Here is a 56,497-nt window from a genome sequence, read left to right on the forward strand (position 1 = left end):
AGATACTGCCCGACGAGAAAAAAGAAAGCGCCATCGCCTTCCTCAAGGCGGCGGTTGCCTACTACGCCAGCCTCGGCGTCGCGATCGCCCGCGTCATGACCGACAACGGCTCCTGCTACAGGTCGAAGGTCTTCGCCAAGGCCTGCCGCGATCTCGGCCTCAAGCACGTCACGACAAGGCCCTATACGCCCAAGACCAACGGCAAGGCCGAGCGCTTCATCCAGACCGCGCTCAGGGAGTGGGCCTACGCCATTGCCTACCCGACATCCGACCACCGCGCCGCCGAACTGCCGGTCTGGCTGCACCGATATAATTGGCATCGCCCCCACGGCAGCCTAAAGTCAAAACCGCCCATCAGTCGCCTCGCCTTAACCGACGACAACCTGTTGAGGCTCCACACCTAGGGCAGTCGAACTGGCGACGTATCGCTTTGCCAGACTGCGCCTGGCTAGCTTTCCTATCTCTGCACTTTTACACCGAGGAAGATGCTGTTGGCGGTGTAGTCGCGGCCCGGTAAATTGCTGGTCAGCTTCTCGGTCCTCACTCTGGTGGTGAGGCCAGCGTAGCGGTTCAGCCACCAGGTCAGTCCGGCCTCGGCGCTCAAGGTCATGTCGTGGCCGTCGATGCCGATATAATCACGCCAGTCGAGGCCCAAAGCCGCATTTCCGGTGAGGTTGGCGCGAATCTGGCGTTCGCCCGTCAAACGACCGGAATAGAGGATGTCGCCGCTTTCGCCTGATGTGGTCGTGGGCTCGACTGTGGTCCGGCCGGTCAGGCCGATAATGGTGCCGCGCTCCGGTGACCATTTGAGGTCGGCGTTGACGGTGGCACCCGAAATTGCGTCCAGGTTCTTGTCGTCGATCGCTTCCCTGAGCCAGCCGGCCGAGAACTCACCCGACAGCTTCTCACCCATGTCGAGCTCAAGGCCGGCGCGGGCGCCGAGCCGCGTCGACGAGCGCTCGAAGCCTTCATTGTCGACGCGTTGATCATAGGCCCGGCGGCCGACCTCGATTTCGGTGAAAGGGGTGAGGGCGGGGGAGATCTCGTAGCCGATGCGCAAGGTCGCGGTGTAGAGCGTGGAGTCTTGATCCTTCTGCGACAGCGAGGTGCCGTTCGAAAGCTTGGCGTCGCCATAGAAGTCATGCGAGACCGCACCGGTCAGTGTGTACTGCATCTTGCCGAGGTCCTTTTCGACGGCGAGGCTGCCGTTGACGGTCTGCCGCAGCGGCTGCTTGCTGACGCCTGCAATGGCGTCCGGTGATGACGCTGATTCCGGCACGGCCTCATAGCCGAGCTTGGCGATGGCGCGCAGTTCATTGTCGAGGTCGACATTGAGCTGGCCTTCGATGCGCCCTTGCTCGTTGTGAACCGGGTAACCAGACACGGTTCCGCGGAACAGGCCATAGCCGTCGATCGTGGCGGCGTTCTCGCGCCAGTCGGAGGCGGCGGAAAAGCGCAGCGCCGTCTCGGACAGCAGTGCCGACTTGCCGGCGTTGCTGGAATCGCCGTTCGACGTGGCGGTCAGGCCCTGTTCGATCGTCGGCCGGATGACGAAGGATCCCCATTTGACGCCGGTGGCGGCAAACGGATCATCCTCGGGCTTCTTTTTCTGACCTTCGATGGCGTCCGTGCGCTCTGCGCCCGGGTCGAGCTTCTGCTTGTCGGCGCTGTCGATGGTGAGGGCGCGGCGGTTGGCCGTCTCCTCATCGGTGTCTGCACCATCGGTGGCGTCCGTTGTGGAGGCGGTCGTTGAAGCGGTGGTGTCGGTGTCTGCTGCCGTCGACTTCTTCTTCTTTTTCGACTTGTCCGCAGCCTTGTCCTTGGCCTGGTCAGCCGCATTCTGCCTGGCGGTCGATGGGCGGCGGCGAGGCTTGGGCGGCGCAGGAGTGTCGGCGGAGCTGTCGTCGGTGGCTGCCGGCGGGTCGAAAACGCTGCCGGTCGCGGTTGCGTCGCCGGTGTCCGTGTCGTCAGGCAACCCGCCGGCGCTGGCCGGCAGGTAGGTTCGTGCCGGCGCATTGTCCTGCGCCGCATTGGTCGGCGCCTGATCCTGCGCTGCCAAAGCGAGCTGTCTCGCCTTGCGCTGCTGGTCGGACAGGATCGCCGATTCGGAGACCTCACCGCGCAGTTCCGTTTCCTGCGCATGGAGCGCCGTTGGGCGCAGCAAAGCAAACATGCTGGTCGCCAGCAGCAAGGCGCAGACCACCTTGCTCTTTCGTCCTGTCGATTTTTCTGGCTGGACCCCGGACATCGCCACCACTGCTTGCGCGACGCACGCGCGCCATACTTACCGAACCGTAAATGGGGATGGTTAACGGAGGGTTGAGGAGGCGGGCCGTTGGCCGCCTGCAGCGCTGATTTCCCATGGGATTCATACGGCGCGCGTTAAGCTTCTTGTCTCCATGCCTGTCGTTGTCGCAAACCACCGCACACATTCGGGCGACATGCCTGAGGCCATTTCCGTTGGACAGCGCGCCGGCAAAGCGCTAATCGCATCAGCCATGCATGCGGGATCCCTGGATAACAAGCCTTTGGACAGGCAAGCGTCGATCGCTTCGGCGCTGAGGACGGTGGCGACAGAACAGGCTGGTGTCGCAGCCCTTGCCGAGGCCCTCGAGAACGGATTGGCCGCGCCTTTCGCGCAGGCCGTCGAGATGATCTCCGGGATTGAAGGCCGGCTCATCGTCACCGGTGTCGGCAAAAGCGGCCATATCGGATCGAAGATCGCGGCGACGCTGGCCTCGACCGGCACGCCGGCTTTCTTTGTCCATCCCGCCGAAGCCAATCATGGCGATCTCGGCATGATCGCCAGGGACGACGCCATCATCGCCATGTCGTGGTCGGGCGAGAGCAAGGAACTGATGGGTATCGTCGCCTATTCCAGGCGCTTTTCCATCCCGCTGATCGCCATAACCGCCGGAGAGACTTCGGCGCTGGCGCGCGCCGCAGACGTCGTGTTGCTGCTGCCGCGCACGCCGGAGGCCTGCCCGCACGGCCTGGCGCCGACGACATCGACGCTGCTGCAGCTGGTGATGGGCGATGCGCTGGCGATCGCCCTGCTCGAAGCACGCGGCTTCACCCCGGACCATTTCCGCACCTTTCATCCAGGCGGCCAGCTTGGCGCCAACCTGACGCAAATCCGCGAGATCATGCATGTCGGCGACAGGTTGCCGCTGGTGGTCACGGGCACCGCCATGCAGGACGCGATCCTGGAACTGTCGCGCAAGGGATTTGGCTGCGTGGCGATCACCGACGCCGACGGCGCGCTGGTCGGCATAATCACCGATGGTGACATCCGCCGTCACATCGGCAGCAATCTGCTGGCGATGACGGTGGATGAGGTGATGACAAAAGGACCGAAGACGGCAGCGCCGGACACGCTGGTGGCAACGGCGCTGCAGACGATCAACAATTCAGCCATCACCAGCCTGATGGTGGTGGAGGGCCGGAAACCAGTCGGCCTCATCCACCTGCACGACCTCTTGCGCATCGGCGCGGCCTGAACGTTCAGACCGCCTCGACGGTCAGCTCCAGATCCGTGTCGGCAGCACCCGTCACGCGCACTTGCGTGCCGGCCGGAAGGTCCGGGCCAGAGACACGCCACAGCGTGTCGCCCAGCTTGATGCGGCCACGTCCATCCCGGATCGGCTCGGCAAGTGTCGCCATCCTGCCAACCATTTGCGCGCCGCGCCGATTGAGCAGTGGCTGGTCGGTCGGGTCATTGCGACTACCAACCAGCTTCTTGCCAACATAGGCCGAAGCCAGTGACAGCACCAGGAAGGCGAGGACCTGAACCTGCCAGGTCCAGAAGCCGGCGTCCCAGACCAGCAGCGACACCGCGCCGATGATCAGGGCGGCGATGCCGATCCACAGCATGAAGATGCCTGGGGCGATGATTTCCATCACCAGCAGGGCGAAGCCGAGAACCATCCAGTTCCACGGGCCAAGTTCGGAAATGATGCGGTCGATCATGGGCGTTTTCTTCTTGTTTGAGCATGGCCTTTTCCGAAAACCGGTTTCCACTTTTCGGGGTCATGCTCCTACGATCTCAGTTATCGGTCGGGCGAACGACTGGCGGGCGCGCGGCCTGCCTTTGCGCGCCGGTCGTGCCTTCGCTGCGGAAAACCTCCTTGGCGATCTCGCCAATGCCGCCGAGCGAACCGATCAGCGATGACGCTTCGAAGGGCATCAGCACGATCTTGCTGTTGGTGGCCGTGCCGATCTTGCCCAATGCCTCGGTGTATTTCTGGGCGACGAAGTAATTCAGCGCCTGCACGTCGCCCTTGGAAATTGCTTCCGACACCACCTGCGTGGCGCGAGCTTCGGCCTCAGCCGAACGTTCGCGCGCCTCGGCGTCGCGGAAGGCGGCTTCCTTGCGGCCTTCAGCTTCGAGGATCTGCGACTGCTTGAGGCCTTCGGCGGCAAGGATCTGCGCGCGCTTGTTGCGTTCCGCGGTCATTTGCCGGCCCATCGATTCGATGAGGTTAGCCGGCGGGTTGATGTCCTTGATCTCGACGCGAGTGATCTTGATGCCCCACGGATGCGCTGCTTCATCGACGACGCGCAGCAGGCGCTCGTTGATGGCGTCGCGATTCGACAGAAGCTCGTCGAGGTCCATCGAACCCATGACAGTGCGGATGTTGGTCATCGTCAGGTTGAGGATGGCGTTCTGCAGGCCGGCAACCTGGTAGGCGGCCTGCGCCGCATTGAGGATCTGGTAAAAGGCGATGCCGTCGACGCCGACGATGGCGTTGTCGCGAGTGATGATTTCCTGGCTCGGAACGTCGAGCACCTGCTCCATCATGTTCATCTTGGCGCCGATGCGGTCGACGAACGGGAAAATGAAATTGAGGCCTGGGCTCAGTGTCTTGGTGTAACGGCCAAAGCGCTCCACCGTATAATTGTAGCCTTGCGGGATTGTCCTGATGCCTTTGATCAGAAGCACCAATACCAGAAGGGCAAGTGCACCAACCGCAATATCGAAACCACTGAAATCCATTTGGCTCTCCCTCAGACGAAGGCCGCACAAGCCATTCTCGCGCAGCCGACTTCACCAAAGGCTTAAGTGTATTTCAGATGCGTTACAATCAGGTGATGATGGATTGTTTGCAAGATTGCATCCTGCGGTTGAAGGCAAGCAACCTCGCATCCGCGTCGTCCAGCCCGTCGATCGAGGCCGAGACAATCTCGGAAGCAATCTGCGAGAAGGTGATGCCATTGCCGCCGTAGCCCATCACCGCATGGATGCGAGGGTGCCTGGGAATGGCACCGATATAAGGCAGGCCGGTGGTCGTGGTGCCGAAAGAACCGGTCCAGGCGAATTCAGGCCTGGTGTCGAGATGCGGAAATATCAGGCCAAGTTTTTCGGCAATGCGTGCGCTCTTGTCGCCGATCAACTCGTCGCGCCGCGCCTCGTCGAAAAAATCCTCATCCTCGCCGCCGCAGATGACCCTGCCGTCGGTGGTCGCCCTGACATAGAGGTACGGGTCCGACGCCTCCCAGATGAAGGCTGCCCGTGGCCAGATCTTTCGCGATTGCGGTCGTGTCGCGATCGCCCATGTCGAGACGATCTGGTGGACTGCTGCCGGCACGATATCGACGAACTCGTAGCCGGTGGCCAGAATTACATGTTGCGCGGTGATGGTCGGGCCACCCCTGGTCGCGACGACAGCCGCGTCGGCACTGTCCTCGATCACTGTGGCTTCGGCAGGGGCGTAGAAACGTGCCTTGCGCTCCATGGCCTTGAGCAACAAGCCGGCCGTCAGCTTGCGCGGGTCGAGTGCGATGTTGCCGTGGCTGAGGATGGCGCCGTCACGATCGATGCCGAATGTCTCCGCCAGCGGCGCCGATGTGAGATAGGTCGCGCCGATGCCTGCTTGCCGCCGTGCCTCGGCCTCGTCGCGCAGTCCCGATGGCCCGAGCAAGGTGCCGGCCAGATAGAGCGACGGGGTGCGGCTCAGGCCACAATTGAGGCCGAGTTCGGCGATGCGGGCGGCTAGGTTGGAAACGGCGAGCCGCGAGCGTCGCCAAGCCTGCTCCGCCGAGGTTTTGCCGATCATCTTCGAAAGCGTCGAAAGCGGCTGGTCGAGTTCGAATTGCACCAGCGCGGTGGTTGCGGACGTCGACCCTTTCAGCGGGCCACGCCGGTCGATGCAGATCACCACATGGCCTTGCGCCGTCAGGGCCTCCGCCATCATGGCGCCGCTGATGCCCATGCCGACGATCAGCACATCTGCCTTGACGTCCCGGGTCAGGCTGTCCGTCGGCACCGCAGGCGCGCGATAGGCGGACCAGACAGGCCGGCCAGTTCTGAGATCGAGCTTGCGGGGCATCGAATTCTCCGGAGGGCGCGCCTTAACGCCCCGGAGCTTGTGTTGTTCCGGTTCAGAGCGGCTCACCGCTTCACAGATGCGGCGAGCCGCTCTAACTCTTGTTTGAAGCAATTCCGGACGGAAAACCGTTTTACACTTTTCCTGGAATTGCCCCCTAGACCCAGCCGGACAGTTCGCGCCGCACCATCGCTTCGATCACCGCCATGCCCTCGGCGCTGTCGTTGAGGCAAGGGATATGGGCGAAGTTCTTGCCGCCGGCGTGATGGAAGGTCTCGGCCGCCTCGCGGCCGATCTCGTCAAGCGTCTCGATGCAGTCGACGGAAAAACCGGGATTGACGATGGCGATCGACCTCACGCCATCCTGGGCGAGTTTCTCGACCGTCTTGTCGGTATAAGGCTGCAGCCATTCCTGCGCTCCGAAGCGCGACTGGAAGGTGATGATCAGTTTCTTGTCATCCCAGCCGAGCCGTTCACGCAACAGCCGCGTCGTCTTCTGGCAGTGGCAATAATAGGGATCGCCCTTCTCGAAATAGGGCTTCGGGATGCCGTGATAGGAGGTGATGACCACTTCCGGCTCGAAATCGAGCGTCGCCAGATGCTGCTCGATCGAGCGCGCCAGCGCCTCGATATAGACCGGCTCGTCATAGTAGGGCGGCACGCTGCGGATGGCCGGTGCGCGGCGCATTTTCATCAAGGCGCGAAACAGCTGATCGTTGGCGGTTGCCGTGGTCGTCGCCGAATATTGCGGGTAGAGCGGGAACGAAAGAATACGGTCGCAGCCTCTTTCGACCAGCGCCTGGGCCACGCTTTCGGTCGAAGGATTGCCATAGCGCATCGCCCAGTCGACGACGACATCGGGCAGGTCGTGCAGCGCCTCGGCCAGCTTCTCGCCCTGGGCGCGGGTGTAGGTGCGCAGCGGCGACTCGTTCTTTTCCCGGTTCCAGATCCTGGCGTAGTTGGCGCCTGACTTTTTCGGCCGCGTGGTGAGCACCAGGCCATAGAGGATCGGATACCAGATCGCCCGGTTGAGTTCGATGACGCGCGGATCGGACAGGAATTCCCGGAGATAGCGCCACATCGGCTTGAAGTCGGTGCCATCAGGCGTGCCCAGATTGACCAGCATGATGCCGATCTTGCCCGTCTTGGCCGGAGGATGTCCGGCGGGCAACGGGCCGAGCGCTTTCGCGGCCTTGGGATCGACAGGGGTGGAAAGCGTCATAAGGGTTCTCCGGGAGACGCGAACCTAACCATCTAGCGCGCGCTTTCAATGCAGCGTCTGGCCGCACCTTAGCTCGAAAACAGGACGCCCGCCCGGTTTCTCGGGCGGGCGTTGTCTTTCAGGCATCGAAGCGATGTTATTTCGGTGGGATGGTCAGCGTTGCGCCGACCGGAAGCCGGCGCGGCTCATAGCCCTTGTTGGCGCCCGAAATGACTTTCCACCTGGTGCCGTCGCCATAGGCCTTCACCGCCAGATCCCAGTAGGTATCCCCGGCAACGATGACATGGCTGCTTTCAGCTGACGCGGCCTCGGCGGGCTTTGTCGGTTCGGCCGGTGCCGCGGGGGCAGGAGCCGGTGCTGCTTCAGCCGGTTTTGCTGGCTCAGCCGGTGCAGCTGGCGCGGCTGGCGCTGTCTCTGTCGACACGGCCGGCGGTGTGTTGGCAATATCACCCGAGTTGGCCGGAAGTTCAGGCATTGCCGGGGCCGCTTCCGCAGGCTGGGCAGGTTCGGCCGCGGGCGCCGCGGCGACGGTCGCTGCGATCTCGGTGATGCGGCCATCGAGCTTTGGCGTGTAGGGCCGGTGGGCGCCGAGATAGTCGGCAACCACCTGTTCGAGGCCCGGACCGTAGTCATAGGCATTTTTGGCCTTGTCGGCGAAGACCTTGTAGCCATCGCCGCCCTGGCGGACATAATTGTTGGTGGCGACCAGATAGTCCTTGTCCGGATTGAGCGGCGTCCAGGCGCCGCCTTCCATGACCTCGACCGACTTGACGCGGCCGGCATTGGGCGCGGCGGACTTGTCGAAGGAATATTTCAGGCCGGCGACCTGCGGGAAGCGCCCGGCGCCGTCCTCGACCTGGCTGAGTCCGCTCTCGAGGCCAGCCACCAGGTCCTTGCCGGAAATCTGGAAGGTTGCCAGCGTGTTCTGGAACGGCAGCACGGTCAGCACCTCGCCCATGGTCACGGTGCCCTTGTCGATCGAGGCGCGCAGGCCGCCGCCATTGGAGATGACGATCTCGACACCCTGTCCCTTGACGCGGTCGAGGATGGCGTCGGAGACGAGGTTGCCCATCGCGCATTCGCGGGTGCGGCAGCTCTCGCGGCTGCCGTCGATGACGTCGGTGGTCTCGGCCACTTCCTTGTTTTTCAGCGCCTCGATCGGCGCGCCAAGCTCCTTGATGCGGGCGAGCACGGCCGGATCGGGCGTGATCGACTTGTCGAGATAGATGGGGTCGCCGCTGGCCGATTTGACGACGCCATTGTCATCGAACACCACCTTGAACTCGCCGAGATATTTCGAATAGGACGCCGCCTGCACGACCGGCACCTTGTAGCCGTCCGGGTTGTCGACCATCGTCGGGTAGGGGCCTTCAGCCTTGGGATCGGTGTTCGACAGCAGCGAATGGCTGTGGCCGCCGACGACGACATCGATGCCCGGGATCTTGGCAATGACGTCGCGCTCGCGTCTGTAGCCGATATGGGTCACGGCGATGATCTTGTTGACGCCCTCGCCTTTCAGCTTCTCGACCTCAGCGGTGATCGACTTGACGTCATCCTCGATGGCGACATTGGGGCCGGGGGAGGCGAGGTCCGGGGTGTCGTTGGTGATCGCGCCGATGACGCCGATCTTCTGACCGCCGACCTCGACGACAACAGACGGCTTGACGCGGTCGCCGAGCTTGGATTGCGCGTTGGCCTTCACATTGGCACCCAGCACCGGGAACTTGATCATGTCGAGGAACGGCGCCAGGGCGACTTCGCCGTCGTCGAATTCATGGTTGCCGAGCTCCATGGCGTCGAACTTCATCTGGTTGAGGAATTCGCCTTCGACCTTGCCCTTGTAGGTCGTGTAGAACAGCGAGCCCTGGAAATTGTCGCCGGCGCTGAGCAGCAGCACATTCTGGCCTTCCAGCTTCTTGCGCTCCTGGGCGATAGCGGTGATCAGCCGGCCCGCGCCGCCGATGCACTCGCCCTTGGTCTCCTCGTCCGCCGAGCAGGTCGATTCATATTTGTTGTTGCCCTCGATGCGGCTGTGCCAGTCGTTGATGTGCAGGATGTTCAGTGTGTAGTCGGCAAAGGATGCGCCGGCCGACAGGCCGAGGGCTGAGGCGGACAGGGCGGCAATGGCAGCAAGCTTCTTCATCTTCGTCTCCCGGAAAGCTGATCAGAGGCCTTTAACGCTCTTGCTTGACTGGAACATAACAGTCGGCGCTTTGACCCATGTTCCCATCGCGTTCCGGATGACGCAAGCGGAAATCCGGGAACCTTTGCCGGCATAAAAAAGGACGGCGGCCAACTGGCCGCCGTCCTCAGGCAAGCGAATGCTCGCTGGTTCAGACGCGCCGGGTCAGCACGAAATTCTGGCCGCTGGAGCTGGTGCAGTTGAGCTGGCTTGTCGACACCATCAGGCAGTTGAAGCTGACCGCCGTCTGGCGGATCAGCGACGTGCCGTTGATCTGCACCGACGTGGCGCCGGTCATCGTGTAGCTGCCATCGGCGAGCTTCTGGCCGGTGTCGGTGGCGACGGTCGTGAAGGTGCCGCCGGCGAAGGTCGAAAGGCCGGTGCCCTTGGCGTCGATCCAGGAGCCTTCAACGCCTTTCGGCGACGCCGCCATTGGCGGCTCATCAGGGCCGCTGGTCGCACAGGCAGCGAGCACTGCCGCAATGGCCCCCGCCAAACTCATAGAAAGAACTTTGCGCGCAATAGTCATGTGAAAATCCTCTCCTCTCGCATCGGCCGAAAAATCGGAATCGATTTTCGGAAAGCACGATGCGCGCATCCAAGTTTCCAGAGCGTACGCCGTGCCTTCAAACGGGCACGTGTCGCTCTCGTCCGCATCCCTTCAATCGCCCGATTTCCGGGCGATTGCAAGGCAATGGGGCCTATGGAACGCACCGCTATCGAACGAGGATGTTGCGGAATTGCCACGGGTCGTCCCGGTCGAGGTCTTCCGGGAACAGACCGGGGCGGTTATCGAGCGGCGTCCAGTCGGTGTAGTGGCCCTTGACCGGTCCGAGATACTGGGACTGCACGTCCAGGCAGCGCTTGTAATCCATCTCGTCGGCCTCGACGATGCCAGCCTCGGGATTCTCCAGCGCCCAGACCATGCCCGAGAGCACCGCCGAGGTGACCTGCATGCCGGTGGCGTTCTGGTAGGGCGCCAGTTTGCGTGCCTCGGCCAGCGACAGCTGCGAGCCGTACCAGTAGGCGTTCTTGTCGTGGCCATAGAGCAGCACGCCGAGCTCGTCGACACCGTCGACCAGCTCGTTCTCGTCGAGCACGTGGTGCACGGGCTGAGGCTTGCCGGCGGCGCCGAACATCTCGTCCAGCGACAGCACCGCGTCATTGCAGGGATGATAGGCATAGTGGCAGGTCGGGCGGTACTGAACCTTGCCCTTCTTGGAGCGCACGGTGAAGAAGTCGGCGATCGAGATCGCCTCGTTGTGCGTGACCAGGAAGCCGTACTGCGGCCCTGGCGTCGGGCACCATGAGCGCACGCGCGTGTTGGCGCCGGGTTGCTCCAGGTAGATCGCGGCCTTCGAACCATGCTTGTGCTTCTTGGCGTTCTTCGGCATCCATTTCTCATGCGTGCCCCAGCCGAGTTCGGCGGGCTGCAGACCCTCGGAGATGAAGCCCTCGACCGACCATGTGTTCCAGAACACATCCATCGGCTTCGGCTTCTTGGCGCGCTGGGTGTCACGTTCGGCGATGTGGATGCCCTTGACGCCGGCCTTCTTCATCAGCTTGGCCCAGCCCTCGCGGTCGTCCTGCGTCGGCTCTGAAAACTCGAGGCCGAGATCGGTGGCGAGATTGACCAGCGCCTGCTTGACGAACCACGAGACCATGCCGGGGTTGGCGCCGCAGGTGGAGACAGCCGTTGGGCCGCCGGGCTTGTCGTGCTTTTCCTTGAGCAGCGATTCGCGCAGCGCGTAGTTGGTGCGGCTGGCGTTGTCGGCCTTGGCGTCGAAATAGAAACCGAGCCATGGTTCGACGACGGTGTCGATGTAGAGCACGCCGAGCTTGCGGCAGAGCCGCATCAGGTCCACCGAACCGGTATCGACCGACAGGTTGATGCAAAAGCCCTGGCCGCCGCCCTTGGTCAGCAGCGGCGTCAAGAGGTTCTTGTAGTTCTTCTCGGTCACCGCTTCCTGCATGAAGGTGATGCCGCGCTCGTCGAGCAGCTTGCGGTCGGTGTCGCGCGGGTCGATGACCGTCATGCGCGACGTGTCGAACTTGAAATGGCGTTCGATCATCGGCAGCGTTCCCCGGCCGATCGAACCAAAGCCGATCATCACGACAGGGCCGGTGATTTCACCGTAAACGGGCCAGTTTTCAGTCGCCATTTTATCGAACACTCCTTCAAAACCCAGGAAACCGGGAAAAACGCACACAAAACCGGGCATCTTTGCCCGGCGGCCATGCGCTACATCACAGATCATTGTCACAAACCAGCGAAAAGCGCCAACCAGCGACTAGCCGTCATTGGCCATGTGGTTAAAGACCACGATCAGCCGATCGCGGTCCGCGGTCAGGCCCTTGTAGTCGAGCTGTGCGAGATCGAGTGCTTCGAGCTGGGCGGCGAAAGACACCGCCAGCTTCGCCCGATCCGGGTGCCGGGCGAGCACGGCGAGAGGGTCTAGATGGATGCGGATGGTGAACAGGATATCGCGTGTAACCGGCAGTTTTCGCAGGGTTTGCCGTTCGACGCGGATGAAGGCGTGGGCGTCGATGTCGCCGTCGGGAAAGCGCGACGGCCGGTTGGTGGCGCGGTCGATGCGCTGCAGGTCGGAGAGCGGGTGGTAGAGCGCGTCGCCGGACTGGATCGACCAGTTGTAGCGCTCGACGGCCTGGCCCTGCAGCCCATCGAACATGCGGTTGATGAGTTCCGCCGGGCGGGTGCCTGGGCCGAAGCCCGGCACCGGGGCGTGGATGTCCTGCAACGGCTTGCCGAACTTTTCCAGGAGCGACCAGGATGAGGGAAAGCACAGCGAGCCGGCAACGAGCCGCCAGCCATTGTCGCTGCGACGCATCAGGACCAGGTCTTCCTGGACGAGCAGCGAGGCGGCGACAAGCGGTGCATCCTCGAAACCGGAAGGGAGCCTGGGATTGTTCTCGGCGCCCATGACCTCCAGGTCCGCGCCGGTGCGTCGATAGGTGTCGGGAAACCTCTCCAGCAGGTAAGGGCCGAGCAATTCGAGCACCTCCCGTTGCGCATCTCGGGTACCGTCCTCCTCGACGAAAACGCGCTCGGGGATTTCGGCATAGAGCCGGCGCTTTTCGGCGAGATACGGCAGCAGATGATCATCGACCTCGATCCAGTCCGCCGGATCGAGCGGCTTCAGCCCGATGCTGAAGAGTTTCGATGAGCCGTCATAGGGTGTGTGGGTGGGCAGCGCCTTGGCCAAGCTCATGCTTCCTTGAAATGCTCGAGGCCGGCGGCGGTCATCCTCGCCAGGAATTCGGTGACATCATAGTCGGCCGCGCCTGCCTTGGCGAAAGGGTCGGCGGCCAGCCTGGCGTCGAGCACCTCGCGCGGACATTGCGCGATGATGATGCCGCCAGTCCTCGGCTTCTTCGCCCCGGAGGCAACGAAGATGCCGTCCGCATAGCAGGCCTTCAGCCATTCGACATGCGCGGCCTGCAAGCGGTCGATCTCGGTCAGCGGCACCTTGTAGTTCAGCGAGACGACGAACATCGTTATGGACCCTCTCAGGCAAGTTTGGCCGGAATCAGTCCGCGCAGCGAATTGCCGACGAACAGCGCCCTGGCGGATTTCAAATCGTCCAAGCTGTAGATCGCTTCACGGGCGCGGCCTTCGTCCAGAAGCTCCGCGCGCAATACGCCAGGCAGCAGGCCGCAGTCGAGCCGGGGCGTCGCCAGCATGCCGTCCCCAAGATCGGCAAAGACGTTGGTGATGGTGCCTTCACAGATTTCGCCACGCTCGTTGGCCAGGATCACCTCGTCGGCCTGGGTGATAAGATATTCAGCGCGGGCATGCGTGTAGAGCTGCCGCCGGCTGGTCTTGTGGCGCAGCAGCGTATCGTGCGAATCGAGCCTCGTTCGCGCCAGCCGCAGCGTCCAGACCTTGTCGGCGGCGAGCGGTTCGTAGGGTTGTGCCGAGGTGATCACCTCGCCGTCGCGCGACAGGACGAGGCGGGTGCGCAGGGCAATGCCGGACCCGCTGACCGCGCTGCTCAGGGCCTCGCCGACCTTGCCCGGATCATAGCGGAAGCCGAGTTCCGCCGCCGAGCCATAAAGGCGGGCGAGATGGCGATCGAAGCGCCGGAAGCCCGAGCATGGTTCCCAGCGCATGGTCTCGATCAGCTGGAAATCGGCGGTGTTCCCGTCGCGAAGCGCGCTTTCAGCAGACACTCCTGATACTCCTCCTGCGCCGTCGAATCGAAGACCACGCCGCCTCCGACATTGTAGATGGCCTCGCCGCCGGAAAAGAGCGAGATGGTGCGGATCGCCACGGAAAAGCGCATCGTGCCGCCGGGCGCGATCCAGCCGATAGCGCCGCAATAGACATCGCGCGGTGTTCCCTCCAAATCGTGCAGGATTTCCATGGCACGGATTTTTGGCGCGCCGGTGATCGAGCCACAAGGAAACAGCGCCGCGAAGATCTGGCGGATGGAGAGACCCGGCAGCAATTTGGCCCTGACATCGCTCACCATCTGGTGGACCGTCGGATAGGTTTCGATGCGGAACAGCGCCGGGACGTCGAGTGTGCCGACCTCGCTGATCAGCGAAATATCGTTGCGCAGGAGATCGACGATCATGCGGTTTTCGGCCTGGTTCTTCTCGTCATTGCGCAGGAAGATCTTCTGCCGTTCGTCCTCGGCCTTGGTGGCGCCGCGCGGCGCCGTGCCCTTCATCGGATGCGTCTCGATCATGCCCCCGGCGTCGATCTCGAAAAAGAGTTCGGGCGAACGCGACAGCACGATGGGCTCACCAAGCGCGATCAGCGCGCCATATTTCACCGGCTGGCGCTCGGTCAGCGCATCGAAGGCGGCCAGCGGGTTATCAGACCATTGCGCATGTATCGGAAAGGTCAAATTGCCCTGGTAGCAATCGCCCTGCCTGATGTGCTGGTGCAGCCGCGAGAACCGCTTCTCATAGTCCTTGGGCGACCACGTCGCGCGGGCGTCGAAGATCGGACCATTGGTCGCCACGATATTGCGCAGCGGCACCGTCTCTTCGACCGGCGCATTGAAAACTCCAAAGCACACGAGTGGAGCGCGGCGCCCGTCCGGCAGCAAGGGAACGAGTTTTGGCTCGAGCAGATACCCCGCCTCATAGGAGAAATAGCCGGCAAGCCATTTGCCGGCATCGTGCGCGGCTTGCGCTGCTTCCAGCGCCGGCAGGAAATCCTTTGCCTCATGCGCCACGATGACATCGGCCGGCCGGTCGAAAACGAGCTGGCGCGCGGTTTCGTCGTTGCGGAAAATGGCGGCGGGCAGGGACATGGGCACCGGATGCTGCGGTCAATGAAGCCGTCGACCGCTCTATATGGGGGGCCGCTCGCGCGCAATCGAGGGAACGGCACGCTGCCACTCAAAGCCGACCTTTGGGCCGACCTTTGGGCCGACCTGCAGGCTACCTCCGCATCGATATTGCCGGCCAAAAAAACGACGGCGCCCAGGGCACCGCCGTTTGCAACAATATTGCCTCTGCCGCTCAGGTGTTGCTGGCCGTTCCAGCTGTCGGAAACTGCTTGGCGAATTCCTTTTCGTTGCCGGCGGCGAGCAGCTTGGCCTGCTCGATCCAGCGCTCGCGTGCGATACGGCCGTCAAAATTCATCACGTCCTCGATCCGCTTGACATCGGCGGCTGTCCAGCCGGCGATCTGGGCGAAGCTGGTGACGCCTTGCGCCTTGAGCAGCTTCTCGTTGACTGGCCCAATGCCAATCAGCCGGCGCAGATTGTCGGGCTTGCCGGATGCTGGCTTGGCCGGCGCCGGTGCAGCTTTCTTGGCCGCTGCGGGCTTGCTCGTCGCGGGTTTGGCTGGAGCCGAGGCTTTGGCGGTGGCGGGTTTCGCCACCGGCTTGGCAGGGACCGCCTTCGCTGCGGCCGGTTTGGCCGGCGCGGGTTTTGCGGCGGCGGATTTGGCCGTCGCGGAAGTCGACATCAGGGCTGCGGACGCTTGGCCCGCCGGCTTTGCCGCGCTGCTCCCGGCAGTGGGCGTTGCCTGCGCGTCGCGCAGCCGGCGCTCGAGGTCGGCGCGGGTCTTGCCGCATGCATCGAGTTCACCGGTCAGCCGGTCGCTGTCGGCACGCAGCCTGTCGCGCTCGCTGCGTGTGCGATCGACGTCGCCACGCAAGCTGTCGAGTTCACCGCGCAGGCGTCCCCAGAGGAACCAGCCCACCAGCACGCCTACCAGGAACGCCAGGAGCATGTAGAAAAAAGTGCCCATTGTCTCTCTCCAGTCAGATCCGTCTGCCGCGGCATGGGTCCATGACCTCGGCGAAGGATTACTCGATGGTGGTTCCGCGGTTCGCAGAACAGCCGGCTTCGGTGGAGCTGTCGGCGATCGGCTTTTGCTTGCCCATGGCCAACGGCCGTTGTCGCGTTCGCCTGAGCGCCACGGCCGGCTGAGATTTTTCCTCGCCGATCCGCATGCGCTCCGGCTGAGCTTGGAGCGAAGGCTATCATAGAGCTTATGGAAAGCTATCGGAAAACTTCGGCGGAGAGTACTTCAAGAACAGATATTTAGGGCGATAGTACAGCTATGCCAACATGCATTCCGGCTAAACTGTTCGGCGACGCCTGCGGGACGTGTTTCAAGCGTCGAGCGCTTCCAGCTCGTCGATCAGGCCACTGATGACGCCAAGCCCGATCTGCCAGAAGGCGGGATCGGTGGCATCCAGGCCGAAGGGCGCCAGAAGCTCGGAATGATGCTTGGTACCGCCGGCGCGCAGCATCTCGAAATACTTGTCCTGGAAACCGCGCTCGGCGTTCTGGTAGACCGCGTAGAGCGAGTTCACCAGGCAGTCGCCGAAAGCATAGGCGTAGACGTAGAAGGGCGAATGGATGAAGTGCGGAATGTAGGTCCAGAACACCTCGTAGCCTTCGCGCAGCTTGATCGCGGGACCCAGGCTTTCGGCCTGCACTTCGAGCCAGAACTGGCCGAGCCTGTCGGAGGTCAGCTCGCCGTTCTTGCGTTCGGCATGCACCTTGCGCTCGAATTCATAGAAGGCGATCTGGCGCACGACCGTGTTGATCATGTCCTCGACCTTCTGGGCGAGCATGGCCTTGCGCTCGCGCCTGTCGGTGGTCTGGTCGAGCAACGAGCGGAAGGTCAGCATCTCGCCGAAGACGGACGCCGTCTCGGCCAGCGTCAGTGGCGTCGAGGCCATCAGCGCGCCCTGGCCGCTGGCCAGCACCTGATGCACGCCGTGGCCAAGTTCGTGCGCCAGCGTCATCACATCGCGCGGCTTGCCCATGTAATTGAGCAGCACATAGGGATGCGCCGACGGCACGGTCGGATGCGCGAAGGCGCCGGGCGACTTGCCTGGACGCACCGGCGCGTCGATCCAGTTGCGGTCGAAAAAGGTTCGCGCGATCTCCGCCATGTCGGGCGAAAAGCGCTGATAGGCGGACAGCACGGTGTTCCTGGCCTCATCCCAGCCGATGATCGCCTGGGGCGTATCCGGCAACGGCGCGTTGCGGTCCCAGTGGTTCATCACATCCATGCCGAGCCAGCGCGCCTTCATCGCGTAGTAGCGATGCGACAGGCGCGGATAGGCATCGCGCACGGCGGACGCCAGTGCATCCACCACGCTGCGCTCGACGCGGTTGGCGAGATGGCGTGAATCGGCGATGTCCTCGAAACCGCGCCAGCGGTCGGATATTTCCTTGTCCTTGGCCAGCGTGTTGGTGATCAGCGTGAAGGTGCGCAAATTCTTGCGAAAGGTCGTGGCCAGCGCCTCGGACGCCCGTCGGCGCACCTCGCCATCGGCGTCCTGCAGGCGGTTCAGCGCCGGCTCCAGCGTCAACTCCTCGCCGTCGATGTCGAAGCGAAGGTCGGTCATCGTCTCATCGAACAGGCGGTTCCAGGCGCCGCGCCCGGTGATCGATTTTTCGTGGAAGAGCTGCTCGACACGGTCCTCGAGCTGGTAGGGCTTGTCCTTGCGCAGATCGAGCACCCACGGTCTGTAATGGCCGAACGCGGGATCGCCGGCGAGCGCGCTTTCGATGGCGGCATCGTCGATCAGGTTGAGTTCGAGCGCGAAGAACAGAAGGTGCGCGCTGGCGTCGGTCATCTTCTCCTGGATGTCGCCATAGAGCTTGGCGCGCTGCGGGTCGGCGGTGTTGCCGGCATAAACCAGTCCCGCATAGGAGACGATGCGGCCGATCAGTTCCTCCAGGGCCTCGTAGGCGACAAGCGCCTCGCCCAGCCTGCCGGCGCTGCCGCGCTCGGCCTCGGCGGCCAGCGTGCCCTTCCAGCGGCTCTCGAAGCTGATTGCATTGGTGGCCGCCTTGGCGATATCGCGCTTCAGTTCCGGCGCGTCCATGCCGGCATAGAGGTCGGCAAGATTCCATTCCGGCAGGTCGCCAAGCTCGGCCGCGCCCTGGCCGGACGCTGGCGCTGCAAGCTGCCGAGCAGAAACCATGTGCCCAGAAACTATGGGCCCAGAAACCATGTGCATTGCCGACACCTTCCGTGGCCAAGATTCAAGGGGAAACGAGAAGCCGGTCAAATCCTAAGGAATTCATTCACCGGGTTTTTTGAAACCTTATTTAGAACCCTGTGCCAAGATGGTCCACAGGGCAGAATTCCTCGGGCGGGCAGTCATATCAGTCATGACAGGTTCCATACTCATAGTCGATGATGATCCCGTGCAGCGCCGGCTGCTCGAAGCGGCGGTGACGCGGTTCGGTTATAGTGCCATCGTCGTCGACGGCGGCGCAGCCGCTCTCGATATGCTCGACGGGCCCAGCGCCCGCGAGGTTTCGGTGGTCATCCTCGACCTGGTCATGCCCGGTCTCGACGGAATCGGCGTGCTGAAGGCGATGCGCGAGCGTGACATAAATGTCCCGACCATCGTGCAGACCGCTCAGGGCGGCATCGAGACCGTGGTCTCGGCGATGCGCCACGGCGCCTTCGATTTCGTCGTCAAGCCGGCGTCTCCCGACAGGCTGCAGGCGTCGATCGGCAACGCGCTCAAGGTCGAGGCCGTCGAGGGCGAGGTCAAACGCACGTCGCGCCGACGCAACGGCCTTCTGACCTTCAAGGACATGATCACGCACAGCCCGGCCATGGACAGGGTGATCCGCCTCGGCCAGAAAGCGGCGGCATCCAACATCCCGATCCTGATTGAGGGCGAGTCCGGCGTCGGCAAGGAGCTGGTGGCGCGCGCCATCCAGGGCAGCGGCGACCGCCGCTCGAAACCCTTCGTCACCGTCAATTGCGGCGCCATTCCCGACAATCTGGTCGAATCGATCCTGTTCGGCCACGAGAAGGGTTCGTTCACCGGGGCCACCGACAAGCACACCGGAAAATTCGTCGAAGCGCATTCGGGAACCCTGTTTCTCGACGAGATCGGCGACCTGCCGCTCGACGTCCAGGTCAAGCTGTTGCGCGCCGTGCAGGACGGCGAGGTCGACCCGGTTGGCGGACGCTCGACCGTCAGGGTCGACATCCGGCTGATTTCGGCGACGCACCGCAACCTCCTGCAGCAGGTCAAGGACGGCAAGTTCCGCGAAGATCTGTTCTACCGGCTGAACGTCTACCCGATCTTCGTGCCGCCGCTGCGCGACCGCCGCGACGACATTCCCTATCTGGTCACCCATTTCATGGACAAGGTCGCGCCGGCCGACCCGCGTCATCGCCTGCAAGGCATTTCGGCCGCGGCGCTTGCCGTGCTGCAGGCCTATGACTGGCCTGGAAACATCCGGCAGCTCGAAAATGCCGTCTTCCGGGCCTCGGTGCTTTGCGAAGGCGATGTGCTGACCACGGAGGACTTCCCGCAGATCCGGGCGCAGGTGGAAGGCACTGTCAATCTCGACACCGACGGTGGTGCGCTGTCGCCATCCCTGCCTTTGGATGGGCGCGAAGAAGAAGCCTTGCCCGGCGAGGGAAGCCCGGCAACCGAACCCGATCCGCCGGCCAGGCTGCAGCCCCGCTTCGGCACGTTGCGGGCGCTCGACGAACGCGGCAATGTGCGTGCGCTGGCCGATGTCGAACTCGAGATGATCAAGCTCGCCATCGATCACTACAACGGCCAGATGAGCGAAGTCGCCCGCCGACTCGGCATCGGCCGCTCGACGCTTTACCGCAAGCTCAAGGAATACGGCATCGACCCCGAAACCGGCCGCGTCGACCGGCTCGCTTCCTGAGGCACAAGGCCGGCGCCAGCTTGCAATGCCACAACAGCCCGTATACCGGGCCCTTGGTGGATTGTGGCGAGCCTATGGACAGCTCTGTTCACGCATTAAGGCTAACGGTAACAGATCGTGTTCCGGGCGAAGGCGGAAACATGATCTAAACCAGCGGTTTACCAAGAAACCCTGTGCACAATTTTTGACGGGATATCGCCACGGTGTTACCGCATTTCGGCTTCAATAAGCGATGATTAACCATTAGGATCGATATTCGGATGTGATAACGACACATCCGTTTGGGCAAATCCGGGGACAAACGGCAGCCTGCAAGGCCTTTTGATTTGAACAGAATCGAACGACACATAAACGGGCGGCATTATCACGTGAGCGTCTGGCCGAAGTGGCTGGCAGCGTTGATTGTCGCATTTGGTTTTGTTGCCGCGGCTGCGACCGGAGCCAGCGCCGAAACACGTTCGCTGAAGCTCTATCACCTCCACACCCACGAGAAGGCCGAGATCGTCTACAAGCGCAACGGCCGCTACGTCCCGGAGGGTCTCAGGAAGATCAACATCATTCTGCGCGACTGGCGTCGCAACGAGCCGACCAAGATGGATCCGCGTCTGCTCGATCTGGTCTGGGAAGCGTATCGGGAAGCTGGCGCCACGGACTACATCCAGGTCGTCTGTGGCTATCGCTCGCCGTCGACGAACTCGATGCTGCGCAGCCGCAGCCGAGGCGTCGCCGAGAAGAGCCAGCACATGCTCGGCAAGGCGATGGACTTCTACATTCCCGGCGTGCCGCTGAAGAAGCTGCGCAACATCGGTCTCAAGATGCAGGGCGGCGGTGTCGGCTACTATCCGTCCTCCGGTTCGCCGTTCGTCCATATGGATGTCGGCAATGTGCGCCACTGGCCCGGTATCAGCCGCCAGGAACTGGTCAGCCTGTTCCCCAATGGCAAGACGCTGCATGTGCCGAGCGACGGCAGGCCGCTGCCCGGCTTTGAGCAGGCGCTCGCCTCCTACAAGGCGCGCAAGGGTTCGGGCTCGCCGGCCATCGAGTTGGCCAGCGCCGGTGGCAGCGGCAAGAAATCAGGCGGGTTCCTGTCGGCCTTTTTTGGCGGCGGCGACGACGAGGCCGATGACAGCGCCGATGTCGAGACCGTTTCGGCAGCACCTCCACCCAAGGCGAGAAACCTGAAGCCGGCAGCGGCCGCCAAAGCCAGCGACCTCCCGGGCATCGCCATCGTGGCGCCGGAGAACGCGCAGCGCGCCGAAATTCCGCAGATTGCCGACGAGCAGGCTCCGGAGCCGGAACAGGACACGCCGGAGACGATCATCGCGGCATTGCCGGCACGCAGCATTCCGTTGCCTGATTTCGCACCGCGGCCGAAAGCCGATGTCGGCGCCCAGCCGCCTGAGAACGTTCCTTTTGCGATGGCGGATGCGACAGCCACCACCGAGCAGGCCGTGGCGACAGCACATGCGCCGGCGACCGTTCCTTTCGGCATGGCCGATGCGACGGCTTCGGCTGATCCGGCCCAAATTGCCGTCAACAACGTACCGCTGCCGACTTGGCGCCCCGAAACTTCGCTGCCGGCCGCTCTGGCTGCGCCGCCCAGCAAGGATGTGCTGATGGCGCTGGCCGATACGGCTGAGCACGGCAAGACCGCCACCGATGCGTTCTCGGTGCTGCCGACGGCGCGCCCCGAGATGGCCAGGCCGGACGCTGTCAAGGCCGTGCTCGACGAGGCCAATGCCCAGGTCGGCGCGGCCGACGAATATCAGATTGCTTCCTTGTCCGAGTCCGAGCCGCGTTCGGCGTTCAACGATCCGTCGGGCACTGATGCCGCATCGCCGCGCGACGCTGTCGTTGCCCGCCCGGCCGGCTCCGATCCGGCCGCCGCGATCGGCGCCGGCGTGAAGACGACCCGCAAGGAATCGAGGGCTACGGCCCGTGACCTGAAGCCAGGCCCCAAGGCGATGGTGGTTGCCGCAGCACCTCAGGCCGCCCGCTGGGCGCTGACCAGTGGTGAGAATGTCGCCGCTGTTTCAAGTTCCACGACGGCGCCGGGCTACGCCTACAATATCGTGCACACGCCGCCGAGCGAGGTCTACACGGCCGGCTTCCAGCCAGGCAACGATGTGGCCGATGCCAACCGCTTCACCGGCAACGCGGTCAAGTTCCTGTCGGTCGCACGCTTCCAGACGAAGTAACGGACCAATCAATCGACGAAGCCGCGCCGGGCAACCAGCGCGGCTTTTTGTTGCGCGGCGAGGCGCTGCCACACTGCGACGCAAGTCGGCCGGGTTATTTCATGTCGCGAGGCCTTATTTCGCGAGCTTGCTCGCCGCGCGCGCCAGGGCTTCGATCTCGTCCCATTTGCCAGCCTTGACCAAATCGTCCGGCGCCACCCAGGAGCCGCCGACGCAGACGACGTTGGGCAGGCTGAGATAATCGGCCGCGTTCTTGCCGGTGATGCCGCCGGTCGGGCAGAATTTCACATCGGCCAGCGGCGAGGCGAAGGCCTTCAACGAAGCGATGCCGCCCGACTGCTCGGCCGGGAAGAATTTCAAGAAACGCAAGCCGGCTTCCCGCGCCGCCATGATCTCGCCTGGCGTGATGGCGCCGGGCAGCAGCGGAACATCGCTGTCGGCGGCTGCCGCCAGAAGCTCGCGGGTGATGCCGGGGCTGACGATGAATCGCGAGCCTGCGCTCGCTGCCTCTTCGAACTGCCTGATATCGAGAATGGTGCCGGCGCCAACGACGGCTTCCTCGACCTCACCAGCCACCCGCCGGATCGCTTCCAGTGCATCGGCGGTCCTCAGCGTAATCTCGATTGCCGGCAGGCCGCCGCGTGCCAGGGCGCGTGCCAGCGGCACGGCGTCGGCGACATCGGAGATCTTCAGCACCGGGATGACCGGCTGGCCGTTGAGGAGCGACAGGAGGTTTTCGGTCTTGCTGGGCATCTGTCTCTCCGTATCCTAGTGCATGTCGCCCAAAAGTGACCCGGGTTTGGGAAACGACATGCATAAACAAAGACCTAAAGCGCATCGCATGAATTCGTTTCGGCGCGACGGGCTTTAGGACAATTCAACCGATTAGCAGACGGGTGTTTTTCTGTCCATGAAACGAAGCGTGTCGCGATGTCACGCGCAGTCGACGCTTGCCGGGATTCCGGCTCTGCCTTGAATCGGCTTGCGTGAGCGTTTAGTGGCTTCGGCAATGATATCACTTCTGCCCTTTCGCGTCGCCGCGCTCTACCAGTTTGCCCGGCTCGACGCCTTCGAGGAACTGCGCGCGCCGCTCGCTGCGTTCTGTTGTGGGCGCGGCATCAAGGGCACGCTGCTTCTGGCGCATGAAGGCATCAACGGCACCGTCGCCGGCAGTGAAACGGCGATTGCCGAACTGATCGAGTATCTCGAAGCCGTCGAAGGACTCGCCGGCCTCAAGGTCAAATACAGCGTAGCCGCGGAAATGCCGTTCCATCGCATGAAGGTGCGGCTGAAGCGCGAGATCGTCACCATGGGTGTCGCGGATATCGATCCGGCGACGAGCGCTGGCACCTATGTCGCGCCTGCCGACTGGAACGCGCTGATTTCCGAGCCCGATACGATCGTTATCGACACCCGCAATGCCTATGAGGTCTCGATCGGCACCTTCAAAGGCGCGGTCGACCCCGCCACCGCCAGCTTTCGCGAGTTCCCGGCCTGGGTGGAAGCGCATCGGGCGGAATTGGAAGGCCGCAAGGTCGCGATGTTCTGCACTGGCGGCATACGCTGCGAAAAGGCGACCGCCTACGTCAAATCGCTCGGCTTCGAGGACGTGTTCCACCTCAAGGGCGGCATCCTCAAATACCTCGAGGAGGTTCCGTCCGAACAGAGCCTGTGGCAAGGCGAGTGCTTCGTCTTCGACGAACGGGTTTCGGTGTCGCACGGCCTCGCCGAGGGCGAGGCGGAACTCTGCCGCGCCTGCCGCCATCCGCTGACGCCGAGCGACCTGACATCGCCCAGATTTGCCGCCGGTGTTTCGTGCCCGCATTGCTTCGATGCGCGTTCAAACGAGGACCGCCAGCGTTATGCCGAGCGTCAGCGGCAGGTCGAGCTTGCGCGGGCGCGGGGCAGGGATCCGCACATCGGATCTTAGGTTGGCGCTGTTATCGACAGCTCCGGCAAAGCGACGGTTTGTCATTGTAATGCAAGGGTTCGGGACCTACGTCTTCGACGTTCGAAACCTGCCCGTTCGGCCGGGCAAATCCTGGAGGCATTGAATGTTCGATCCCAAGAAGCTTCTCGACGATCTGCTCGGTTCGCAAATCCCCGGCACCAGCGGCACCGTTCGCGACAAGGCGGGTCAGGCTGTGCAGATGGCCAAGGACAATCCGCTGGCTGCCGGCGCGCTCGCTGCAGTGCTGCTCGGAACCGGTGCTGGCCGCCAGGTGACGGGCACCGCAGTGAAGCTCGGTGGATTGGCCGCGATCGGCGGCCTCGCCTACAAGGCCTACCAGAACTACAAGGCCGGCAATGCACCGGCCGAGGCGCCGGCCACCGAGCCGGAACTGCTGCCGCCGCCCAAGGACACCGCGTTCCACCCGTCGCAGGCACCGCAAGGCGAGGATGAATTCACCCTGACCCTGGTGCGGGCAATGATCTCGGCAGCAAAGGCCGACGGCCGTATCGACGATGACGAGCGCCAGAAGATCGCCGGCAAGTTGAGCCTTTCGGGAATTGGCTCCGATGCCGAAAAATTCCTGATGGCGGAGCTGGCGAGCCCGCTCGACCTCGATGCGCTGGTGGCCGGCGCAAAGACCGATGCGCAGAAGCTCGAACTCTACACCGCATCGCGCCTGACCATCGATCCCGACACACGCGCCGAGCGCGGCTACCTCGACCTGCTGGCCGGCCGGCTTGGCCTGCCGGATGCGCTGGTCGATCATGTCGAGGCGACGGTTTCGGCAGCCAAGGTGCCGGCCAAGGCCGGAACTTCACCCAATCCGCGCTGGTAGGCCAAAACGGCACAGGCGGCCTGTTTTGCGTTAACCTTTCGTTAACCCAGCAAGCGCATCATTCTAACCAGTCGGATCGGCTTTCCTCCTCCCAAGCCCGGTTCAGATCAGGGCGGTCGCCAATGACCGCCCTTTTTGTCGGCACGATCTGCTCGCCTGAGCATGATCTCCAGCAAAATCGGATCCCAATTTCGGATCATGCTTTGTGCTTCGGCTTGCCATCGCCGCCGTCATTTGCGATGCCTTTGCTTCTTGCGCAAACCCGGAAAATAGTGCGAGCGCGCGTCATTGCCGGAGGACAACAGCCATGATCGTAAAAAGAACCGCCATCGTCACCGGCGCCGGCACCGGCATCGGCAAGAGCGTCGCCACGGCGCTGCTCAAGGCCGGCTGGAACACGGTGTTCTGCGGGCGCCGCAAGTCGGTGCTGGATGCCGCGGTCGCCGAAGTTGGCCGCACCGATGCCAAGGCATTGGCGGTTGCCTGCGATATCAGCAGGCCCAGTGAGGTCGATGATCTGTTCGAGACGGTGGCGGCGGCCTTCGGCCGCGTCGACCTGCTCTTCAACAATGCCGGCATGGGCTACAAATCGACGCTGATCGACGAGATCCCGATCGAGGTGTGGAACGATATCGTCGGCGTCAATCTCACCGGTTCGTTCCTGTGCGCCCGCGCCGCCTTTGGCGCCATGCGCAAGCAGCGGCCGATGGGCGGCCGCATCATCAACAATGGCTCGGTGTCGGCCTACGCGCCGCGGCCAGGCTCGGTGCCTTATACCGCGACCAAGCATGCCATCACGGGGCTGACCAAGACGCTGGCGCTGGACGGAAGGCCCTATGACATTGCCTGCGGCCAGATCGACATAGGCAATGCACTGACCGACATGGCGCAGCCGATGACGGTCGGCGTGCCGCAGGCCAATGGCTTGATCGCCGCCGAGCCTGTGATGGACGTTCAGCGCGTTGCCGACGCCGTCGTCCACATGGCCAGCCTGCCGCCCGACGCCAACGTGCTGTTCATGACGGTGATGGCGACCAAGATGCCGTTTGTGGGACGTGGTTAGTTAGTTCCCGGCCAACGGCCCGCCGGGCAGGTAGAGCGCGACGGGACGGATCTCGTAGACGGCGGTTGGATTGACGCGGCGAAAGTCGCGCGCGATGGCGATCACATCGTCGCGCGTCGCGCAGTCGACGACATAGAGACCGAGAAGCTGTTCCTTGGTCTCGGCGAATGGCCCGTCAATGACGGTTCCCTCGCCTGGCCCGCGCAAGGTGAAGGCGGATTGTGTCGCCCCAAGCCGCGCCGAAGGTCCGAGGCTGCCGTCGGCGTAGAGCCCATCATGTATCTTGAGCAGTTCGGCCATCAGAGCGGCATCTTCCTGCGGCGTCAGTGCCTTGATCGCGTCTTCCACGTGATAGGCAAGGATTGCGTAGAACATCTGATGTCACCTCTGTCTTGTCGTGAACGGCCAAGGACGTTTCGGATGGCTCATTTCGCCAGGAACGCTCCGATCCGCTCCAGCGCGCGCAAAATGTTCTCCTCGGAATTGGCGTAGGAGAGCCTGATATAGCCTTCGCCGAGAATGCCGAAATCGGGGCCGCCGATCAGTGCCACGCCGGCCTCGTCGAGCAGCGCCGAGGCGAGCTTCTTTGCTTTCCAGCCGGTCTTCGAGACGTTTGGGAAGGCATAGAACGCGCCCTTGGGCGTGATGCAGGAAATGTTGGGCAGGGCGTTCAATCCCTCGACAACGATCTTCCGGCGGCGGTCGAAGGCACGCATCATCTTGTCGACGTCGTCCTGCGGGCCGTCGATGGCCGCGATGCAGGCAAACTGGCTCGGCGCGTTGACGCAGGACCAGCAATTGACCGCCAGCTTGCGCACCTTGTCGTAGAGATGGGCGCCCTTGTCGCCATTCGGCCAGATCGACCAGCCCATGCGCCAGCCGGTCATCGCCCAGGTCTTCGACCAGCCATTGAGCACGATCAGCCGGTCGCGGATCTCGGGAAAGCCAAGCAGGGAGCAATGCGTCTCGCCATCATAGGTCATGACGTCGTAGATCTCGTCGGAGAGGATGGCGACGTGCGGATGCGCCTCCAGCCCCTTGACCAGTTTCTCGATCTCGGCGCGCGGGGTGACGCCGCCGGTCGGGTTGGCCGGCGAGTTGAGGATCAACAGCCTGGTTTTCGAGGTGATCAGCGCCAGCGTCTCCTCGGCGGAGAAGGCAAAGCCGTTTTCCTCGCGCATCGGCACTGGAATAGGTGCTGCACCGGTGAACTCGATCATAGAGCGATAGATCGGAAAGCCGGGATCGGGATAGAGGATCTCGGCGCCAGGTTCGCCGAACATCAGGATCGCGGCGAACATGGTGGGCTTGCCGCCGGGCAGGATCATCACCGTCTCGGGCGACACCTCGACGCCAGTAGTGGTCAGCGTGCGCCGCACCACCGCCTCGCGCGTCGCCAACAGGCCATTGGCCGGCGTGTAGCCGTGGTGGCCGTCGCGCAGCGCCTTGATCGCCGCCTCGACGATGTGCTGCGGCGTCTTGAAGTCGGGCTGGCCGATGCCGAGATTGACGATGTCGCGGCCCTGTTGGGCAAGCGCTGTGGCCCTCGCGAGCACGGCAAAGGCGTTTTCTTCGCCGAGACGGTCGAAGGCCGAAATCGTGTGGAGCATTTTTCCCGTCCGTGTGGTTCTTGCTGTTGGGTCGCGTTTTTGTGAGCCTCGGGCCGCAAAAGTCAAACGGATTGGAGTTCTTGGTGTCGGAAAATCTCAAAGACTGGCAACCGCGCCCGCGGCCCGAGCGCAAGGTCATCGACGGCCGGTACGTCCAGCTTGAGCCGCTGAGTGCCGCAAAACACGGCGACGGTCTCTATGAAGCGTCCTCCGTATCCGATGTCGACGGCCGCTTCGCCTGGCTGCCCGACTATCCGCCGGAGACCCGTGCCGCCTTCCAGCCATGGCTGGACAAGGTCGAGGCCAGCGAGGATCCGCTGTTCTTCACCGTCATCGACAAGGCCAGCGGCAAGGTCGCCGGACGCCAGACGCTGATGCGCATCGATCCGGCCTACGGCGTCATCGAGATAGGCAACATCTATTGGGGGCCACTCATCTCGCGCAAGCCGGGAGCGACCGAAGCGCAGTTCCTGTTCATGAAATACATCTTCGACGAGCTTGGCTATCGCCGCTACGAATGGAAATGCAACAACCGCAACGAGCCATCGAAGCGGGCGGCAGAACGGTTCGGCTTCAAGTTCGAAGGCATTTTCCGCCAGCATCTCATCGTCAAGGGTGAAAACCGCGACACGGCATGGTATTCGATCATCGACAAGGAGTGGCCGGCCTTGCGCAAGGCCTATGAGGCGTGGCTCGATCCGGCCAATTTCGATGGCGACGGCCAGCAGAAGCGACGGCTCGAGGATTTTCGCGCGCAGTTTGGGGCGTGAGATCAGGCGCGTAACGGAGTTGCCATTGGCCCACACCCACGATCATAGCGGGCATGATCACATTGGGCACGATCATGGGCCCGGTCATGTACATGGTTCGACCGACAAGAAACGCGTGCTTATCGCGGCCTGCCTGACCGGCGGCTTCATGGTCGCCGAAGCGCTTGGCGGCATCCTCACCGGGTCGCTGGCGCTGCTGGCCGATGCCGGCCACATGCTCGCCGATGCGATCGCGCTCGGCCTTGCCTGGTATGCGTTTCATCTTGCGGGGCGTCCGGCGACCGTTCGCCTCACCTACGGCTTCGGCCGGATCAAGACGCTGGTGGCCTATACAAACGGCGTTGCCATCTTCGTCATCGCGCTGTGGATCGTCTACGAGGCCTGGGGGCGCCTGCAGGCGCCGGCACCGGTGCTTGGCGGGCCGATGCTGGTGGTGGCGATCCTCGGCCTGCTGGTCAATATCGGTTCGTTCTTCGTGCTGCATGGCGGCGATCGCGAGAACCTGAACATGCGCGGCGCCATCCTGCATGTGCTGGGCGACCTGCTCGGCTCGGCCGCGGCCATCGCTGCCGCGCTGGTCATCCTGGCGACAGGCTGGACGCCGATCGACCCGATCCTGTCGGTCCTGGTTGCGCTGCTGATCCTCTACACGGCATGGTCGCTGATGCGTGAAGCCGCCCATGTCCTGCTCGAGGGCGTGCCGCCAAGCCTCGATCGCGATCTCATCGCCAGGGATATCGAGGCGACGATCCAGGGCGTGCGCGAAGTGCATCACATGCATGTCTGGTCGCTCGACGGGACCAGCAACATGGCGACGCTGCATGCCTGCCTCGATGAGGGCGTCGATGCCTATCAGGCGGTCAGCGCCGTCAAGAAGCGGCTTGCCAGCGAGCACGGCATCAGCCATGCCACCGTGGAACCGGAATTCGGACAGTGCGCCGACGATAGCCACGGCCACGACCACCGGCATGAAGCGGCCGCGCATCACGACCACCATCACTAGGACCGATCGATTGGTCCTGCCTCAGGAGTTCCAAACCTTGAAAACCAGCTTGATGAACGCCCACTGCCCGGACGCGGCGTGATGGATCGCGACACCAGAAATGCGGCCATCGCAGCGGTGTGGATCATGCTTCTGTTCGGCATCGGCGCCTACTATCTGCCGACCGTAATGTTGGCTCTTGGCAGCCTTTCGACCGTGCTGGCCGGCGCCTTTGGCATCGTCTTCGTGCTGGCGTTCTTCTCGGTGTTCTGGCTGCGGGCCCGCAACCAGCGCAAAAACCAGGGTAAATAGGCAAGGGATTTTCGACATGCGCATTCTGATCACCGGCGCCGCGGGTATGGTCGGCCGCAAGCTCATCGCCCGGCTGGCCAAGGACGGCACGTTGCGCGGCGGCAAGATCATCGCGCTCGACCTGCACGATATCGTGCCGCCGCAGGCACCTAGCATGAACGGGGTCAGCATCACCCTCCACACCGGCGATCTTGCCGAGGCGGGTGCCACTGAACGCCTGGTCGCATCGCGCCCCGATATCGTCTTCCATCTCGCCGGCATCGTGTCGGGTGAGGCGGAGGCGAATTTCGAACTCGGCTACCGCGTCAATCTCGACGGCACGCGCGCGCTGTTCGATGCCATTCGCCTGGCGGGCTTTGCACCGCGCGTCGTCTTCACCTCGTCGATCGCGGTATTCGGCGCGCCGTTCCCGGATGTCATACCGGACGAATTCCATCCGACGCCGCTGACCTCCTACGGCACCCAGAAGCAGATGAGCGAAGCGCTGCTGGCCGACTATACCAGGCGCGGTTTCTTCGACGGCATCGGCATCAGGCTGCCGACCATCTGCGTGCGGCCAGGCAAGCCGAACAAAGCTGCGTCGGGCTTCTTCTCCGGCATCATCCGCGAGCCCTTGAGCGGCCACGAGGCGATCCTGCCGGTGCCGCGCTCCGTCGTGCACACCCACGCCAGCCCGCGTTCGGCGGTCAATTTCCTGATCCATGCGGCGGAGATCGATGGCGCCGCTGTCGGGCCGCGCCGCAATCTGACGATGCCCGGCGTAGCCGTCACCGTTGGCGAGCAGATCGAGGCGCTGGAACGCATCGCCGGGCCGAAGGTGGCAAGCCTGATCCGCGAGGAGCCGGACGAGACGATCTGGGCGATCGTCAAGGGCTGGCCGACCCGGTTCGAGGCGCGGCGGTCGAGGGAACTCGGCTTTGTCGCCGAAAAGAGTTTCGATGAGATCATCCGCGCTCACATCGAGGATGAACTCGGCGGCAAGATCGCGAGTTAAACCTGCAGCACTACGGTGGGGAAAATCACCCGCCTGATGCCAGGCTCGCCGACAAAAGCAACAGTCCGAACAGGAACACGAAGGCGGCGCCGCCGATCTCGACGATCGAGTGGATGCGGTTGCCCATGCGGCCGTCGCCGGCGAAATAGACCGCCCAGTTCTTGGCGGTCACCGCGAGTGTGGCCAGAGCCGAGACGGTGATCGCGGTGCCCAGCGACATCGCCAGCACCGACAGCAGGCCGCCGAGCCAGAGTCCGTTGAGCAGGGCAAAGCTGAGCACGATCAGCGCGCCGGAGCAGGGACGGATGCCAACCGCCGCCACCGCCGACCATGCCGTGCGCCAATCGAAGCGATCGCCCGACAGCAACGCCGGATCGGGTGCATGCGAATGGCCGCAGGTGTCGCAGACCTCGCCTGCCGCGTGATCGTGGTGCGCATGATCGTGTGCGCCGTGATCATGGCCGTGCGCACCATGGTCGTGATGATCGTGCGAATGGCTAGGCGCATGGTCGTGATCGTCATGCACCTGCAGCGCATGCGAATGGGCATGCGCCGAATGGCTGTGAGCGGCATGCGAATGACCGGCATGCGAATGGCCACCATGAGAATGTCCGGCGTGCGCTGCCGACAGGCTGTAGGGTGGGCCTTTGCCAAACAGGCGCAGGACGGCAGGGCCGAGCTTGCGCCACAGCAACCAGGCGCCAAACAGCGTGACGAAGACAAAGCTCATGATCTCCATGAACCAGGCCGCGTCTGTCATCGACACGGAGGTGCCGCGCAGGACGAAATAGGCGACCCCCATCACCGCGACCGCCGTGAGGCCCTGCAGCAGCGCCGAGACGAAGGACAACAGAATGCCGCGCCGCAGCGCCACTTCGTTGGCGACCATGTAGGACGAGATCACCGCCTTGCCGTGGCCCGGGCCGGCGGCGTGGAAGATGCCGTAGGCGAAGGACAGGCCGACGAGTATCCAAATCTTGCTGCCGTCCTGGCGCATCGCCTTCATTGCCGTTGCCAGCGCGCGATAGAATTCCTGCTGCCGCAGATTGATCCACATCAGGAGGTGGGCGAAGGGGCCGGTGGTGGGCGCCATGCCGTCATTGACGCCGATGCCGAGCGAACTCTGGGCATGGGCGGCGTTGGCAAAATGCATCATGGCGACAGTGAGGGCCAACAGGCCGAATGCCAAACGCAGGGACGGTTTCGTCACCGGCTTCATCCTTCTGGCTGACAGGTCAGTTCGAGCTTGGTGGCGAAGATCTTGCTCATGTCGGTGCCGGTCGGATCGTTGAAGAAGGCATCGGTGAGTGTCTTCTGGTTTTCCTTGATTGCCTCGTCCGGGTCCGGACGGATCACCTTGCTGGTGCAATTCGACGGCAGGCCTTCAACCGTGATGTTGGAATCTTCGGTGAAGTCGATCGCCGTGTAGAAGGTCGGATCGTAGACGCCGATATCGATCTTGCCGTTGAGCTTGATCGGCACCTTCGGCTCGGATTCGAACAGGATGATCAGCTGGTCGTTGTCGAAATTGGCCATCAGATGCGGCGGTGGCGTCATCGCCACGTCCTTGCCGTCGACTGTGACGAGCTGGAAGTAATTGAACTCGGCCAGCGAGGCATGGACGGTGTCGGCGACCTCCTTCAACTCCTTGTCGTCGAGCTTCAGGTCGGAGTTCTTGTCGAACTCCATCATCACCGTCGAGGAAAACAGATCGTCGAAGCGCCAGAGGTGACGCAGGGCTTTCACACTTTGGTGATCCGGGGAGAGGATCACATCGAGGCGGGCTTCGGCGAAGACGTGCGGGTGCACCTCAGCCGGTCCGGTGGCGGCGAATGTCGCCGCCAAGGCCGAAGCCAGCATGATAGCGTGCCGTTTCAGGTGCATTCTCGGTCGCGATTCCATTGGCCTCGGAGAGATGTCGAGAGTTATCAGAAAGGGGGCGAAATTGGGACCGGACGCGGCCGAAGTGGGTCAGGCAACCTCACGCGTCCTGAACCACTGCACCAGGAAGTCGACGAAAACGCGTACCTTGGCCGGCAGATAGCGGCGGTGCGGGTAGACGGCGAAGATGCCGCCGCCCGATAGGATGCGGTCATCCATCACCGCCACCAGCTGGCCGCTGGCGAGGTCGGGCGCGGCAATGAAATCCGGCAAGACGGTGAACCCCAATCCGGCCACGGCCGCGGCTCGCGCCGTCATCGGACTGTTGACCTCGACTGGACCCGACACCGAAACGCTCACCGGATCACCATTATCGCCCTTGAACGGCCAGTTGTTCAGGCCGCGGCCATTGGTGTCGACGATGCAGGGCATGCGGCTGAGATCCTGCGGCCGTGTCGGCATGCCATGCTTGGCTATCAGTTCCGGGGAGCCGCATAGCTTTATCGAAAACGGCGCCAGCCGCCTGGCGATCAGCGACGAGTTCTCCAGCCGCGAGATGCGCACCGCGAGGTCGAAGCCTTCCTCGACCAGATCGACGAAGCGGTCGTCGAGCTGGATGTCGAGCACGATGTCGGGATGCTGCTTGGCGAAATCGATCAGCGACTGGCCGATCGGTGCATCGGCGAAGGTGCGCGGCGCCGACAGCTTGATCCGGCCGCGCACGTCGCCGGAGGATTCGCGCACGGCGTCGGCCAGGCTGTCGACCTCGCGCACGATCTCCGAGGCGCGCCGGTAATAGGTGTGGCCGGCCTCGGTCATCGAGAACTGGCGCGTGGTGCGGTTGAGCAGCAGCGCACCGAGCTCGTCCTCCAGTTCGCGCACATATTTCGACAGCAATGCCTTGGAGCGGCCGATCTTGCGTGCCGCCGCCGAAAAGCCCTCGGCCTCGACCACGTCGATGAAGGCACGCATGCGGGTCAGTGTGTCCATGGTCAGGCCTTTCGTGCGGCGTCGAGAAGTTTCCGGCCGAGCCGTATCAGGGCAATGTCGCTGCCGGAAGGGCCAAGCAGCGACAGGCCGAACGGGGCGCCGGCGACCGAGCCGATGGGCAAGGTGATCTGTGGAAAGCCGGACAGGCCGGCCAGGCACAGAAGCTGGAGCGCCCGTTCGCGATAGGCCTGGAACTGCTCCGTCGTACTGTCCACGTATGGCGCCGGGCCCGGAACCGTAGGCAGGACAAGGAACCCGTCCTTGCCGAGCATGGCACTCAGTTCGCCGCGAAACGTCAGCCGGCGCGCCTTCTCGGCCTCCGCTGTCTTGTCGTCGACGGCACGGCCAAAGCCGAAGCGTTCTTCAACGCCGGGACCGAGGTGGCGCTCGCCACTGGTGATCCATTCGCCATGCACCGCCCAGGCCTCCCTGGCCTGCAGCCGGCGAAAGCACCAGTAGAGTTCATCGGGAGACGAGGTGAAGCGCACTGCCGGCGTCGCCGGCGTGCTGAAGACCGCACTCGCCAGCGCCTTCATTCCGGCATATTCGGCCAGCGCCGGGCGGGCGACCATCCCGTCCAGCCATTCCAGCGCCAACGGCCGGTCCAGTGTATGCTGGTGCGGGTCGCGGCCGAGCAGCAGCTTGCCGACGGTCTCATAGGTCTCGATGTCGTCGGCGAACCAGCCGAACGTGTCGAAGCTCGGCGCCAGCTTCATCGTGCCATCGAGCGAAATGCGCCCATGTGTGGTGCGCAGCCCGATCAGGCCGCAAAAGCTCGCTGGCGCGCGGATCGAGCCGCCGGTGTCGGAGCCGGTGGCGATCTCGGCCAGCCTGCCCGCCACCGCCGCCGCCGACCCTGATGACGAGCCGCCGGTGACGCGGTCGGGCGCTGCCGGGTTCACCGGAAACGAAAAATGCGCATTCTGGCCGAACAGCGCGAAGGCAAGCTCGTCGGTCTGGGTCTTGCCGACGAAGCGTGCACCGGCATCGAGAATCATCTGCACGGCCGGTGCCGTGCGCGAGGCGGCGTGGCTGTCAGTGAATTTCTGCAAGTTGCCGCAGCCGGTGCGGTAGCCGGCGACGTCGTAGATGTCCTTGACTGCCAGCCGCAGGCCGGCCAGCGGGCCCAGCTCGGCATGTGCGACCGGCATCTGGCGAAGATCGAGAAAGGCGTTGAGAGGGCCGTGCGTGCCTGTCATCGTTCGATATCCGGATACGGTTGCCGCAACATCGTTCGATGCCAGAAATTTTACAACCTGGGATACGATTTTTATTGATTGTGATGGCAACCAGCCATATATCGCGCTTGCCCAAAGTCGCACGTGCCTGTGGGTGTCCGCCGATCCTCGAATGGTGAGGGAAATCGGTAAGGTAACTGGAGCCAACCCCTCCAGTCGGTTTAGCGGCCAACCGCCAGACCGAGGACACCTTGAAGCAACGACGGTGCGGGCCTTTCTGGTTCTCTGCCGGTTGTCCAAAGACCGGGGTTACTGAAGAGGCACACCTTCATTGCCGGCAGTGCGGACGGGTCTCCCATCCAAGCCAAGGCAGACAAAGCGAACCGAGGCCGGGCAAGGCCAAGGTTCACCGCCGCGAGACGGCGCTTCATGGTTCCGGGGTCTCCACCGGCTGGTTCCATGGATTTCCGTCCCGCCTTTGTCCACCGCGTGTTCGCGAGGCTGACAGCCCGCGTCCGCAGCCTTATTGCGCGCCGAAAGGCGCTGATGGAGAGACCCGATGGCTACCCAGCGCATCCTTGACTTCCTCGCCACCCGACGCCCGTCCGGCCCCTGCCTCGTCGTCGACCTCGATGTCGTGCGCGACAATTTCCGCGCCTTCGAGAAGGCGCTGCCCGATTCGAAAATCTACTATGCGGTGAAAGCGAACCCGGCGCCGGAAATCCTGCGCCTGCTTGCTGCGATGGGCTCGTCCTTCGACACCGCTTCCGTTGCCGAAGTCGAGATGGCGATGGACGCCGGTGCGCCGGCGGACCGCATCTCCTTCGGCAACACCATCAAGAAGGAGCGTGACATCGCACGCGCCTATCAGCTCGGCATCCGCCTGTTCGCTGTCGATTGCGTCGAAGAGGTCGAGAAGATCGCCCGCGTCGCTCCCGGCGCGCGCGTGTTCTGCCGCGTGCTGACTGATGGCGAGGGCGCCGAGTGGCCGCTGTCGCGCAAGTTCGGCTGCGTGCCGGCGATGGCCGTCGACGTGCTGCGCCACGCCAAGGGGCTCGGCCTCGACGCCTATGGCGTGTCGTTCCATGTCGGCTCGCAGCAGACCGACCTGACCGCCTGGGACCGTGCGCTGGCCGACGCCAAGGTGGTGTTCGCGACGCTCGCCGAGGAAGGCATCGTCTTGAAGATGGTCAATATGGGCGGCGGTTTCCCGACGCGCTACCTGCGTGACGTGCCGGCCGCCCAAGCCTATGGCCAGGCGATCTTCTCGGCGTTGCGCAAGCATTTCGGCAATGCCATCCCGGAAACCATCATCGAGCCGGGCCGTGGCATGGTCGGCAATGCCGGCGTCATCAAGTCGGAAGTCGTGCTGATCTCGAAGAAGGCCGCCAACGACAATGTGCGCTGGGTGTTCCTCGACATCGGCAAGTTCGGCGGCCTGGCCGAGACGATGGACGAGGCGATCCGCTACCCGATAGTCACCCCGCATGACGGCACGGAGACCGCGCCCTGCGTGCTCGCCGGCCCGACCTGCGATTCGGCCGACGTGATGTACGAGAAGACGCCGTATCCGCTGCCTTTGTCGCTGACGATCGGCGACGAGGTGCTGATCGAAGGCACCGGCGCCTACACGACCACCTACTCGGCGGTCGCCTTCAACGGCTTCGAGCCTCTCCGATCCTACGTGATCTGACGGTTCGAGAGAACCGGTCAGATCATCCCAGGTGGGCGCCTGTCGTCCATCCGGGCTCGCCTGTGGAACAGATCTCCGCTCGCTAGGGATTGCGGAAATGGACATTGCAAATTTCATCGTTGATGGCGCCGCACACTGGCCGCTCTCCCCCCTCGAGGGGGAGATAGCCGCGAAGCGGCCAGAGGCGGTCGCCTCCGCTGCCGCGACTTCCCTTGCGCTGTCTGGGGCCGGCGCCTCACGCGCGGTGACCCCCTCTGTCGCCTTTGGCGACATCTCCCCCTCGAGGGGGGAGAGTGCCATCGCCATTGTTGCCGAAACCGCGACCGACGTTGCATCGCGCGAAGCGCTGCTCGATCGGGCCATGGGGCCGAAGCGCAAGACAAAATCGTCGGAAAAGCTGCGGCGTGGTCGCCGGCCTTCGGAAGGCCTGGCCTTCGTCATGCGCGATGCGTCGGGCGCCGTCGCCGGCACCGTGCGGCTGTGGGATGTGCGGTTGGGCGAGGGCGGCCCGGCAGCGCTGCTGCTTGGCCCGCTCGCCGTCGACCCGTCGCTCAAGAGTGCCGGCATCGGCTCGGCGCTGATGCGCCATGCCGTCGCCGAAGCGGCGCGGCTTGGCCACGCCGCGATCCTGCTAGTCGGCGATGCGCCTTATTACGGACGCTTCGGCTTCTCCGCCGCCAGGACCGGTTCGCTCGCCATGCCGGGGCCCTATGAGCGGCACCGCCTGCTGGCGCTGGAACTGGTAGAAGGCACGCTGGACGGCGTCGAAGGCACGCTGAAGGCGGCAGGGCGCAAGCTGAAGGCGCAGGAACTGAATTCGGCGGCCTGATGCCTCAAGCCGCCTGAAGCGGCGCGTCTTCATTCAAAACAATACGCCGCCCGTCGGGCGGCGTTTTGTTTGTCTGGAAGTGGTCAGCCAATCAACTGGCTGAGGGCCATGGCGACGGTCATGTCGCCTTCGACCTTTATCTTGCCGGTCATGAAGGCCATGGTCGGGTTCAGGTCGCCGGCGATCAGCGAATCCAGGTCGTCGAGCGAGAGCTTGATGGTGCAATCGGCGGGCGCGTCGGTGGTCGAAACGCTCGCACCGTCGATGACGATGACGCCGTCGCCGCCGGTGTCGAATTTCACGGAACGATCGAACCCGCTGCTTGCCACACGCGACTTGATCTTCTCGGCAATCTCCTGAACGCTCACGCTGTTCTCCTTGTCTGGTTGCATCTGTCTCGCAACGGCGCTTCGATCCAGCCGAAGCCCATGCCGCGGTTTCGCGATCATGGTCGCTGCCGCATATAGCTTTGGGTTGACGTTTACGTCAACGCGGATTCCGGTGGCTGGTTCCTGCCCTCGCGGCAGGTGAGGCCCCGATGTGATCGGGGCCTATGAGCAGGGCAACTCAGTGTTCCTTGAACGCCTTGGTCATTTCCGCCGCGGTCTCGCTTTTCTTGCGGCGCAGCCAGTTGTCGCGGATTTCGTCCTTCGACAGGAAATTGACCTGATCGATCAGAACCTCATGCACCAAAGGGGTGCCGACACGCGTGTTGACGGTATCGCGGATCGCGGCGCGGAAGGCATCGAGATCAATCGTCGCCTCCTTGGTGAAGTCGATCTGCGGATTGGAATAGAGGTAGGAATAGACCTGGTCGGTGATCAGCGCTTCCGCCGGAATGGACAGCTTCTTTATCTGCTCGGGTTCGACCGTGTAGACGAGCTTGGTCAGGAAATAGCCGCCGATCTGCGAATCGCGGATCAGCGGCACCGAAATGATGTCGGTCTTGACGTAGTCGAGGCCACCCAGCATCGGCTTCGGCGTTTCGCCGACGCCACGCTCGCCGGCCGCCTGGAACGAATAGAACACGGCGCCCAGCGTGGCGGCGCAGATCCAGACGGCGATGGCGATGACCTTGATCATCGGGTCCTGTCATTCCCTTGCGATGGCGCCATGACGCTGCCCTGTTGCCTGAGCAGCATCGCTGATGTGTCCTTTGTGCTCGGCATCATGCCTTTGCCCAGCCGAATTCGCCGGCCGAATAGGTGCCGTCGGTTTCCGCGCGTTGGATGGCGTGCCGCAGCAGGCTGGCGACTTCATTGACAGCGCTGAGATGCGCCAGGATCGCCGCCTCGTTTTTCGCCAGCTTCTGGCGCAGCCGGATCAGGCCGTCGCGGTGCTGTTCGAGGAATTCGGCTTCGCTGCCGCCCTTCATGGCGCGGGTCAGCTCGTAGAGATAGCGGCTCTTGCGGGCGTTCGATGCCTTGAGATCGTAGTTGGTGGCGTTGCGGATGCCGGCCGTCTCTTCCTCGACCACTTCCTCGATACGGCCGATGATGGCGGCGAGGTTGCCAGGCCGCGCGAACGGGATCGGCGCTTCCGACGCGGTCGTGCGTGCTGGCAGGTTGGCGGTGAATTCCGAAAAGTCGGCCATGAGAAATCCCGGTCTGGTTAGATTGAACTCGGATACGCACTATCGCTTGGTAAGCATGATCCTCCCCAGAACCGGTTTCCGGTTCCGGGGCATGCTCTAGATCTTGACGTCTGTCTTGACGGTGGTCTCGTCACCGGTGATCGATCGCGCCGCCCTGCGCTGCAATTCGTGGACCAGCGAGGTCGACAGGCTGTTCTGTTGATCGATCTCGGTCTTTTCCGGCCCGCCCGAAACCGGACCCACCGGCACGATGCGCTTGCCCTCGACATAGTGGTCGGCGAGCATCGACTTGGCGATGCCGATGCCGCCGCGTTCGGCCATCACGTCGGCCACGCGCTCGGCAAGCTGCGATTTCCACATGTCGCCGGCCAGGCCCTTGCCGTAGACGCCTTCGGTGTCCTTGGGCAGCATGTTCTGGATGAAGGTCTGCAGCACCATCGCCTCGAACTTCTTGAATTTCTTGGCGGGATCGGTTGCGGCGGCTGCCTTGTCGGCAGTGGCGCGCGACAGGATCGAGCCGGCATCGACCGAAGCGGCGCTGTCGACCGAAAACGCGCCCGCAGCACTACCGGCCCGCTTCGTCAGCGCGGCACGGGCGGCCTCGATGTCCGTCGGGTCGACGGCTCGAGCCACATCCATAACGATGTCGCTGGGTGGAGAAATCGCCAAGAAAGTCCGCCTTTTGTCGGTTTTCCTTAGCCAGACCATGCCTCAACAAGCTTGTGGCAGGCTTGCCAAGCGGCAGGCTTGATCTGGTTTCTCCGGATCCCGGTCGCGTAGCCAGGTTCCACTAGGAAGCAGGAAGGCCAGCCCTCGACAGCATTTCAAGGAATCTCGCGTGATGATGATCCTTCACATAGCGCGGCACAAAGCCGGGGCAGACATTACCCAGGTTGAGATGCGGAAGTTGTGACAGGCAATGATGGATGGCCCGCGAGGCCTCTTCGTTGTTTCCGGTTGCCGACGCGGCAGCAGCCCAGTACAGGGCGCCGCGAACGAATCCAGGCTTTGTCCTGACCACCCTGCGCGCGACTTCGAGGGCGCGCCGATCGTCTCCGCCGGCGAACAGTGCGACAACCAGGCCATGGTGACGCCAGAAGTCGATGACGTCATGCGTTCCGAGCCGGATTGCCTCGTTGGCCTCACGCGCTGCTTCGCTGACCTGTCCGCGCAACGCAAAGAGCATCGAAATGTCGCCATGGCCTGTCGGATAGCTCGGGTTGAGGCTGATCGCATGTTGGCACTCGGCGATCGCCTCGTCGATGCGACCGGAACTTTCGAGAGCGAATGACAGGATGCAGCGGGCAATTTCGTCGTCAGGCACTGCCCGTACCGCTGCTTCCGCAAGCTCGACCGCACGCTCGATCTGCCCCGGCTCCCGGGGCAGCGAGCCAAACGCCACGCCCATGGAAATTACGATCGAGAGCGTTCGCTTAGCACGAGCGTTGTCGGGACCTATCGCGACAGCCTTCTCGGCAAGCTCTATCCCGACCAACAGCGAATCCCGGGTCATTTCAAAATATTTCATGAGAGCTTCGTTCACCAACCTGCGCACTTCCGGGGGGCCAGGCGGGCTCTTGTCGCGGACTTTCCAGTTGGTCAGTTGAAGGTCGAGGATCACGGCCAGAACAACAGACTGTGCGATCCTGTCCTGGAATTCGAGCGCGTTCTCGGAGTGGCCGTCGAACTTCTGGGCCCAGACGTTATGGCCGCCGGCGGCATCGACAAGCTGGATGTTCACCCTCAACCCATTGCCGGATCTCTGGACGCTGCCGCTGAGCACATATTGCGCCCGGAGCATTCCCGGGATTTTGGTTTCTTCGGCAGGGCCGTTCTTCTCCACGGGTGGAAATGCGGAAAGCACGATATAGTCGGCGACCTCGGAGAGGGCCGTGGTGATGTCCTGGACCAGTCCCTTGGCGAAAAAATCGTCGCCCTGCTTTCCAGTCAGATTGATGAAGTCGGCAACGCTGATCGATGGGTGCCCGAGGCGCTGGCTGGCTGGAACCGTATTTGCCGACTGCACATTTGAGGCCGTGGCGACGGCAGACAGCACGGATTGCCAAAGCGCTCGCGTCTGCGGGCCGACGTCGACGCCGAGATCCTTCTTCAGCATGCTTCTACAGGCCTCGTATGTCCTAATCGCCCTGTCGTGTTGACCACATGCGAGTAGCAATTCCATCTTGAGCCGGTAGGATTCTTCCCGCGTCGGCTCCATGGCCAGAACACGATCGACCAGGATGACTCCGGTTTCCGCGTCGACGAGGCGGGCCAATTTTTCGAAGGCCTCAAGTGCGCGGCTCAGCAGCCTGTCGCGTTCGGATGCGACCCAGTCATCGAACCCACTGCTTCCCAGATAAAGCCCGTCGAGGAATGGCCCGGTGTAGTTCGCCAGAGCCTTTTCGAGTTCCTGCACGGAACGGGCCGAGAGGCCTGCTTCGAATTCCTCCACGTCAACTCGAACCGCGTCTGGCGCGAGGCCGATTAGGTCCCCGCGGGAATGGATAAGATCCACACCTGCGCGCGACAGATCCCGACGCAGGACACTGAGCGTTTGCCGCAGGCTGTTGCGCGAGTGTTCGCTATCGCTGTCACCCCAAAATAGATCAGCCAGTCTCTCCCGTGTCGCCACCATGCCTGGACACCGGGCCAGATAGGCAACGATCGCAGGACCTCTTTTCCCTGTCAGCCGGAGCGGATCTGCCGATCCATTTTCGATCCGGAAACCACCGAAGAGTGAGATTATATTGGCGCCGCTGCCCTCATTTTGCATTTGCTCTTCCAGCCTGACGAAATTCTAACTCAAAACTAACGCTTCGGAACTGTAGCGCCCCCCACTCAAGCGCTGTCGTGACGCAAGGTCAATTAGCCTTCGCTGAATTAGGGCCAACCGAGTCAGCAACAGGCTTTGGCTCGAGGGGGTGGCGGGTGTCCAAGACTAGAGCCAATTTGCTGCTGCTGTTTGCAGCCGCTTTGTGGGGTCTCGGCAATGTCGCGCAAAAGACGGTGCTTTTTCATCTCGACCCGCTGAGTGCCGTCGGCCTGCGCTGCCTGATCGGTGGGCTGCTTGTGCTACCTTTCGTCTTGACCGAAAGGCGACCACCCGCCGGGCCGGGCTATCTTTCCAGCCTGGCCAGGGTGGGCGTTCTGTTTGCCATCTCCATCACGCTTCAGCAGCTTTGCTATCTCGGCGCCACGGTCACGAATGCAAGCTTCCTGGTGAGCACGGCAACGGTGATGACACCAATGGCCGCCTGGCTGCTCATCGGCGAACGTCCGACAGCGAGCCTCACCGCTGCCGCCGGGCTGACCGTGGTCGGTGCCATGCTCTTGTCCGGCGGGATCGCCGGTCTCAGCAGCGGCGATCTCACCGCCATCCTGTCGGCTGCCTGCTATGCGCTCTGGATGGTCGAGCTTGGCCGGCACATGCAGACCCATGCGCGGCCGTTCACCGCCGCAGCGACACAGTTCCTCGGCGCCGCCGCTTTTGCCCTGCCGTTCGGGGCACTGCAAGGCAACCTGTCGCTGGCCGCTGCACTTGCGGCCGGCCCGGAACTCGCAGTCCTCGGCGTGTTCTCCACCGCAATCGCATTCGGCATGCAGATTGCCGCCCAGCGCTTCACCCCGGCCAGTCATGCCGCCGTGATCGTCAGTGCCGAAAGCGTCTTCGGGGCGTTGGGCGCGGCGATCTTCCTCGGCGAACGGAACTCACCCGCGGGCGCACTGGGTGCCGCGATCATTCTCGGTGCGATCCTGTCCGTCGCAATGTCGAACCGAACGCCGCAGGCACGCACGCCCTCGCTGGCCGGTCCGATTCCCTTCGACGCGGTGCCTGCCTTTGCGGCTGTGCCAGCAGCCTGGGCGGGAATCGTCCCGCCCTCAATTCAGGTCCAGTGGAGGAATGGGATGACCCTTGCCGGTGAAGCGAATTTGGTCCCAACCCGACCGCCGCCCGGCATGGCGCCGACGGCTTCGATCGACCCGCCAGCGGTCGCCGTGTCGATGGCGACCGGACGTGTCGCGAGGCCGCTGCGATGACCGCGCGGGCGGAGATGGAGAATAACATGTTGGGAAGTGTGCATCAGGACGCAGCGGCCTCCTTTCGCGGGCAGGTGCGTGCGACACGCAGGGGCATTCCGACACCGCCGACAGAGCGATCGACCGGAGGGGCGGCAAAGCGTGCCAGCTCATTCTTGATGCTGGCGGGGACACTTGCAGCTTCGATGTTTTGGGGACTGCAGGCACACGCAGCCGAGGTTGATGTTGCCGTTGTATTCGCTGTCGACTTCTCGTCCTCGATCGATCCAGAGATTGCCGATCTACAGCGCGAGGGTCATGCCGCGGCGCTCACTTCGCCAGAGATCATCGCGGCCATTACACGGAACTACGTTGGCTGCATCAGTGTGGCCTACTTTGAATGGTCGAGTCCCGGGCACACACGCATTGTGCTGCCGTGGACAAGCATCTGCGGGCTGGAGGATGCCAGAGCGGCCGCGTCGGTGATCAGCAAGAAAGGCGATACCGGCTTCACCCGCAGAGGGCGAAGAGGAACATCCGTTTCCTCCGCCATCGACGTTGGAAGTCTGCTGCTCGACCAGTTTCCCGGAAAGGCGGCCAAGAAAGTAATCGACATCTCTTCCAATGGTGAGAACAACGATGGGCTTCCTGTTCAGCCGAGCAGGCTGAACGCCATTGCCAAGGGGTATACGATCAACGCGATCGCCATTCCAACGCAAGATGAGAATCCCGATCAACCGTTGGCATCCTATTTTGCCAAATCGGTCATTGGCGGTTCGCAAGCCTTCGTCATAACGCCGAAGGGGCCAAACGACTACGCCATGGCCCTTCGCCGCAAGCTGGTCACTGAAGTAAGCATGGACGTCGGCCGACAATTCCCGCAACAGGCGGATGGGCGCTTTTCGCAACCGTAATTCCGGACATTGAGAGGATTGGCTCGATGAATTTGGGGCCACATCCATAACGATGTCGCTGGGTGGAGAAATCGCCAAGAAAGTCCGCCTTTTGTCGGCTTTCCTTAGCCAGACAATGCCTCAACAAGCTTGTGGCAGGCTTGCGCGGGAGAGAGGCGGGGATGCGGTGTGTGGATCGGGTGTGTGATACGCGCCACGAGGGCAGATTTCCTACCGTCGCCTTTGGGCCGTATACAGTCGGTCCGGTTCGGTACGAACTCAGCGATAAGCCGCCTCAAAGATTCTCAATCCCGACGCGCTCGACCAGGGACCGATCATGAACGCAGCGGCCAAATTGGCGTGGGGTCAGTCCGATTACCTCTCGGAAGCGGGCGGAAAAGTGGCTTTGGCTGCCAAAGCCGCAGGCATGTGCCACCTCGGACAACGGAGTCTTGCCTGCTGCTAGAAGCCGCTTGGCACGCTCGGTACGTCTCCGCAATACGTAGCGATAGGGGCCAAAGCCCGTCGAGCGTTTGAAGGCGCGGGCGAAGTGATAGGGGCTCAGACCGGCCACGGCAGCCAGGTCCTCAATCGTCAGGTCCTGCTCCAGATGGGCTTCGACATACTCCTGCAACCGCCGCAGAACGACTGGCGCCAAGCCCCCACGGATGAAGAGCGCTCTCGGTGGGCGTTCGCTGCAGCGGACCGCGAGATAGGTGGTCAGCATTTCGCCAGCCTGCGTTACGGCGATGCGGTCAGCCGGCTCCTCCCACGACAGCGGCAGCACCATCGAGCGGATAATGTTTTCGAGTGACGGGTCGCGTTGGAGGCCCTCTTCGCGCAGCCTTATCAGGCTGGGGTCGGCATCGAGCGTCTCCACCACCCGGGCTTCAAACACCGGCGTCGGGATGTAGAAGTGGAGCAGCCGGCCTTTCCCGGCAGCCTCCCATGCGGTCGGTGCGCCCGCCGGCACAACCCAGAGGCTGCTTTCGCCATGGATGGGGTCGTAGCTGCGTCCGCGCAGCCGGCGAAAGCCCGCACCCTCGGCGACCCAAAAACTGAGCGTATGGTGATTGGCCGGGTTGTAGCGGTAATGCCCGCGTCCCTCCCGCTCCCAGAGCGCGGCTGCCAAGCCCTCCCCGAAGCGTGCCGAGGCCCGCAAAGGAACACCCGACTGCTGCAACTGGTTGAAGATGGCGTAGTCCTGCAATCGCAACATGCCAATCAGGTAAACAAAATCTGCCGACCATCAAGACCGCTGTCCATTCCGCAGCAAGATCAGAACAAAACCCGGAGCTTTTGGGCTGACAGCGCCGCAGTGCCTGCGCTATGCGTCGACTGGCGGAGGGCTTCGCAAAGCGAGGCAAGAACATGCGGTTACTTGACGACGCAATTGCTATGCTTGGCGCCGAAGCTGAAGACCGCCGACGAACTGGCCGGCGGGCCGCAAACCTTCGAGGAACTCGGACGGATGGCTGGAAATGGGAGGCTGAAATGCCTCGCGCGGAAACTCGCGTCGATCACTCGTCGAGAGTGCGACTGCTTGGACTGAAAACCACAGCGACTGCAATTGCAGCTCTCAGGACTTGGCAACGGACCGTCTCAAGACGGCGGACGATCGCGAATTTGACCGCCGATCAGTTGAGAGACATCGGTCATGCCGAGGCCCCCGCGCCTGTGCTTGAAGTCAAGGCAGGTCTGATCACGAACCTGATATCGGCAAGGTAGACGCGGTGTTCGAACGCACTCTGAAAGGGAGATGATCATGGTCAGTCAGCTTTCGCGGACAGCACGTCCGGCCAACCATGCAAACGTCCAGCCGAATGCCACCACGCCGGAGCTTCCTTCCGCCGTCCCGCTGATGGCGCTTTCGACCGGTTTCTGGGCCTTCAAGACTCTGACCGCAGCACACGAGCTGGACCTCTTCAGCAGTCTTGCGGGCAGCGGCGGCACCACGGTTGCAGAGCTGGTGGAAGTGCTCGGCCTGCATCCACGCCCGGCCGAGATGCTGTTGACCGGCTGCGCTGCACTCGGGCTTCTGGAGAAAACGGACGGCCGCTATCGCAATACGCCGTTAAGCGAAGCCTATCTCGTGCGCGGGAAGCCGTATTACTTCGGCGGCTTCGTGCAGATGGCCGACAAGCGGCTCTACGCGGGCTGGGGAAGGCTTACAGAGGCGCTGCACACGAACCGGCCGACCACATGGGACCCGGCGGTGCAATCCTCGATCTTCGACGGCGAGGATCCGGTGATGCTGGCACTCTTCTGGGAGGCGATGCATTCGCTTTCTACGATGACCGCGCGCAAACTCGGCGAAGCCGTGGACCTCAGTCGTTTCCGCCACCTTCTCGACATCGGCGGCGGATCGGGCGCGTACGACATCGAGCTTTGCAAGCAATATGGAGCGCTTCGCGCGACCGTGTTCGATCTGCCACATGTGGCCGCGATCGCCGCGGGAAAGATTGCCGAGGCCGGCTTGACCAACCGGATCGAGACCACAGGCGGCAGCTTCTTCGAGCAGCTTCCCGGGGATCACGACGTGCATCTCCTGTCGATGATCCTGCACGACTGGGACGAGGCGAAGGACCGCGCCCTGCTCCGCCGGTCCTTCAAGGCTTTGCCGAGCGGCGGCGCGGTCGTCATCAGCGAGCTCCTCGTCAATGACGAAAAGACCGGGCCGGCGTCGGCCGCGCTGATGAGCCTCAACATGCTGATCGAGACGGAAGGGCGAAACTATACGCCGGCCGAATATTCGGCGTGGCTCGAGGAAGCCGGATTCCGGCAAATCGAGACGGTCTGGTTCGACGCACCCGCCGCGAACGGCGCCGTGATCGGCCGCAAGCCCTAGAGCCACGGACGGAGGAAAGCATGAGCATTCACGACTTCGGATCTGCCGCGGCGCGCGTGGCGTCGCAGGCGGCCAGGCGGGTGTTGCCCGCAGCGTTCACGGCGCTGGTGGCGGCGATCGGATCGTCGCCTGCCGGCGCGGCCGACCGCGAGCTGGTCGAACGGGGGAAATACCTGGTGACCATCGGGAACTGCACCGATTGCCACACGCCGGGACATTTCCTCGGCAAGCCGGACATGACGCGTCACCTCGGAGGCTCCGAGGTCGGCTTCGAGATCCCGGGGCTCGGGGTCTTCTACGGCCCCAACCTCACGTCCGACGAGGCGACGGGTCTCGGGCGCTGGAGCGAGCGTGATATCGTCACGGCAATCCGGACAGGCAAGCGCCCCGACGGACGCACGCTCGCTCCGATCATGCCGTGGGCTGCATTCGCGGAACTCACCGATTCTGACGCCAAGGCGATCGCGGCTTATCTCAAGAGCCTGCCGCCGGCGAGCAACAAGGTCCCTGGACCGTTCGCCCCGGGCGAGGCGCCGACTTCGTTCGTGATGAAGATCGTGCCGCCAGCGAAGCAATAGGGCGCATTGCAGAGCGGCGCCCCATCTCTTTACGCCCTTTACGGCCCACGACTCGCGCGGAGTCGCCCCGGACGATTGCGCCAGTGCATTGCCATCGGCAGCTCGGGGGCCGAAAGCGAACAGACGGCTTCTGGCATCATGCGCGCTTCACCTCGGAGTGTCTGCTTCGAGTCATAAGCAAACTCCCCAACTACTCCTCGCCCCGCTTCTGCGCGATCAGGTCCAGCCGCTCGCGGTCGGAGCGTTCGCGCTCATCGCGGTTGCGCACGTCCTTGTAGGCGCGTTCGACCATGTTGGTGCGCGCGGTCGCGGCGGCGATGAGGCTGGCTTCTTGCTTAGCGCTTGCCAGGTTCGCCTCCTGGCGCACGACCGCCTGGGCAATGCGGCGGTGGTACAGATCGGGGAACAGGCCGGAAAGCGAATCGGCCTGGTCGAAATGTCCGACCAGATCGCGGGCTTCGACCTCGGCAGCGCTGGCTGCCGCAAGGAAGGTGGCGTGACGGGTTTCGTGCAGCGCCTTCAGCTGCTCCTGCACCTTGACCAGTTTCCTGAGGCGGTCCTTGCGCGTGCTCATTTCTATCTCGCCAACGTCAGGTCGACAAAGCCGTCGACGAACAAAGACAGCATGGTGCCGATGGCAAAGTAGAAGATGATCATGCCGCCGGCGATGATGAAGGGCTGGGAGATGAAATAGATCGGGATCTGCGGGGTCAGCTTGTTGACGAAGCCGATCGTCAGATTGACGAGAATGGCATAGGCGACGAACGGGCTGCCGAGGCGGATGACCAGGAAGAACGTGTCCGACACCGTGTCGGTGACATCGACCAGTGCGGCCTGGGGGTTGAAGAAGATGTTGACCGGCGCGACGGTGTAGGAGGAAACCAGCGCGCGCACGATCTCGTGGTCGAAGTCGAACACGAACAGCATCAGCAGCGCCGAGAACGAGATGATGGCGGCAAGGGCGGCCTGGGGTTCGGGCTCTTCGATTGCCGGTCCGCCGGTACCGCCATAGCCGATCAGCATGGCGATGGCCGAGCCCATGAAGCGAAGGGCTTCCATGTAGAGCCTGGTCATGGCGCCGATCAGGCCGCCGACCAGAAGTTCCGAGATGATCATCGGCACCAGGATCTGCGGGCGCGGGTCGACGAACGGAAATATCTTGTCCCACAAGAAGGCGAGCAGGCCACCGGTGGCGGCGACCGCCACGAACAGCCTGACCTGCACCGGAATGCGGGCGCTGGACAGGCCCGGCATCAGCATGAAGCAGGCGCCGATGCGGCAGAAGGCGAGGAATGCCGCGATGACGACGCCTTGCGAAAGTACGCTCACGATATGGTTCCGAGCACCCTGATCTCGACGCCCTTGGCGATTTCGACGTGGCTGAGCACCGGCAGCGTGGTGAACAGCCGCTCGATGATCATGCGCACATAGGGGCGGGCATCGGGCGCGGTGACCAGCACGAAACGCTCGCCGGCTTCGAGAAATTTCTTGATCGCCTTGGTCGCGTCCTGGCCGAACTCTTCCAACTGGCGCGGGTCGATGTCGAACTCGCGCACCTCGCCCTTGGCGTCGCGCTTGAGGCTCTGGTGAAAGGCGAGGTCCCAGCGGTTGCCGAGGCGCAGCACCTTCAGCACGCCGCCCTCGGAGAGGTCGCCACAGATCTGCTGGGCCATGCGGATGCGGACATGCTCGACGATCTGCTCGGTGCGGCGCACATGCGGCGCGATCTCGGCGATCGCCTCGATGATCAGGTGCAAATTGCGGATCGAGACGCGCTCGGCGAGCAGCAGCTTCAGCACCGCCTGCAGGCCGGGATAGGAGATGTGCGTGGTGCAGATCTCGTCGGCGAGCTTGCGATATTCCTGGTCCTGCCGTTCGAGCAGCGCCTTCATGTCCTTGTAGGACAGAAGCTGCGGCAGGTTGTTGCGGATGACCTCGGAGAGATGGGTGAGCAGCACCGACATGTTGTCGGCGAAGGTGTAGTTCTCGCGCTTCAGATCCTCGGCGAAGGCTTCGACCACCGAATAGGCGCGCATGCCGAAGGCCGGCTCGCGGATTTCCTCGCCTGGTATTTCGGGGACGTCGCGGTTGCCGAGCAGCACCATGATCTCGCCGACGCGCATCTGATATTCGGCGACCACGGTGCCGTGCACCTTGATCTGGTAGCTCTTCGGCGGGATGGCGAAATCGTCGGCGACACGCACTTCCGGTACGACGAAGCCATATTGGGTGGCGAATTTCTTGCGCATCTTCCCCATGCGGAAAACCAGTTCCTGATGCGACGTCAGCAGCCTTGTCGACAGCTGCTTGCCGATCAAAAGTTCGATCTCGGCGGTGGCGAGCGAGGCCTTGACCGAGTTCTTCTCCTCCTCGACCTTGGTCGCCTTTTCCTGATCCTTGATCGCCTCGGCTTCGGCGAGGACGCGGTTAGCGCGCATCGGGATGATGTAGCCGAGGCCGGCCATGCCGGCGGCGAGCGCAAAGAACGGGAACAGCGGCAGGCCGGGCATCAGGCCCAGCAGCACCAGTAGCGATGCCGCCACGTACAGCGCGCGCGGGTGGGCGCCGAGTTGGCCGAACACCGCCTGGTTGGTCGAGCCGCGGGTACCGCCCTTGGACACGAGCAGACCGGCGGCGAGCGACACGATCAGCGCCGGGATCTGGGTGACGAGACCGTCGCCGACCGACAGCTTGATGAACACGTCGGCGGCTTCGCCCATGCCCATGCCGTGCCTGATGTAGCCGATGGCGATGCCGCCAATGATGTTGATGGCGGTGATGATGAGGCCGGCGATGGCATCGCCGCGGACGAATTTCGAGGCGCCGTCCATCGAGCCGAAGAAGGAGGACTCTTCCTCCAGCTCGCGACGGCGCAGCTGTGCGGTCTTGTCGTCGATCATGCCGGCAGAGAGGTCGGCGTCGATCGACATCTGCTTGCCGGGAATGGCGTCGAGGGTGAAGCGGGCGCCGACCTCGGCGATACGGGTGGCGCCCTTGGTGATGACGATGAAGTTCACTACGATCAGGATCATGAAGACGATGAGGCCGATGACGAAGTCGCTGGCCATCACCAGCTTGGAGAAGCCGGCGATGACATAGCCGGCGGCGTGCGTGCCCTCATTGCCATGCGACAGGATCATGCGCGTGGTGGCTATGTTGAGCGACAGCCTGAGCATGGTGGCGATCAGCAGCACGGTCGGGAACGACGAGAAATCGAGCGGCCGCTGGATCCACAATGCCACCATCAGGATCAGCACCGAAAGTGCGATCGAGAAGGCGAGGCCAATGTCGATGAGAAAGGCCGGGATCGGCAGGAACAGCACGGCCAGAATGATGACGATGCCGATGGCGAAGAAGACGTCGCGGCCGTTCTTGGCCACCGCACCGGGCTGAATGCTTTCGCTGATCGCCATGTCGTCCCCAAAATTGCAAGCCTGCCGAGCGCGCGACAGCCCTGTGAGGGTAGCCCGCCAAGCTTGCGCGAGGGTGGGAGACTGGCTAGTTCAAACGATCATGCGCGGGCAGCCGTGCGGGCCGGCTTCGCAAAGAAAGGGAAAACCCATGCTTCTGATCATCGGCACCATTCGCCTGCCGCCAAACAAATTGGAGGAAGCGAAGCCCGCCATGGAACGCATGGTTTCCGGCAGCCGCGCGGAACCCGGTTGTATCGAATATTCCTACGCGCAGGATGTCTTCGATGCCGGACTCATCCGGGTCACAGAAGTCTGGAGCGACAGGGCAGCGCTGGACGCGCATTTCCGCTCGCCGCACATTGCGGACTGGCGTGCGAGCTGGCCGGCACTTGGCATAGGCCAGCGCAACCTCGTGCTCTATGAAGCCGGCGAGCCGATGCCGACCTGATTGGCCTGCCATAATGGCACCTCCTCTGTCGCCATTGTGGTTGCCTTGCCGTACCGCCGGGCGTATCAGGCGGGCTTTCCACTGCCTTTTGTGATATCGGCGAGCCGCCCCGGTGCTTTCCAGAAACCACAGCGAAGTCTACGCCCGCCGGCTGCGCGCGGTGCTGATCAGGTCGCTGCCGCTGCTCGAGGCGCGCGGCATAGCGGTCGTCATCCTGGCCGGAATCGTCGGGGTGATGGCGGGCATCCTGGTCACGGCGATGAGCCAGATCGTGCAGGACCTGCACGGGCTGTTGTTCGGCGTCCAGCCCGGCGGCCGGCTTTCCGGCATGTTCTCGCTCGCCAATCCGATGCAGGCGCTGGTGCCGGCCATCGGCGGCATCCTGCTCGGGTTGACGGTGATCTGGCTCCGGATACGGAAATTCCGCACGCCGATCGACCCGATCGAAGCCAACGCGCTCTATGGCGGGCGCATGTCGCTGACCGACACCTTCATCATCGCCGGCCAGACGATGATCTCCAGCGGCTTTGGCGCCTCGGTCGGGCTGGAGGCCGGCTACACGCAGGTCGGGTCCGGCCTGGCATCGCGGCTGGCGCGCTTCCTCAGGCTGCGCCGCAACGATGTCCGCATCCTGGTCGGCTGTGGTGCGGCCGGCGCCATAGCGGCCGCTTTCGATGCACCGCTGACCGGCGCCTTCTACGGCTTCGAACTGATTATCGGCATCTATTCGGTCGCCAATGTCGCGCCGGTCATGACAGCCGCGATCTCAGCCTCGCTGGCCGCCGAGATGTTCGGCGGCGTGCCGTTTCCGCTCGAGCTTTCGGGCCTGCCGGCGCTCACCGCCAGCCAGTACGTGCCGTTCCTGCTGCTTGGCCTGCTCGGCGGGGCCGTCGCGATCGCTATCATGCATCTGGTAACGCTTATCGAACGCGGCTTTGCCAGGCTGTCGATCGATGCGTCGCTGCGCCCCGTCATCGGCGGCGTCATCGTCGGCTTGTTGGGGCTGATCACGCCGCAGGTCCTGTCCAGCGGCCACGGCGCGCTGCATCGCGAATTCTCGATGAACTACGGGCTGGCCGTCGTGGCCAGCGTCTTCGTGCTCAAGCTGGCGGCATCGGCGGTCTCGCTGGGTTCGGGCTTTCGCGGCGGATTGTTCTTTGCCTCGCTGTTCCTCGGCGCGCTGCTCGGCAAGGCGTTTGCGGATGTGATGGTTGTCGTCTCGCCGGCAACCGGCATCGACCCCGCCGTCGCCGCCGTCGTCGGCATGACGTCGCTCGCCGTCGGCGTCGTCGGCGGCCCGCTGACGATGACCTTCCTGGCGCTGGAATCGACCCGCGACCTGACGCTGACCGGTGTCGTGCTGGCGGCCTCGATCATGTCGGCCATCCTGGTGCGCGAAACCTTTGGCTATTCGTTCTCGACATGGCGCTTCCATCTGCGTGGCGAGACCATTCGCAGCGCCCATGATGTCGGCTGGATGCGCAGCCTCACCGTCGGCTCGATGATGCGTAAGGACATCAAGACGATTTATGCCTCGACGACGCTGGCGGCTTTCCGCAAGGAAGTGCCGCTTGGCTCGGCCCAGCGCGTCATCGCCGTCGACGCGGGCGATCACTATGTCGGCGTGCTGATCGTGGCCGAACTGCACAGCGATCTCTCCGATGGCGAGGTACCGGTGCGCGATCTTGCCAAGTACAAGGACGCGGTGCTGGTGCCGAGCATGAACGTGCAGGCCGCCGCCGAAACCTTCCAGCGCGCGGGCGCCGAAGAACTCGCCGTGGTCGAGGATTTCACCGACCACATCGTGCTGGGGCTGTTGACCGAAGGCCATCTGATGCGGCGCTATGCCGAGGAACTCGACAAGGCACGCAGGGATCTATCGGGCGAGGGGTAGGTTGCGGATTTGATAACCTTGCTAAGACCGCATTGGTGTTCGGAAATTTGGACCCACTCGGTCAGGTGACCGCTGGACTAGTAGTTCCTTGGGCCCGGCCTCCACTGTCGCAAGCAAGCAAAATGAGTCCAAAGGCAATCCATTGATGCGAACACTATCGCCGCCGTTGCGCTCGTATCGCTAATCCTGAAACCAGACATGCTTTTCATTTTTCTGGGGATGAATACTGTTCTTTTGTGGACTCTGCTGGGGGACAATTTGTAGGGTCAATAGTCACTGACGGGGATTGATTGCTGGTGCCACGCCCATGTGATCGTGACGCAGGGTTTCATTGGGGGGAAATTTGGCCAACGAATTCGATGATTTTATCGAGGAGTACGATGATCTCGCTAGCCTAGCTAGCCGCGCTAGGTATCAAGATTTTGCCTCAGCGCTACGCCGATGGTTTAACGTGCTGCATAACGCGCCAGAACCCTTGCGCTCGCGACTTGATTGGCTTCAAAATCTCTTTCCAATGGCCCGGGTCGACAAGGAGGTTCTGGTAGAGCCAAGTGGAATGGTCGGGTCGGGAAGGATGTCTTGGCCGGATGATACGGAAGCCCGATTGTCGGGGCAATTGAACTTGTTTCGAAGCTTCTCTTCGCAGGAAGATGCGGGATGGCGATTTGCACATAACTATTTCTACGCCAGCTCGAACAACATAAATGCCGTCCTTCGTGAGATGACAGAACATCTATTCGACCCAATGGTCGATGACCTGCGCCGTTATTTGCGACGCAACAAAGATAGGCCGATTGAAGAATCCATTCGGCCAATTCCTGCTTCGGATCGGATCGTCGGTATCAACCACAATGCCCCAGAATACTCTACCCTGATAACAGGATTGGAAGGCTTGGAGGAACAGCTTCGGGGAAGCAATGATATCGATCCTGGCATTCGCGAAAGGTCCGTTGCGGAGCTAAGCTCGGTAAAATCGCTTCTGGAGCCCGATACAATACGGCTTGAGCTAGCACGTAATTTCGTTGTCGGCGTATTTGTCTATCTGCTTGCAGTGCTCGGCGATAATGTGATTGGCCAAGTTATTCAGCACACGATCATTCCAAGTTTAAAGATCCTATTCCCCTCAGCGTTTGGGCCTTAGATCGGCGTCTGGAAGGGGGGAAGAAAGCTGAGGCAAGCTGCGCCTCCTGGTCGGCAGTCAGTGTTCAATAGGCCCCTTGGCCATCACGAGAGCGGTGCCGGCGGTCGTCGGGCGCTCGATCATGCGCCGCACGCGCGGCGGCTCGTCGCCGCTGTGCAGCGCCCGTACACGCTCGCCGATGACGGCGTCGGCATGGGTGATGCGTCCATTGTGGCGCACATATTCGATCCAGGTCGGCGTGTGATAATGCTCGATCCAGATCGCCGGATTCTCCAGGTCGCGCGCCAGCGTCCAGTTGCGGGCGCCATCACGGCGGCGGATGCGGCCACGTTCGGCCATGATGGCGAGGAACTCCGGCACGTCCTCGTCGCGGATGATGTATTCGATCATGATGGCGATCGGCCCGCTGCGCGGCTTCAGGTCGAGCGCGAGGTGCGGTTCCCTGAAGCGATTGAGCGGGTCGAGGTTGAGCACCTGCTGTTGCGGCAGCGGCAACAACAGGCCGATGGCGCCGCCGGCCAGCATGGCGATGCTGGCGGCGATCAGCGCGGTTTCGGCGCCATGCGCATCGGCGACGACGCCCCAGATCCAGCTGCCGAGTGCGATGCCGCCGAAGGTCGCGGTCTGATAAACCGACAGCACCCGGCCGACCACCCAGCGCGGTGTCGCCATCTGTACCGTGACGTTGAAATGCGACAGCGCGATCACCCAGCAGGCACCGCCGACAAGCAGACCGAGCGACGTCTGCCAGGCATGATGGCTGACGGCGGCGTTGAAGGCGCAGACGGCGAAACCGGCGAAGGCTGAGCGCACCATTGTCTCGCTGGACAGCAGCTGCCGCAGCCGCACGCTGATCAGCGCGCCGCCGACCGCGCCGATGCCGAAGGCGCCGAGCATGATGCCGTAGGTCAGCGCGTCGCCCTTGACGACATCGCGTGCCACCAGCGGCAGCAATGCCAGTACAGCACCTGCGCTGAAGCCAAAAGCGGCACCCCTGACAAGCACCTTGCCGATGTTGGGCGACATGGCGACATAGCGCAGGCCGGCGCCCATGGCGGCACCCAGCGACTCGCGCGGCAAGGTCGATACCGGCACGTCCGGCTTCCAGCGGGCCAGCACGACGATCAGGCCGATATAGCTCACCGCGTTTGCCGCGAAGGCGGCCGCTGCGCCGGCCGCGGCGACGATGATGCCGCCGATCGCCGGTCCAACACTGCGCGTCAGATTGAAGCCCAGGGAATTGAGCGCGACAGCGGCCGGCACCTTGTTGCGAGGGACGATGTCGCCGACGGAGGCCTGCCATGACGGGCTGTTGAGCGCCGTGCCGCTGTCGATCAGGAAGGTGAAGGCAAGCAGCGTCCACGGCGTGATCAGGCCCGAATAGGTGAACAGGGTCAGAAGCACCGAGACGACCAGCATGAAGGTCTGGGCGACCAGCATCACCTTGCGCCGGTCGAAACTGTCGGCGATGGCGCCGGCCACGAGCGCAAACAGCATGATCGGCAAGGTGGTCGAAGCCTGGACCAGGGCCACCTGATAGGGCGAGGTGGCGATCGTGGTCATCATCCAGGCGGCGCCGACGCCCTGGATCAGGCCACCGAAATTGGAGACGAGACTTGCGCCCCATACGGCGCGGAAGATGCCGTGCCGGAATGGCGCCAGCGCCGAGACGCTTTCGCTGTCCGGCTTTTCGTCAATCATCGGGGGTTCCTGCCATGTCGTGCCGATTCGTCAGGCGGTCCGTTTGCTCAGATCGTTTGCCGAAAGTAGGGCATGGCGCCGCAAAGGGCGAATGTCTTTCGAAAAAGCCCATGGTCCAACAATGGGATAGAGAAGGTCCACGCCCTGTCTCCCGGCACGCCCGGTGCGGTTAGGGTCGGCGGACATCTGTCTTCTGTCTTCGCGCAATGCGGACGGCATGTCGCGGCACACTTTCCTGGAACTGGCTTCAGAACCCGTTCTGGATGCGCTCGAAGATGACGTTGGTGAAGGCCGATATCTGGCTGCCGATGAAGGGGCCGGTCAGCGCCACCACCAGCATGATGGCGACGATCTTCGGCACAAAGGTCAAGGTGATTTCCTGGACCTGCGTCAGCGCCTGGATGAGGGCGATGCCGATGCCGACCACCATGGCGACCAGCACTACCGGGGCAGACGCGGTCAGCACCGTCCACACCGCGTACTGGACGATGTCGAGAGCGTCGGCCTCGTTCATGGGACTGGCTCTCTGTCGAAAAGCGTCAGCTCGCTGCCTTGACCGAGACTCCCGGGCCGACCGCGACTTCGGTGCCATTCTGCAGCACCGCGATGAGACCGCTGCTGGCAAGGCGCACCGACGCCACCGTGCCCGTCGTCTTGCCATCGGCGGATGTTATCGAGCGCCCGATCAGCGCGTCGGCCTGCGACAGCGCCGACGACTGCATGATCTGGTCGAGCTTGGTGTTGCTTTGCACCGATTGCTCGACCTGCGAGAAGGTGGCGAGCTGGGCGACGTA

The 56,497-nt window shown here is 63.2% G+C and carries 53 protein-coding genes (1 of these 53 cut by a window edge); 20 read left to right on the forward strand and 33 right to left on the reverse strand.

What is annotated here, in order from left to right; all coding sequences use genetic code 11:
* Positions 1-404 (forward strand): integrase core domain-containing protein (locus NKI73_RS19835; RefSeq protein WP_352632599.1); only part of this gene is annotated, 404 nt, incomplete at its 5' end.
* A gap of 53 nt (positions 405-457) precedes the next feature.
* Here the strand turns inward: NKI73_RS19835 and NKI73_RS19840 are convergent.
* The gene (locus tag NKI73_RS19840; protein ID WP_352632601.1) at positions 458-2,248 is read right to left on the reverse strand and encodes an outer membrane beta-barrel protein; all 1,791 of its coding nucleotides are present in this window, start codon (positions 2,246-2,248) and stop codon (positions 458-460) included.
* 250 nt (positions 2,249-2,498) lie between these two features.
* Between NKI73_RS19840 and NKI73_RS19845 the strand changes: the two genes are divergently transcribed.
* Positions 2,499-3,500: a KpsF/GutQ family sugar-phosphate isomerase gene (locus NKI73_RS19845; protein WP_352632603.1), complete on the forward strand. Its 1,002-nt coding sequence runs from the start codon at positions 2,499-2,501 to the stop codon at positions 3,498-3,500.
* Positions 3,501-3,504: 4 nt separating this feature from the next.
* Here the strand turns inward: NKI73_RS19845 and NKI73_RS19850 are convergent, their stop codons facing one another.
* The 13 genes from NKI73_RS19850 to NKI73_RS19910 form a co-directional block, all read right to left on the reverse strand.
* A complete protein-coding gene (locus NKI73_RS19850; RefSeq protein ID WP_352632604.1) occupies positions 3,505-3,969 on the reverse strand; it encodes an NfeD family protein in 465 nt (154 codons plus the stop codon).
* A gap of 76 nt (positions 3,970-4,045) precedes the next feature.
* The gene (locus tag NKI73_RS19855) at positions 4,046-4,996 is read right to left on the reverse strand and encodes an SPFH domain-containing protein (RefSeq protein WP_352632606.1); all 951 of its coding nucleotides are present in this window, start codon (positions 4,994-4,996) and stop codon (positions 4,046-4,048) included.
* Positions 4,997-5,084: 88 nt separating this feature from the next.
* Positions 5,085-6,329, reverse strand: a complete 1,245-nt coding sequence (locus NKI73_RS19860) for an NAD(P)/FAD-dependent oxidoreductase (protein ID WP_352632608.1) — start codon at positions 6,327-6,329, stop codon at positions 5,085-5,087.
* Between the two features lie 154 nt (positions 6,330-6,483).
* Positions 6,484-7,548, reverse strand: a complete 1,065-nt coding sequence (gene hemH, locus NKI73_RS19865) for a ferrochelatase (RefSeq protein WP_352632610.1) — start codon at positions 7,546-7,548, stop codon at positions 6,484-6,486.
* 136 nt (positions 7,549-7,684) lie between these two features.
* Positions 7,685-9,691, reverse strand: a complete 2,007-nt coding sequence (locus NKI73_RS19870; RefSeq protein WP_352632611.1) for a 5'-nucleotidase C-terminal domain-containing protein — start codon at positions 9,689-9,691, stop codon at positions 7,685-7,687.
* Positions 9,692-9,881: 190 nt separating this feature from the next.
* The gene (gene omp10 / locus NKI73_RS19875) at positions 9,882-10,259 is read right to left on the reverse strand and encodes an outer membrane lipoprotein Omp10 (protein WP_352632612.1); all 378 of its coding nucleotides are present in this window, start codon (positions 10,257-10,259) and stop codon (positions 9,882-9,884) included.
* Positions 10,260-10,446: 187 nt separating this feature from the next.
* Positions 10,447-11,892 carry a homospermidine synthase gene (locus tag NKI73_RS19880; protein WP_352632613.1) on the reverse strand — a complete coding sequence of 482 codons (1,446 nt, stop codon included), beginning with the start codon at positions 11,890-11,892 and terminating at the stop codon, positions 10,447-10,449.
* 129 nt (positions 11,893-12,021) lie between these two features.
* Entirely contained in the window at positions 12,022-12,960 is a 939-nt protein-coding gene (locus NKI73_RS19885) for a heme-dependent oxidative N-demethylase family protein (RefSeq protein WP_352632614.1), read from the reverse strand.
* A complete protein-coding gene (locus NKI73_RS19890) occupies positions 12,957-13,244 on the reverse strand; it encodes a YciI family protein (protein ID WP_352632615.1) in 288 nt (95 codons plus the stop codon). The genes NKI73_RS19885 and NKI73_RS19890 overlap by 4 nt, the downstream gene beginning before the upstream one ends.
* A gap of 14 nt (positions 13,245-13,258) precedes the next feature.
* Positions 13,259-13,921 (reverse strand): aminotransferase class IV family protein, encoded by a 663-nt coding sequence (locus NKI73_RS19895; RefSeq protein WP_352632616.1) that lies wholly within the window; start codon positions 13,919-13,921, stop codon positions 13,259-13,261.
* Positions 13,870-15,015 carry an aminodeoxychorismate synthase component I gene (locus NKI73_RS19900; RefSeq protein ID WP_352632617.1) on the reverse strand — a complete coding sequence of 382 codons (1,146 nt, stop codon included), beginning with the start codon at positions 15,013-15,015 and terminating at the stop codon, positions 13,870-13,872. Before NKI73_RS19900 ends, NKI73_RS19895 begins: the two co-directional genes overlap by 52 nt.
* Before the next feature lie 211 nt (positions 15,016-15,226).
* A complete protein-coding gene (locus NKI73_RS19905) occupies positions 15,227-15,961 on the reverse strand; it encodes a helix-hairpin-helix domain-containing protein (RefSeq protein WP_352632618.1) in 735 nt (244 codons plus the stop codon).
* A 367-nt stretch (positions 15,962-16,328) separates the two neighbouring features.
* Positions 16,329-18,161 carry a M3 family oligoendopeptidase gene (locus tag NKI73_RS19910; RefSeq protein ID WP_352632619.1) on the reverse strand — a complete coding sequence of 611 codons (1,833 nt, stop codon included), beginning with the start codon at positions 18,159-18,161 and terminating at the stop codon, positions 16,329-16,331.
* Between the two features lie 190 nt (positions 18,162-18,351).
* Between NKI73_RS19910 and NKI73_RS19915 the strand changes: the two genes are divergently transcribed.
* Complete coding sequence (locus NKI73_RS19915; RefSeq protein WP_352632620.1) at positions 18,352-19,887, forward strand: sigma-54-dependent transcriptional regulator; 1,536 nt, start codon at positions 18,352-18,354, stop codon at positions 19,885-19,887.
* 368 nt (positions 19,888-20,255) lie between these two features.
* The gene (locus tag NKI73_RS19920; protein WP_352632621.1) at positions 20,256-22,085 is read left to right on the forward strand and encodes a peptidoglycan L,D-endopeptidase MepK; all 1,830 of its coding nucleotides are present in this window, start codon (positions 20,256-20,258) and stop codon (positions 22,083-22,085) included.
* A gap of 114 nt (positions 22,086-22,199) precedes the next feature.
* Here the strand turns inward: NKI73_RS19920 and NKI73_RS19925 are convergent, their stop codons facing one another.
* Positions 22,200-22,838, reverse strand: a complete 639-nt coding sequence (locus NKI73_RS19925; RefSeq protein ID WP_352632622.1) for a 2-dehydro-3-deoxy-phosphogluconate aldolase — start codon at positions 22,836-22,838, stop codon at positions 22,200-22,202.
* A 256-nt stretch (positions 22,839-23,094) separates the two neighbouring features.
* Here NKI73_RS19925 and trhO point away from each other — a divergent pair, with 256 nt between their 5' ends.
* From trhO to NKI73_RS19940, 3 genes are all read left to right on the forward strand, one after another.
* Positions 23,095-24,015: an oxygen-dependent tRNA uridine(34) hydroxylase TrhO gene (gene trhO / locus NKI73_RS19930; RefSeq protein WP_352632623.1), complete on the forward strand. Its 921-nt coding sequence runs from the start codon at positions 23,095-23,097 to the stop codon at positions 24,013-24,015.
* A 124-nt stretch (positions 24,016-24,139) separates the two neighbouring features.
* Entirely contained in the window at positions 24,140-24,874 is a 735-nt protein-coding gene (locus NKI73_RS19935; RefSeq protein ID WP_352632624.1) for a tellurite resistance TerB family protein, read from the forward strand.
* Between the two features lie 307 nt (positions 24,875-25,181).
* A complete protein-coding gene (locus NKI73_RS19940; RefSeq protein ID WP_352632625.1) occupies positions 25,182-25,937 on the forward strand; it encodes an SDR family oxidoreductase in 756 nt (251 codons plus the stop codon).
* Here NKI73_RS19940 and NKI73_RS19945 read toward each other — a convergent pair whose 3' ends face one another.
* Entirely contained in the window at positions 25,938-26,312 is a 375-nt protein-coding gene (locus tag NKI73_RS19945; RefSeq protein WP_352632626.1) for a YciI family protein, read from the reverse strand.
* A 50-nt stretch (positions 26,313-26,362) separates the two neighbouring features.
* Complete coding sequence (locus NKI73_RS19950) at positions 26,363-27,547, reverse strand: pyridoxal phosphate-dependent aminotransferase (protein ID WP_352632627.1); 1,185 nt, start codon at positions 27,545-27,547, stop codon at positions 26,363-26,365.
* A gap of 83 nt (positions 27,548-27,630) precedes the next feature.
* On the opposite strand from NKI73_RS19950, the gene NKI73_RS19955 reads away from it, so the two are divergent.
* From NKI73_RS19955 to denD, 4 genes are all read left to right on the forward strand, one after another.
* On the forward strand, positions 27,631-28,317 hold the full coding sequence (locus NKI73_RS19955) for a GNAT family N-acetyltransferase (protein ID WP_352632628.1): 687 nt from the start codon (positions 27,631-27,633) through the stop codon (positions 28,315-28,317).
* 25 nt (positions 28,318-28,342) lie between these two features.
* Entirely contained in the window at positions 28,343-29,320 is a 978-nt protein-coding gene (locus tag NKI73_RS19960) for a cation diffusion facilitator family transporter (protein WP_352632629.1), read from the forward strand.
* Between the two features lie 78 nt (positions 29,321-29,398).
* Positions 29,399-29,611 (forward strand): hypothetical protein, encoded by a 213-nt coding sequence (locus NKI73_RS19965; protein ID WP_352632630.1) that lies wholly within the window; start codon positions 29,399-29,401, stop codon positions 29,609-29,611.
* A 16-nt stretch (positions 29,612-29,627) separates the two neighbouring features.
* Complete coding sequence (gene denD / locus NKI73_RS19970; protein WP_352632631.1) at positions 29,628-30,605, forward strand: D-erythronate dehydrogenase; 978 nt, start codon at positions 29,628-29,630, stop codon at positions 30,603-30,605.
* Positions 30,606-30,630: 25 nt separating this feature from the next.
* Here denD and NKI73_RS19975 read toward each other — a convergent pair whose 3' ends face one another.
* From NKI73_RS19975 to NKI73_RS19990, 4 genes are all read right to left on the reverse strand, one after another.
* The gene (locus NKI73_RS19975) at positions 30,631-31,824 is read right to left on the reverse strand and encodes a nickel/cobalt transporter (protein WP_352632632.1); all 1,194 of its coding nucleotides are present in this window, start codon (positions 31,822-31,824) and stop codon (positions 30,631-30,633) included.
* Complete coding sequence (locus NKI73_RS19980) at positions 31,821-32,489, reverse strand: DUF1007 family protein (protein ID WP_109659327.1); 669 nt, start codon at positions 32,487-32,489, stop codon at positions 31,821-31,823. The genes NKI73_RS19975 and NKI73_RS19980 overlap by 4 nt, the downstream gene beginning before the upstream one ends.
* Positions 32,490-32,576: 87 nt before the next feature.
* A complete protein-coding gene (locus NKI73_RS19985) occupies positions 32,577-33,476 on the reverse strand; it encodes a LysR family transcriptional regulator (RefSeq protein ID WP_352632633.1) in 900 nt (299 codons plus the stop codon).
* A 2-nt stretch (positions 33,477-33,478) separates the two neighbouring features.
* Complete coding sequence (locus NKI73_RS19990; protein ID WP_352632634.1) at positions 33,479-34,675, reverse strand: amidase; 1,197 nt, start codon at positions 34,673-34,675, stop codon at positions 33,479-33,481.
* Positions 34,676-35,213: 538 nt separating this feature from the next.
* Here NKI73_RS19990 and odc2 point away from each other — a divergent pair.
* A complete protein-coding gene (gene odc2, locus NKI73_RS19995; RefSeq protein ID WP_352632635.1) occupies positions 35,214-36,347 on the forward strand; it encodes an ornithine/lysine decarboxylase in 1,134 nt (377 codons plus the stop codon).
* Positions 36,348-36,618: 271 nt separating this feature from the next.
* Complete coding sequence (locus NKI73_RS20000) at positions 36,619-37,176, forward strand: GNAT family N-acetyltransferase (protein ID WP_352632691.1); 558 nt, start codon at positions 36,619-36,621, stop codon at positions 37,174-37,176.
* An 83-nt stretch (positions 37,177-37,259) separates the two neighbouring features.
* Here NKI73_RS20000 and NKI73_RS20005 read toward each other — a convergent pair whose 3' ends face one another.
* The 5 genes from NKI73_RS20005 to NKI73_RS20025 form a co-directional block, all read right to left on the reverse strand.
* Positions 37,260-37,544: an SCP2 sterol-binding domain-containing protein gene (locus NKI73_RS20005; protein ID WP_352632636.1), complete on the reverse strand. Its 285-nt coding sequence runs from the start codon at positions 37,542-37,544 to the stop codon at positions 37,260-37,262.
* 199 nt (positions 37,545-37,743) lie between these two features.
* Positions 37,744-38,259 carry a hypothetical protein gene (locus tag NKI73_RS20010; protein ID WP_352632637.1) on the reverse strand — a complete coding sequence of 172 codons (516 nt, stop codon included), beginning with the start codon at positions 38,257-38,259 and terminating at the stop codon, positions 37,744-37,746.
* Positions 38,260-38,344: 85 nt separating this feature from the next.
* Positions 38,345-38,770: a hypothetical protein gene (locus NKI73_RS20015; protein ID WP_352632638.1), complete on the reverse strand. Its 426-nt coding sequence runs from the start codon at positions 38,768-38,770 to the stop codon at positions 38,345-38,347.
* Between the two features lie 96 nt (positions 38,771-38,866).
* Entirely contained in the window at positions 38,867-39,478 is a 612-nt protein-coding gene (locus NKI73_RS20020) for a rod-binding protein (protein WP_352632639.1), read from the reverse strand.
* A gap of 82 nt (positions 39,479-39,560) precedes the next feature.
* The gene (locus NKI73_RS20025) at positions 39,561-41,543 is read right to left on the reverse strand and encodes a BTAD domain-containing putative transcriptional regulator (RefSeq protein WP_352632640.1); all 1,983 of its coding nucleotides are present in this window, start codon (positions 41,541-41,543) and stop codon (positions 39,561-39,563) included.
* Between the two features lie 155 nt (positions 41,544-41,698).
* Between NKI73_RS20025 and NKI73_RS20030 the strand changes: the two genes are divergently transcribed.
* The gene (locus NKI73_RS20030; RefSeq protein WP_352632641.1) at positions 41,699-42,808 is read left to right on the forward strand and encodes a DMT family transporter; all 1,110 of its coding nucleotides are present in this window, start codon (positions 41,699-41,701) and stop codon (positions 42,806-42,808) included.
* A gap of 26 nt (positions 42,809-42,834) precedes the next feature.
* Positions 42,835-43,701 carry a DUF1194 domain-containing protein gene (locus NKI73_RS20035; RefSeq protein ID WP_502905639.1) on the forward strand — a complete coding sequence of 289 codons (867 nt, stop codon included), beginning with the start codon at positions 42,835-42,837 and terminating at the stop codon, positions 43,699-43,701.
* A gap of 274 nt (positions 43,702-43,975) precedes the next feature.
* On the opposite strand, the gene NKI73_RS20040 is transcribed toward NKI73_RS20035, so the two are convergent.
* On the reverse strand, positions 43,976-44,890 hold the full coding sequence (locus tag NKI73_RS20040) for an AraC family transcriptional regulator (protein WP_352632643.1): 915 nt from the start codon (positions 44,888-44,890) through the stop codon (positions 43,976-43,978).
* A gap of 555 nt (positions 44,891-45,445) precedes the next feature.
* Between NKI73_RS20040 and NKI73_RS20045 the strand changes: the two genes are divergently transcribed.
* Entirely contained in the window at positions 45,446-46,528 is a 1,083-nt protein-coding gene (locus NKI73_RS20045) for a methyltransferase (protein WP_352632644.1), read from the forward strand.
* A 20-nt stretch (positions 46,529-46,548) separates the two neighbouring features.
* Positions 46,549-47,106, forward strand: coding sequence for a c-type cytochrome (locus NKI73_RS20050; protein WP_352632645.1), 558 nt, complete (start codon positions 46,549-46,551; stop codon positions 47,104-47,106).
* A gap of 190 nt (positions 47,107-47,296) precedes the next feature.
* Here NKI73_RS20050 and NKI73_RS20055 read toward each other — a convergent pair whose 3' ends face one another.
* The 3 genes from NKI73_RS20055 to flhA are packed head-to-tail and all read right to left on the reverse strand — an operon-like array spanning position 47,297 to position 50,519.
* Positions 47,297-47,680 (reverse strand): hypothetical protein, encoded by a 384-nt coding sequence (locus NKI73_RS20055; protein ID WP_352632646.1) that lies wholly within the window; start codon positions 47,678-47,680, stop codon positions 47,297-47,299.
* 2 nt (positions 47,681-47,682) lie between these two features.
* A complete protein-coding gene (fliR, locus tag NKI73_RS20060; RefSeq protein ID WP_023761712.1) occupies positions 47,683-48,435 on the reverse strand; it encodes a flagellar biosynthetic protein FliR in 753 nt (250 codons plus the stop codon).
* Positions 48,432-50,519 carry a flagellar biosynthesis protein FlhA gene (gene flhA / locus NKI73_RS20065; protein WP_352632647.1) on the reverse strand — a complete coding sequence of 696 codons (2,088 nt, stop codon included), beginning with the start codon at positions 50,517-50,519 and terminating at the stop codon, positions 48,432-48,434. The genes fliR and flhA overlap by 4 nt, the downstream gene beginning before the upstream one ends.
* A 148-nt stretch (positions 50,520-50,667) precedes the next feature.
* Here flhA and NKI73_RS20070 point away from each other — a divergent pair, with 148 nt between their 5' ends.
* From NKI73_RS20070 to NKI73_RS20080, 3 genes are all read left to right on the forward strand, one after another.
* Positions 50,668-50,967 carry a putative quinol monooxygenase gene (locus NKI73_RS20070; RefSeq protein ID WP_352632648.1) on the forward strand — a complete coding sequence of 100 codons (300 nt, stop codon included), beginning with the start codon at positions 50,668-50,670 and terminating at the stop codon, positions 50,965-50,967.
* A 112-nt stretch (positions 50,968-51,079) separates the two neighbouring features.
* Entirely contained in the window at positions 51,080-52,861 is a 1,782-nt protein-coding gene (locus NKI73_RS20075) for a chloride channel protein (protein WP_352632649.1), read from the forward strand.
* Positions 52,862-53,204: 343 nt separating this feature from the next.
* Complete coding sequence (locus NKI73_RS20080) at positions 53,205-54,002, forward strand: hypothetical protein (protein WP_352632650.1); 798 nt, start codon at positions 53,205-53,207, stop codon at positions 54,000-54,002.
* Positions 54,003-54,059: 57 nt separating this feature from the next.
* Here the strand turns inward: NKI73_RS20080 and NKI73_RS20085 are convergent, their stop codons facing one another.
* The 3 genes from NKI73_RS20085 to flgD form a co-directional block, all read right to left on the reverse strand.
* On the reverse strand, positions 54,060-55,703 hold the full coding sequence (locus NKI73_RS20085) for an MFS transporter (RefSeq protein WP_352632651.1): 1,644 nt from the start codon (positions 55,701-55,703) through the stop codon (positions 54,060-54,062).
* A gap of 247 nt (positions 55,704-55,950) precedes the next feature.
* On the reverse strand, positions 55,951-56,217 hold the full coding sequence (gene fliQ, locus NKI73_RS20090) for a flagellar biosynthesis protein FliQ (protein WP_023761707.1): 267 nt from the start codon (positions 56,215-56,217) through the stop codon (positions 55,951-55,953).
* 25 nt (positions 56,218-56,242) lie between these two features.
* Positions 56,243-56,497, reverse strand: the 3' portion of a protein-coding gene (gene flgD / locus NKI73_RS20095) for a flagellar hook assembly protein FlgD (protein ID WP_352632652.1). 153 nt of this gene lie beyond the right edge of the window; only the last 255 of its 408 coding nucleotides appear in the window; its start codon lies off the right edge, out of view; the stop codon is at positions 56,243-56,245.

The sequence above is a fragment of the Mesorhizobium sp. M0496 genome, assembly GCF_040321205.1.
Classification (GTDB): Bacteria; Pseudomonadota; Alphaproteobacteria; order Rhizobiales; family Rhizobiaceae; genus Mesorhizobium.

What these genes read in the sequence shown, in the direction of transcription:
- NKI73_RS19975 (WP_352632632.1), bottom strand. Translation starts at nt 31,824, where the DNA reads ATGAAGCCGGTGACGAAACCGTCCCTGCGTTTGGCATTCGGCCTGTTG.
- NKI73_RS19945 (WP_352632626.1), bottom strand. Translation starts at nt 26,312, where the DNA reads ATGTTCTACGCAATCCTTGCCTATCACGTGGAAGACGCGATCAAGGCA.
- NKI73_RS19860 (WP_352632608.1), bottom strand. Translation starts at nt 6,329, where the DNA reads ATGCCCCGCAAGCTCGATCTCAGAACTGGCCGGCCTGTCTGGTCCGCC.
- odc2 (WP_352632635.1), top strand. Translation starts at nt 35,214, where the DNA reads ATGGCTACCCAGCGCATCCTTGACTTCCTCGCCACCCGACGCCCGTCC.
- NKI73_RS20050 (WP_352632645.1), top strand. Translation starts at nt 46,549, where the DNA reads ATGAGCATTCACGACTTCGGATCTGCCGCGGCGCGCGTGGCGTCGCAG.
- NKI73_RS20085 (WP_352632651.1), bottom strand. Translation starts at nt 55,703, where the DNA reads ATGATTGACGAAAAGCCGGACAGCGAAAGCGTCTCGGCGCTGGCGCCA.
- NKI73_RS19885 (WP_352632614.1), bottom strand. Translation starts at nt 12,960, where the DNA reads ATGAGCTTGGCCAAGGCGCTGCCCACCCACACACCCTATGACGGCTCA.
- omp10 (WP_352632612.1), bottom strand. Translation starts at nt 10,259, where the DNA reads ATGACTATTGCGCGCAAAGTTCTTTCTATGAGTTTGGCGGGGGCCATT.
- NKI73_RS19890 (WP_352632615.1), bottom strand. Translation starts at nt 13,244, where the DNA reads ATGTTCGTCGTCTCGCTGAACTACAAGGTGCCGCTGACCGAGATCGAC.
- NKI73_RS19840 (WP_352632601.1), bottom strand. Translation starts at nt 2,248, where the DNA reads ATGTCCGGGGTCCAGCCAGAAAAATCGACAGGACGAAAGAGCAAGGTG.
- NKI73_RS20010 (WP_352632637.1), bottom strand. Translation starts at nt 38,259, where the DNA reads ATGATCAAGGTCATCGCCATCGCCGTCTGGATCTGCGCCGCCACGCTG.
- NKI73_RS20045 (WP_352632644.1), top strand. Translation starts at nt 45,446, where the DNA reads ATGGTCAGTCAGCTTTCGCGGACAGCACGTCCGGCCAACCATGCAAAC.
- NKI73_RS19990 (WP_352632634.1), bottom strand. Translation starts at nt 34,675, where the DNA reads ATGACAGGCACGCACGGCCCTCTCAACGCCTTTCTCGATCTTCGCCAG.
- NKI73_RS19915 (WP_352632620.1), top strand. Translation starts at nt 18,352, where the DNA reads ATGACAGGTTCCATACTCATAGTCGATGATGATCCCGTGCAGCGCCGG.
- NKI73_RS19845 (WP_352632603.1), top strand. Translation starts at nt 2,499, where the DNA reads ATGCATGCGGGATCCCTGGATAACAAGCCTTTGGACAGGCAAGCGTCG.
- NKI73_RS20025 (WP_352632640.1), bottom strand. Translation starts at nt 41,543, where the DNA reads ATGCAAAATGAGGGCAGCGGCGCCAATATAATCTCACTCTTCGGTGGT.
- NKI73_RS19905 (WP_352632618.1), bottom strand. Translation starts at nt 15,961, where the DNA reads ATGGGCACTTTTTTCTACATGCTCCTGGCGTTCCTGGTAGGCGTGCTG.
- NKI73_RS19950 (WP_352632627.1), bottom strand. Translation starts at nt 27,547, where the DNA reads ATGCTCCACACGATTTCGGCCTTCGACCGTCTCGGCGAAGAAAACGCC.
- denD (WP_352632631.1), top strand. Translation starts at nt 29,628, where the DNA reads ATGCGCATTCTGATCACCGGCGCCGCGGGTATGGTCGGCCGCAAGCTC.
- NKI73_RS19940 (WP_352632625.1), top strand. Translation starts at nt 25,182, where the DNA reads ATGATCGTAAAAAGAACCGCCATCGTCACCGGCGCCGGCACCGGCATC.
- NKI73_RS19900 (WP_352632617.1), bottom strand. Translation starts at nt 15,015, where the DNA reads ATGTCCCTGCCCGCCGCCATTTTCCGCAACGACGAAACCGCGCGCCAG.
- NKI73_RS20035 (WP_502905639.1), top strand. Translation starts at nt 42,835, where the DNA reads ATGTTGGGAAGTGTGCATCAGGACGCAGCGGCCTCCTTTCGCGGGCAG.
- NKI73_RS19980 (WP_109659327.1), bottom strand. Translation starts at nt 32,489, where the DNA reads ATGCACCTGAAACGGCACGCTATCATGCTGGCTTCGGCCTTGGCGGCG.
- trhO (WP_352632623.1), top strand. Translation starts at nt 23,095, where the DNA reads ATGATATCACTTCTGCCCTTTCGCGTCGCCGCGCTCTACCAGTTTGCC.
- NKI73_RS19850 (WP_352632604.1), bottom strand. Translation starts at nt 3,969, where the DNA reads ATGATCGACCGCATCATTTCCGAACTTGGCCCGTGGAACTGGATGGTT.
- NKI73_RS19870 (WP_352632611.1), bottom strand. Translation starts at nt 9,691, where the DNA reads ATGAAGAAGCTTGCTGCCATTGCCGCCCTGTCCGCCTCAGCCCTCGGC.
- NKI73_RS19985 (WP_352632633.1), bottom strand. Translation starts at nt 33,476, where the DNA reads ATGGACACACTGACCCGCATGCGTGCCTTCATCGACGTGGTCGAGGCC.
- NKI73_RS20070 (WP_352632648.1), top strand. Translation starts at nt 50,668, where the DNA reads ATGCTTCTGATCATCGGCACCATTCGCCTGCCGCCAAACAAATTGGAG.
- NKI73_RS19910 (WP_352632619.1), bottom strand. Translation starts at nt 18,161, where the DNA reads ATGGTTTCTGCTCGGCAGCTTGCAGCGCCAGCGTCCGGCCAGGGCGCG.
- NKI73_RS19935 (WP_352632624.1), top strand. Translation starts at nt 24,140, where the DNA reads ATGTTCGATCCCAAGAAGCTTCTCGACGATCTGCTCGGTTCGCAAATC.
- NKI73_RS19880 (WP_352632613.1), bottom strand. Translation starts at nt 11,892, where the DNA reads ATGGCGACTGAAAACTGGCCCGTTTACGGTGAAATCACCGGCCCTGTC.
- NKI73_RS20055 (WP_352632646.1), bottom strand. Translation starts at nt 47,680, where the DNA reads ATGAGCACGCGCAAGGACCGCCTCAGGAAACTGGTCAAGGTGCAGGAG.
- flhA (WP_352632647.1), bottom strand. Translation starts at nt 50,519, where the DNA reads ATGGCGATCAGCGAAAGCATTCAGCCCGGTGCGGTGGCCAAGAACGGC.
- NKI73_RS19855 (WP_352632606.1), bottom strand. Translation starts at nt 4,996, where the DNA reads ATGGATTTCAGTGGTTTCGATATTGCGGTTGGTGCACTTGCCCTTCTG.
- NKI73_RS20020 (WP_352632639.1), bottom strand. Translation starts at nt 39,478, where the DNA reads ATGGTCTGGCTAAGGAAAACCGACAAAAGGCGGACTTTCTTGGCGATT.
- fliQ (WP_023761707.1), bottom strand. Translation starts at nt 56,217, where the DNA reads ATGAACGAGGCCGACGCTCTCGACATCGTCCAGTACGCGGTGTGGACG.
- hemH (WP_352632610.1), bottom strand. Translation starts at nt 7,548, where the DNA reads ATGACGCTTTCCACCCCTGTCGATCCCAAGGCCGCGAAAGCGCTCGGC.
- NKI73_RS19925 (WP_352632622.1), bottom strand. Translation starts at nt 22,838, where the DNA reads ATGCCCAGCAAGACCGAAAACCTCCTGTCGCTCCTCAACGGCCAGCCG.
- NKI73_RS20015 (WP_352632638.1), bottom strand. Translation starts at nt 38,770, where the DNA reads ATGGCCGACTTTTCGGAATTCACCGCCAACCTGCCAGCACGCACGACC.